This window comes from Novosphingobium sediminicola, from assembly GCF_014196525.1.
Classification (GTDB): Bacteria; Pseudomonadota; Alphaproteobacteria; order Sphingomonadales; family Sphingomonadaceae; genus Novosphingobium; species Novosphingobium sediminicola.
This window is the reverse complement of the sequence record NZ_JACIDX010000001.1, coordinates 506,385-551,608: the sequence shown is the minus strand read 5'-3', so window position 1 is coordinate 551,608 and position 45,224 is coordinate 506,385. Positions and strand designations below refer to the sequence as shown.

Sequence of the window (45,224 nt, the reverse complement as noted above, 5' to 3'; positions counted from 1 at the left end):
AGATCTTCCCCGGCTTCCCGGCAGCCGAGCTGCTCTATGATGGCGACCGGCTGATCGGTGTGCAGACCGGCGATATGGGCGTCGACCACGAGGGCAATCCGAAGCCGGACTATCAGCCCGGCATGAACCTGACGGCGCAATATACCATTCTGGCCGAGGGCGCGCGCGGGCATCTGACCAAAAGGGTCAAGGCGAAGTACGATCTTGAGCGCGATTGTCAGCCGCAGGTCTATGGTCTGGGCATCAAGGAATTGTGGGATATTGCGCCCGGCAAACATGTGCCGGGGCGGGTTCTGCATACGCAGGGCTGGCCGCTGTCCGAGAGTGAGAGCTGGGGCGGGGGTTTCCTCTACCATCAGGCTGGCGGGCAGGTCGCGCTGGGTTTTGTGACGGCGCTGGATTACAAAAACCCGCATGTGTCGCCCTATGAAGAGTTTCAGCGCTGGAAGCAGCATCCCGCGATCCGCGCGATCCTCGAAGGCGGCAAACGGGTCAGCTATGGCGCGCGGGTGATCAACGAGGGCGGGTGGCAATCGGTGCCGCATCTGGCCTTCCCGGGCGGGGTGCTGGCCGGGTGCAGCGCGGGCTTTGTCAACGTGCCGCGCATCAAGGGCAGCCATACCGCGATGAAGAGCGGCATGCTGGCCGCCGAGGCGATTGTGGCGGCCATTGCGGCGGGTCAGGAAGGCGCGCAGCTTGATGGCTATGAGGCGGCTGTGCGTGAAAGCTGGATCGCCGATGAGCTCAAGCTGGTGCAGAATGCGCAGCCCTTGGTGGCGAAGTTCGGCGGGGCGCTGGGCACGGTGCTGGCGGGGGCGGACATGTGGGCGCGGTATCTGCGCATCAATCCGTTTGGCGCGATGGCCCACCACACCGACGCCGAGGCGACGGGGCGGGCGGACCTGTATCAGCCCATCGCCTATCCCAGGCCGGATGGCGTGATCAGCTTCGACCGGCTGACCAATGTCTCCTTCTCCTTCACCAACCATGAGGAGGATCAGCCGTGCCACCTGCGCCTGAGTGATCCTGCGGTGCCGGTCGCGATCAACCTGCCGCGCTATGCCGGGCCCGAGGCGCGCTATTGCCCGGCCGGGGTCTATGAGTTCGTCGATGCTCCGGGCGGCGAGGGTGGCGGCAAACGGCTCCAGATCAACGCCCAGAACTGCGTCCATTGCAAAACCTGCGACATCAAGGACCCCACGCAAAACATCACATGGATCGCGCCCGAAGGCGGCGGCGGGCCCAATTATCCCAATATGTGAGGAAGAAGGAGGAAATGCGAGGGTCTAGACCCTCGCGCTCCCGTTACTGTCTTTGTTGCGCTACCGGTTCGGCCAAAGCGCCCGGCACGCACCCTTAACAATTGAAAAGCCTGCGGCGCGGACAGGTCTAAGCTCGCCGCGCCGCAGGCCTTCAAACCCTCGAACCCCAAACCATCCCAGCCAACCTCCCACCACCCCCATATCGGGATTGCAAAGGGCCCCCGCCCTTTGCCCGCCGGAGGCAAAACCCCCAACCGAGAGGACCACCCCCATGCAAACCCGCATCACGCAAATGCTTGGAATCAAACACCCCATCGTTCAGGGCGGGATGATGTGGGTTGGCACGGCGGACATGGCGAGCGCGGTGTCGAACGCGGGCGGGCTGGGGATCATCACCGCGCTGACCTGTCCTAGCCCGGATGCTTTGCGGGCCGAGATCGAGCGTTGCCGCGCGCTGACCGACAAGCCGTTTGGGGTCAATCTGACGCTGCTGCCCTCGCTCAATCCGCCGCCCTATGCCGAATATCGGCGCGCGATCATCGAGAGCGGGATCAAAATCGTTGAGACGGCAGGCCACAACCCGCGTGAGCATGTCGAGGACTTCAAGAGCCACGGCATCACGGTTTTGCACAAATGCACCGCCGTGCGCCACGCGCTCTCGGCCGAGCGGATGGGGGCCGACATCATCAGCATCGACGGTTTCGAATGCGCAGGGCATCCCGGCGAGGATGACATTCCCGGCCTGATCCTGATCCCGGCGGCGGCGGACAAGGTGCGTGTGCCCTTGCTGGCCAGCGGCGGTTTTGGCGATGGGCGGGGTCTTGCCGCCGCGCTGGCGCTGGGGGCTGAGGGCATCAACATGGGGACGCGTTTCTGCGCCACGGTCGAGGCCCCGATCCACCCCGACATCAAGCGCATGCTGGTCGAGGGCGACGAGCGGGGCACCGACCTCATCTTCCGTACCTATCGCAACACCGCCCGCGTGGCGAAAAATACCATCTCTCAGGCCGTGCGCGAGGCCGAAAGCCGGGGCGAACCGTTTGAAACCATCGCCCCGCTGGTCAAAGGCGCCCGCGGCCGCGAGGGCCTGAGCACCGGCGACACCGCCCATGGCGTCATCACCGCTGGCCTTGTCATGGGCATCATCCATGACATCCCAACCTGCGAACAACTCATCTCGCGCATCGTCAGCGAGGCGGAAACAATCATCCAACACAGGCTGGCCCGCTTAGTGGCCCAATAGAACCCCGCGCACCCCGTCGATCACATATTGCACCGCCAACGCGCCCAGCAGCACACCCAGTACGCGGGTGATCACCGCCTCGACCCGGCTGCCCAACAGGCGCATGATCGGCCCCGCCGCCAGCAGCGCCAGCGCCGTCAGCAGCAGCACGCAGATCAGCGCGGCGAGCACCACGGCGGCTCCGATGCGATCATTGGCATGGCCCATCATCAGCATCACCGTAGCAATCGAGCCCGGCCCCGCAATCATCGGCATGGCCATCGGAAAGACGCTGATATCCTCATGCGGTTCAGGTGTGTGGAGCACCTTTTCCACGCGTTCCTCGCGGCGCTGGGTGCGCTTTTCAAACACCATTTCCAGCGCGATCAGGAACAGCATCACGCCGCCAGCAATGCGGAAAGCATTCAGCTCGATCGCCAGTGCCGCCAGCAAGCCTTTGCCGAACAAGGCAAAGATGATCAGGATCGTGCTGGCGATGATGCTGGCGCGGATGGCGGTGCTGCGCGCGGCCTGCGGCGTATAGCTGGCCGTCAGCCCGCCATAGATCGGCGCGCAGCCAACCGGATCGATCACCACGAAAAGCGTGGCGAAAGTGGAGATGAAAAGTTCAAGCATACCCTTGCCTTACCCCAGCGTGAGGCTCAGCGGAAGGGGGCCTATTTCGAGGCGCGGCGCAGCACTTCGCTCATCTTGCCTGCAATTTTCACGCTGACCACATAGTCGCGCGTGCCGTCGGGGCGGGCCGAGGTGGACCATTCGAGCGAATGGTCGCTGCTCTGGCCCGAGAGGTGATCGCCGCCCGCTGGGGGCATGAATTCCAGCGCCTTTTGCCCGCGCGGGCCGCATTCGGCCACTTTGGCCTCGGCCCATTCGGGTTCGGCCATCGGTTTGTCGGTGGCGCCGCCCTGATCCAAAACGAAGAGGTAGTGCCCCTTCTTCTGCCGCTGCCAGACGGTCGAGAACCAGCCATGGGACGCGCCCGCCTGCCATCCGCCATAGGAAATGGCCGTGGCGCCGTCGCAGCTCATCCAGACATTGTGGACCTGCCATTGCAGCGGCTGGGCGGGATTGGCGCGGTGGCGGGCGAAATCCTGCACCTGCACAACCTTGTCCCCGTCAAACATTTGCGCGTCCGGCGCGGCATGGTCGCGGAACGCCTGCCACTGCCCCTTGTCGCGCACCGCGCGGGCAAAGCCGATTTCGCGGGCGATAATGTCGCTGGGCAAAGCGAACATCGTGGCCATGCCCTTGGGCGGGCGTTGGGCCATGGCCGCGCCGGGCAACACGGCCGCGATCACCAGAGCAGGCAAAGCCCGCCTTCCAAATTTCACAAGAAAGGCGGGCTTTGTCATCAGATCGAATGCTCCGGCAGGTCGGCAGTGGCCAGCGTCAGACCTTCATGCGCATAAGCGGCCACCAGCGCATTGCGCAGCAGCACTGCAATCGTCATGGGGCCAACGCCGCCCGGCACCGGGGTGATGGCGCCGGCCACCTGAACCGCGCCTTGATAATCGACATCGCCCACGATCCGGCCCTTGGTCTTGCCTTCGGCGGGGGGAAGGCGGTTGATGCCCACGTCGATCACGGTCGCGCCCGGCTTGATCCAGTCGCCCTTGACCATTTCGGGCACGCCAACGGCGGCCACGACAATGTCGCTGCGCCGCACGAGATCGGCCAGATCCTTGGTGTGGCGATGGGCGATGGTGACAGTGCAATTGGCCGAGAGCAGCAGTTGCGCCATAGGCTTGCCCACGATGTTGCTGCGTCCGATCACCACGGCGTTCAGGCCCTTGAGGTCGCCCAGACGATCCTCCAGCAGCATCAGGCAGCCCAGCGGCGTGCAGGGCACATAGCCGGCCTGACCCACGGCCAGACGGCCCGCATTGGTGACGTGAAAGCCATCGACATCCTTGTCCGGGTCGATGGTGGCGATCACCTTCTGCTCGTCCATATGGCGGGGCAGGGGCAATTGGACCAGAATGCCGTCGACCGCCGGGTCGGCGTTGAGGCTTGCCACGACGGCCAGCAGCTCTTCCTCGCTGGCGTCGGCGGCCAGCTTGTGTTCAAAGCTGTTCATGCCCGCCGCAACGGTCTGCTTGCCCTTGGAGGACACATAGACCTGGCTGGCGGGATCCTCGCCCACCAGCACCACGGCAAGACCTGCCTTGCGACCGGCCTTGGCCTCGAACTCACCGGCCAGCACGCCGATACGCGCGCGCAGCCTTTCGGCAAATTCCTTCCCGTCGATAATTTTGTTCTCGCTCATCCGTAATGATTCCCAATGTAAACCAGCAAGATGATGACGATGCGAATCAGCACCAGCAGCGCCATCGGCGAAAGGTCGATAAAGCCGGTGTGAGGCATCAACCGGCGGATCGGCCTTAACATCGGCTCCAGAATCGCGTTGAGCGCCTGCCAGATGCCGGAAACCAGCGGATTATGCAGGTTTACGACGTTGAAGCTGATCAGCAACCCGAGAACGACCTGCACCAGAACGGCCGTTGACACGATATCGGCCAACAACAACAGTATGGGGATAATCACTTCGTTAATCACGGGGCGCTTCCTCTCCCAATGGCAGAGCGTGTGGCCTAGCCGAGGCAGGCCACGCGCGCAACCGGAGCGCTGAGGAAGGATTGTAAGTGTTGCTTACAAATTTGGCAAGGGTGCAGGAAAGGATTCCTGCAAAACATCGCCAATTCGCGATTAAGCCTTGCGGATCAGCGTGCCCGCGCCCTTGCTGGTGAAGAATTCCAGCAACATGGCATGGGGGACGCGGCCATCCAGCACGACGGCGGCTTCGCATCCGGCCTCGACCGCATGGGTGCAGGTGGCCAGCTTGGGGATCATGCCGCCGCTGATCGTGCCATCTTCGGCCAGCGCCTCAATGTCGGCAGGCGTCAGATCGGTCAGCAGGTTCTTGTCCTTGTCCAGCACGCCCGGAACATCGGTCAGCAGGAACAGGCGGGCCGCGCCGATCGCGGCGGCAATCGCGCCCGCCATCGTGTCGGCGTTGATGTTGTAAGTCTCGCCGTCATGGCCCACCGCGATGGGGGCGATGACCGGGATCAGGCCCGCGCTCGACAGGGTTTCCAGAATCGAGGTGTCGATATGGTCCGGTTCGCCCACATAGCCCAGGTCCACCACGATGGCCTCGCCGCTGTCGGGGTCCTCGATGGCCTTGCCCAGCTTTTGCGCCTCGACCTTGCGGGCCGTGACCAGCGCGCCATCCTTGCCGGAAATGCCGACGGCCTTGCCGCCCGCCTTGCTGATCCAGCTGACCAGTTCCTTGTTGATCGCGCCCGACAGGACCATTTCGGCAACCTCGGCGGTGGCCTTGTCGGTGACGCGCAAACCATTGACGAATTGCGATTCGATGCCAAGCGCCTTGAGCATCCGCCCGATCTGCGGACCGCCGCCATGGACGACCACGGGGTTGATGCCCACGGCCTTCAAAAGCACGATATCCTCGGCAAAATCCTGCGCCAGCGCGGGATCGCCCATCGCATGGCCGCCGTATTTTACGACAAAGGTGCGGCCTTCGTAACGCTTGAGATAGGGCAGGGCCTCAATCAGCGTTTCGGCTTTGGCGAGCAAGGAAGTGGTGGAGTCGTTCATGGGGCGCCGTTTACCGCGCTTTTGGCGGAATAGAAGTGTTTTTTACGCGGGCTTTTCGCGATCAAGCCCCCCCGCGATCAAGCCAGCGCCCGAGCGCGACAAACAGATAGATCAGCGGCGGCACCATGATCGTGGAAAGCACCAGCTTGGAAATGATCTGCCCCTTCATCAACGGGCCAAGGTCGAGCACGCCGTAAAAGCTGATGGTGATGAAGATCAGCGTATCGACGATCTGGCTGAGCAGGCTGGCCGCCCATGCGCGCAGCCACAGGTGCTTGCCGTCCTTGCCCTGCGCCAGACGCGAAAAGACATAGACATTAAGCGTTTGCGAGGTGCCATAAGAGCAAAGTCCGGCAAATTGCATCCGCGCGCCCTGACCCAACAGATGGGCAAAGGCGGGCTGATCGGGCCAGAACGGGGCGGGCGGAACGGCGTGGATGACGATCATCAGCAGCGCCATCGACACGATCAAGGGCACAAAACCAAAGCGAACCAGCCGGTTGGCCGTCGCCGTGCCATGCAGCTCCGCCGTCGCGCTGCCCAGCACGACAAGGATCAGGAAAGCGAAAATCCCGCTCTCCACCGCCAGATTGCCAAGGATCGGCCATGTGCCAAGATCGGCAATTTTAGTCCCCAGCACGCCCGCCAGCACGCACAGGCCGCCGTAAAGCAGCGAGCCGGCAAAGAGGGAAAGCGGGATGTTGGGGGCGGTTTTCGGCTGGTTCATCATGGGGGTGTAGCGGGAGGGTTTTTGGGGCGCAAGGGAGGTTAGGGTGCCTCCGGCGGGCAAAGGGCGGGGGCCCTTTGCAATCCCGCTACTGTCGGCGTTGCGCCAAGGCGGAGACGAAAGGTGTCGGACGTGATGTTTGAATTTTAAAGCCTGCGGCGCTGATCAGTGCAAGTTCGCCGCGCCGCAGGCTTTCAAAACTAAGGGCGCTAGGTCATGAACCCAGCACCACCCCGGTAATGGGATTGCAAAGGGACGAGTCCCTTTGCCCGCCGGAGGCAAACCTCTAAACCCGCAAACCCTCACCCATGCTTGGTCCGCAACAACCCGCGCACAAACGGGATCAACCCCGTCTGACGCTTACGCCGCAAACGCTCTGCGGCCAGGATCAGCTTCACCTGCTCATAGCACTCGTCCAGATCCTCGTTCACCACGACATAGTCATAGGCGTCCCAGTGGCTGATTTCGGCGCGGGCGCGGTCCATGCGGGCGTTGATGACTTCGGCGCTGTCGGTGCCGCGGCCGGACAGGCGGCGGTGCAGTTCCTCGATGCTGGGGGGCAGGAGGAAGACGCGGACCACGTCCTGCGCGTCCTTTTGATAGAGCTGCTGCGTGCCCTGCCAGTCGATGTCGAAGAGGAAGTCCTTACCGTGTTTCAGTCCGGCGCGGATATGGGCCTTGGGCGTGCCGTAGCAATTGCCGAAAACCTCGGCCCATTCGTAGAATTCGTCATTTTCGGCCATGCTGTCGAATTCTGGCTGGCTGACGAAGAAATAGTCCACGCCATCGACCTCGCCGGGGCGGGGTGTACGGGTGGTGGCCGAAACCGAGGGGTTGATCGCATGATCTTCGGCCAGCAGGCGGCGGGCGATCGTGGTCTTGCCGGTGCCCGACGGGCTCGACAGGATGAACATCAGCCCGCGACGGTGCAGGTCGGGGTGGTGGTGGTCTGTGTGGTGCAGATCGTGCGATTCAGGAGCCATGGCGTCCGATGCCGCAACATCGCCGCGCGATCAAGGGGCCTGTTTATTTGGCCCCTTCGTCCTTGTCCTTTTTGTGTTCCTGCTTGCGGTCGTGCAGATGTTTGGCCAGCAGCACCCCGCCCACCAGGATCGCGCCGGGAACCGACCGCGTGGCCAGCTTCGTCAGCGCGAAACCGGCCAGCTTGCGGGGCAGCGAGATGCGCTGCTGATCGCCCGCCTTATCCTGCACGATGATCGTATCGACGGCCCTCCTGACCAGCGACTGGCCATTCTGGCGGATCAGGCTGGTAAGTTTGGGAGCGCTCATCGGTTTTACTTCTTGCGGCCGAAATCCACCGTGACGACATTCGAGCCATCCTCGCTGGTCGCGATGGGGCTGTCGCCGTCGGGCGAGTCGTTTTCGGCTTCATCGTGGAGTTCGGGTTCCATGTCCTCGACCGAGGCCTGAAACTGGAGGCCGAAATCGACCGCCGGATCGACAAAAGCGGTGATCGCGGCAAAGGGGATCATCAGAATGGCGGGCACCTGATTGAAGGTCAGCCCGACCGAAAAATGATCCTCGCCCACATTCAGATCCCAGAACTTGTTCTGGAGCACGATGGTCATTTCATCGGGAAAGCGGGTTTTGAGATGGGCGGGAATATCGACGCCCGGCGCCTGAGTTTTGAAAGTGATGTAGAAATGGTGATTGCCCGGCAGCGAGCCGCCCGTGCTGGCCACCTGGCCGAGCACGCGGCCCACCACGGCGCGCAGCGCTTCCTGCACGATTTCGTCATAGGGGATCAGGCTGTCGGGGGTCTCGTCGGTCATGTCTTCCCAAGTGGCGCTTAGGATGGCCGCGGTCAAGAGCCTGTGTTTGCATCTTGCGCTGCCGCGTGGTTGCGCCGGATACGGATCAGCTCCAAAATGTAGCAGATTGCGCTGGCTATGCCAAAGCCCGTGCCAAGACCGCGCAGGAAATCATGCGGGATAAAGGCCGGGTGCCAAAGGCGCAGGACACAGTTGAGCGCAAGGAACAGCAAGGCCAGCCTGTGTTCGACAGAAAGGCTTACGCGGCGTGTCGGCAGGGCATCCGGGCGCATGGCATCGACTTTCGTTGCGGAACAGCGACCGCACCATCTTGCCACGCAGGCGATCGGGCGTATAGGGGCACCATGCGCACCGCCCGTATCGCCCGCAAGACGCACGAGACCGATATTCTCGTGGAAGTGAACCTCGATGGATCGGGGAAGTATGATGTCTCTACAGGCATCGGCTTTCTCGATCATATGGTGGAGCAATTGTCGCGCCACTCGCTGATCGACATGACCGTGAAGATCAAGGGCGACCTGCATGTCGACCAGCATCACACGGTCGAGGATTGCGGCATCGCTATCGGTCAGGCCGTTTCGGCCGCGCTTGGCGACAAGGCCGGGATCGGCCGCTATGGTCAGGTCTATTCGCCCATGGACGAGGCGCTGGCCCGCGTGGCGCTCGATATTTCGGGCCGCCCCTGGCTGGTGTGGAAGGCGGCGTTCACCGTCCACAAGCTGGGCGAGATGGACACCGAATTGTTCGAGCACTGGTTCCATTCCTTTGCTCAGGCCGCCGGCATCACGCTGCATATCGAAGTGCTCTATGGCCAGAACAACCACCATATCATCGAAGGCATCTATAAGGGCCTTGCCCGCGCTTTGCGTACGGCGGTCGAGCTGGACCCGCGCAAGGGCGGGGCGGTGCCTTCTACCAAGGGTCTGCTTGGGGATGGAACTCTGAATGGCTGAGGTGAGTCATGTCTGAAGTATTGGCCCTGATCGATTATGGCGCGGGCAACCTGCATTCGGTGGCCAATGCGCTGAAAGCCGCCGGGGCCGAAGCGGTGAAGATCACGGCCGACCCCGATGTGGTGCGCGCGGCCGACCGGATTGTGCTGCCCGGCGTCGGCTCGTTCAAATCCTGCGCCGAAGGGCTGCGCGCGATCCCCGGCCTCGTCGCCGCGATGGAAGAGCGCGTGCTGGTGGGTGAGGCGCCTTTCCTCGGCATTTGCGTGGGTATGCAATTGCTGGCCACGCAGGGGGTCGAGCATGGCATTACCGAGGGGCTGGGCTGGATTCCGGGCGAAGTGCGCCTGATCGAGCGCGCCGATCCCACCATCAAGATCCCGCATATGGGCTGGAACGATGTGGGCGTCCAACCTCACGCTCCGCTGATCGAGCCGGGCGAGGCCTATTTCCTGCACTCCTATGAATTTGTCGCTGAGGATGGCCATCATATCGTGGCCATGACCGACCATGGCGGGGGCGTGACCGCCGCCGTGGGGCGCGACAATATCCTTGGCGTGCAATTTCACCCCGAGAAGAGCCAGTCCTATGGGCTGGACCTGCTCTCCCGCTTTTTGACATGGAATCCGTAAGATGATCGTTTTTCCCGCCATCGACCTCAAGGGTGGTCAGGTCGTCCGTCTGGCCGAGGGCGATATGGATCGCGCCACGGTCTATGGCGACAACCCCGCCGCGCAGGCGCAGATCTTTGCTGCTGCTGGCAGCCAGTTCCTGCATGTGGTCGATCTGGACGGATCGTTTGCGGGCCGGGCGGAAAACCGCGAGGCGGTTGAGGCGATCCTGCAGAGCTTTGAAGGCCATGTGCAATTGGGCGGCGGCATCCGTACGCGCGAATCGGTCGAGGGCTGGTTCAACCTTGGCGTGTCGCGCGTGGTGATGGGCACGGCGGCGTTGAAAGACCCCGAATTCGTCAAGGACATGGCCAAAGAGTTCCCCGGCGGCATCGTCGTGGCCGTGGACGCGCGCGACGGTTTTGTGGCGACGCAGGGCTGGGCCGATGTGTCGGATGTGGCCGTGGTCGATCTGGCCCGCCGGTTCGAGGATGCGGGCGTGGCTTCGCTGCTGTTTACCGACATTGGCCGCGATGGCTTGCTGAAAGGCGCCAATATCGAGGCGACCGTCGATCTGGCGCGCCGGGTGAATATTCCCGTGATCGCGAGCGGAGGGGTCAAGGGGCTGGATGATATCCGGTTGCTCGCGCTCCATGCCGAGGATGGGATTGAGGGTGTGATCACCGGCCGTGCGCTGTTTGAGGGCAAGCTCGATCTGGCGGCCGCGATTGCGATGGCGAATAAGGAGTAAGGGATAGATGCGAGGGTCTAGGCCCTCGCGCTCCCGTTACTGCCTGCGTGGTGCCATGGGTTCGCCCTTCGGTGTCGGACGCAGCTATTGAGATTTAAAGCCTGCGGCGCTTTTGACGCTCCTTTGTCGCGCCGCAGGGTATTATATGCATGGCGCGATGCTTCGGACATAGCGCCACCCTATTAACGGGATTGCAAAGGGATCGAATCCCTTTGCCCGCCGGAGGCATAAAACCATGACCGTTCGTATCCGCGTAATTCCCTGCCTCGATGTCCGCGATGGGCGCGTGGTCAAGGGCGTGAACTTTGTCGACCTGATCGATGCGGGCGACCCGGTGGAGCAGGCGCGGGCCTATGATGCGGCGGGGGCAGATGAATTGTGCTTCCTCGACATTTCCGCCAGCCATGAGGGGCGCGGGACGCTGCTCGATGTGGTGCGCCGTACGGCGGAGGTCTGCTTCATGCCGCTGACCGTGGGCGGGGGCGTGCGCAGCGCCGAGGATGCCCGCGCGCTCCTGCTGGCGGGTGCGGACAAGGTGGCGGTCAATTCCGCCGCCGTCAGCCGTCCCGAGGTGGTGCGCGACATTGCCGAGAAGTTCGGCAGCCAGTGCATTGTGGCCTCGGTCGATGCTCGCCGCGTTGCCCCCGGTAAATGGGAGATCTTTACCCATGGCGGCCGCAAGGCCACCGGCATTGACGCCATCGAACATGCGGTACGCCTGACCGAACTGGGCGCGGGCGAATTGCTGGTGACCAGCATGGATGGCGACGGCACGCAGGCGGGCTATGATCTGGAACTGACGCGCAAGATTGCCGACAGTGTCGGAATTCCTGTTATTGCCAGCGGCGGCGTGGGCAATCTGGATCATCTGGTCGAGGGCGTGACCAAGGGCCATGCCAGCGCGGTTTTGGCCGCCAGCATCTTCCACTTTGGCAAGCATTCGATTGCCGAGGCGCATGGTGCGCTGCGGGCGGCGGGGCTGCCGGCGCGGGGCGGCTAGGGGTTAACGCATGGTGTCGGAATTTTTATCAATCGACACATATGGTTAATTGCTTATTTAAATGATTTCAAAGTTATAAATGAATGGCACGCATCATGCATTAACTATCTCCGTCAATCGGGGAGTTTCTCATGCGTCTGTTTCTGAATATCGCGGCCCTCTTGTTGATCGGCGCGATGTTGGTGCAGCCTATGCTGGCATCGCATGGTCTTTCGGGCCTGACCTCGTCGAATATGGCGATGGCGGCGCTGGGTCTGGCCGGGCTGATGCTGGGATATCGCGGCAGCAGTCGGCCCGCCAAGGCCAATACGCCCGCTATGGCCTAACTTCCGGGCTTGACGGCGCGGCGCGCCCGCCCCATCGCAGGCACCATGAACGACACCGTCCATCCCTTGGCCACGCTGGCCCGGCTTGAAGCCACCATCGCCCAGCGCGCCGCCGCCGACCCTTCCTCCTCCTATGTGGCCAAGCTGAACGCGCGCGGCGTGCCCAAGATCGCTCAGAAGGTGGGCGAGGAGGCCGTTGAGGCGGTGATCGCGGCCATGGCCGATGATCGCGCAGGGCTGATCGGGGAATCGGCGGATCTGCTTTTCCACCTGCTGGTGTTGCTCAATGCCAAGGGCATCGCCCTGTCCGACATCACCGACGAGCTTGACCGCCGCGAAGGCGTGAGCGGGATCGTCGAAAAAGCCAGCCGCAAGGAAGACTGACCGATGCCGATCGACCCCACGCTCGCCTATGACCACAGCAATATTTTTGCCCGCATCCTGCGCGGCGAGATCCCGGCGAAGAAGGTCTATGAGGACGATTTCGCGCTGGCCTTTCACGACATCGCGCCTCAGGCTCCGGTGCATGTTCTGGTGATCCCCAAGGGCGCCTATGTGTCGTGGGACGATTTTTCGGCCCATGCCCCGGCTGAGGAAATCGCCGGTTTCATCCGCGCCGTCGGCCATGTCGCGCGCGAACAGGGGCTGGTGGCACCGGGCTATCGCCTGCTCGCCAATGTGGGCATGGATGGCGGACAGGAAGTGCCGCATCTGCATGTCCACCTGTTCGGCGGCAAGCCGTTGGGCCGGATGATTGCCGCCTAAAGGCGGCGGGGGCCGCATGATCGCCCAATAAGCGCGTTTATTCGCAAGGGCGGGTTGCTCTTTGCGCCAAGGGCGGGCTAGATTCAGCGACAATTATGAACGCCCTGCCTCTCCTCCCTTCCGGCTGCTTCGATGGCCTTGCGCATCTCTATGCGGTGCGGGCCTATTTCGAGGATACCGACCTGTCGGGCGTGGTCTATCATGCCAATTATCTGCGCTGGTTCGAGCGCGCCCGCTCGGATATGCTGCGCCTGTTGCATGTGGATCAACGCGCCGCGCAGGAGGCGGGCGAGGGCGCCTTTGCCGTGGCCGAAATGGCCATCCGCTATGCCGCGCCCGCGCGCCTTGACGATGATGTGCTGATCGAAACGCAGATCGAGGAATTGGGCGCGGCCAGCATCCGTCTGGTTCAAGCCGCGTTCAGGCGCGCCGGTGTTGAGAAAGGCGCCGTTCAGAAAGGCGCGCTGCTGGCGCAGGCATCCGTTCGGGTGGGCTTTGTCGCCCCCGATGGCCGCCCGCGCCGACAGCCCGCCCAATGGCGCACCATCTTTGCCCAATTTCTGGCCGGAACCATTCCGGCATCCATTGATTTAAGCCCCAACCAACCGGGAACCCCATGACCGACCTCGACCTGCTTGCTGCCGCTGCCGGCTCTACCCATCTCGATCCCGTCAAGCTGTTTCTGGACGCCGATATTGTCGTGCGGGTGGTGATGGGCGGTCTGGTTCTGGCCAGCGTATGGGTGTGGACGATCCTGTTGTCCTTCGGCTTTCGCATGGCCTCGTTGCGCCGCCAGTCGGAGGCCTATGAGGGCGAATTCTGGAAATCGCGCGACATCGACGCCTTTCAGGCCGAGCGCGGCGGCGGCAAGAACGCCGATCTGCCGGTGGCCAAGGTGGTCAGCGCGGCTCTGGCCGAATGGCGCCGTTCGGCCACGGGCAAGATCGACCGTTCCGGCGCGCGCCAGCGCCTCGCCTCGGTGATGGACAGCGTGGTGGCGGCCGAGGCGGAAAGTCTGGCCGACCGGCTGAATTTCCTCGCCACGGTCGGCTCGGTCGCGCCCTTTGTTGGCCTGTTCGGCACCGTCTGGGGCATCATGAACAGCTTTTTCCAGATCGGCCAGCAGCAGAACTCTTCGCTCTCGGTCGTCGCGCCCGGCATTTCGGAGGCCCTGTTCGCCACCGCCATCGGCCTGTTTGCGGCCATCCCGGCGGTGATCGGCTACAACCGCTATTCGCATATCGTGAACAGCTTTGAATCGCGGCTCCAGCGCTTTGCCGACCGTTTCCATGCGAGCCTGTCTCGCGAGCTGGACGGGCTTTGATCCATGGCGATGGGCATCCATAAATTCTCCAAACGGCGAGGGCGGGGCGCCCGCGCGCCGATGGCCGAAATCAACGTCACGCCGCTGGTCGACGTGATGCTGGTGCTGCTGGTGATCTTTATGGTCACCGCGCCGCTGATGAAGGCGGGCATTCCGATCACGCTGCCCGACAGCCGCGCCAAGCCGCTGGACCAGACGCCCAAGCAGGTGACGATCACGATGAATGCCGAGGGGCGCGTGTTCCTCGATGATGATGAACTCTCGCCCGGCGAGTTGGCCGAGCGCGTGGGCAGCCTGCCGCGCGGGGCCGATGGGGCAATGCCGCTGGTGACGCTGCGCGCGGACAAGGCGCTGGAATATGGCCGGGTGGTGGGCGTGATGGGCGAATTGAACCGCGCCGGGATCACCGCCATCTCGCTGGTGACGGTTGCGGGCGGCGCCCCCGCTGAAACGGCAAAGAAGCCCTGATTCCATGGCGCTGGCCCAATCCTATTATGGCCGCAAGGGTCTGAACCGGGGCGAGGCGATCGGCCTTGGCGTCGCGGTGGTCGGGCATGTGGCGCTGGTGGCGGTGCTGGCCTTGCAGCCTTCCGCGCCGCCCATGCCGCGCCCGCAGCGGATGCAGGTGACGCTGGCCGAGGATGTGGCCAAGGAGGCGGTTTCGACCAGCCGCGAGGAAGCCGCGCCCGATCTGGCCCCGCAACTGGGCGAGGCCCAGCCGATGGACGTGCCCGAACCGGCGCCCCAGCCTGCGCCTGCGCCAAAGCCTGTTCCGGTCCCCGCGCCGCCTCCGCCAAGGCCTGTGCCGCAGCCCAAGCCGCAACCGGCCCCGCCGCCGCCGCGGCCGGCCCAGCAGCCCCATCCGGTGCCGCCGCCCAAGCCCGTGCCCGCGCCGCATCCTGCGCCGGTTAAGCCCGCACCGGCTAAGCCGACCCCGGCCAAGGCGGACCCGATCTCAGCCGCGATTGCGGCGGCCCATGGCAGCAAGGCGACCGCAGCCAAGCAGGAGGCCAAGACTGAGGCTGCCAAACCGGCCACCAACAAGCCCGCAGGCGGCAGCCGCATCGGAGTCGATTTCCTCAAAGGCTTTGGCGCCAGCACAGCGGGCAAGGCGCAGACCCCGCCCGCCGCCGTGATCGGGCCGGGGGTCAAGGCCGCGCTGGCAGGCGCGATCAGCCGCCAGTTGAAGCCGCATTGGCGCGTGCCGCAGGGGGTGGAAACCGATCAACTGGTCACGATTCTGGCCTTCGACCTCAACCCCGACGGCACTTTGGCCGGGCCGGTCACGGTGGTCCGTCAGGAAGGCGTGACCGCCAGCAACCATCCGCAGGCCGGGCTGCATCGCGAAAATGCGATACGCGCGGTCAAACTTGCGGCACCTTTTCCTTTGCCGCCCGATCTCTATGAAGCATGGAAACATGTGCAATGGCGTTTCGACAGGAACCTGTCTCAATGATGATGCGTAAATTCTCTTGCGGGCTTCTGGCTGGCGCGGCCTTGATGGCCGCCGGCGCGATCCATGCCCAGACCATCGCTCCCGCCCCGATGGTGACGCCAAACCCGCCGCCCGCCGCCGACAATGGCGTGCTGACGGGCACGGTCTCGGATGACACCGCTTGGCAGAGCCTTGGCATCGCCATCCCCAGTTTTGCCACCAACGCCGATGTGCCCACCGCCGCCAGCGCGGGCAGCACCGCGCAGGTGGGCCGCGCGATTGCCGAGGTGATCACGGGCGACCTGAAAAACAACGGCCTGTTCAAGCCCACTGGGCCCAACAGCCTGCCGCCGATCCCGATCATTCAGGTGCTGACGCCCGATTTTCCCACATGGAGCACGCGCGGCGCCGAAATGCTGGTGCATGGCAGCGTCTCGGCGGCCAGCAACGGCAATCTGGTGGTGGGTTGCTATCTGTATGACGTCAGCCTGCGCCAGCAACTGGTCAAGGCGACATGGGAAATGGCGCCGGGCGATTGGCGCCGGGCTGCGCATAAATGCGCCGATACGGTCTATTCGCGCCTGTCGGGGGAAAGCCCCTTCTTTGACAGCCGCATCGCCTATATTGCGGAAACGGGTCCGAAGGATCACCGCATGAAGCGGTTGGCGATCATGGACAGCGACGGGGCGAACCACCGGTTCATCACGACCGGTCAGGCCATGGCGCTGACCCCGCGCTTCTCGCCCGATTATCGCAAGATCGTTTATCTGTCCTATCTCAATGGCCGCCCGCGCATCTATGTCTATGACGTGGAAAGCGCGAGCCAGAAGATGATCGCCGAACCGGGCAGCCCGGCCTTTGCCCCGCGCTGGTCGCCCGACGGCAAGTGGATCCTCTATTCGATGGCCCATGCGGGCAACACGAATATCTATCGTGTGTCCTCGCAAGGCGGGATCAGCCAGAAGCTGACCGAGACGCCGGGGATCAATGTGGGCGGGTCCTATTCGCCCGATGGCAGCAAGATCGTGTTTGAAAGCGATCGCGGCGGCAGCCAGCAGATTTACGTGATGAACGCCGATGGCAGCAACCAGCGCCGCATCAGCTTTTTCGGCGGCCGTGCGGCCACGCCGGAATGGAGCCCGCGCGGCGACCAGATCGCCTTTACCCATATCGCGGGCAATCTGCGCATTGCGGTGATGGGGGTTGATGGCGGCGGCATGCGCTATCTGACCAATGCATGGCAGGACGAGGCCCCGACATGGGCGCCCAACGGCCGCATCATCCAATTCTTCCGCACCGAAAAGGGCACCGGCAAGACCAGCATCTGGCAGGTGGATCTGACGGGGCGGAACGAACGGCGCTTGCCCACGCCGGTCGATGGGTCGGACCCTTCATGGGGCCCGGTTCGCCAGTAACGGGCGCGGTTTGCCTATCCCTCCAGTCACCGTCCCTGTACTCACTACCCCTGTAGTCAAGGAGAAGACATGATGCCCTCCATGCTCAATACTCGCCTGCTGAGCGCCGGTGTGCTCGTCAGCGTGAGCGCGTTGGCCCTTTCGGCCTGCGCGCCCAAGCCGCCCAAGCAGTTGCCGCCCGAACCCGGCCCGCCGGTCACCAACACCATGCCCGCTCCCGCCCCTGTCGTGCCGGTTGGCCCGGCGCCGGGCTCGCAGGCCGACTTCCTGGCCTCGGTCAATGGCCGCGACACCATCCACTTTGCGCTGGACAAGTATGACATCGACCAGATCTCGGCCGATATCCTGCGCGTTCAGGCGGGCTGGCTGCTGAAGTATCCGGGCAAGAAGGCCACCATCGAAGGCCATGCCGACGAACGCGGCACCCGCGATTACAACCTCGCCCTTGGCGAACGCCGCGCCAATTCGGCCAAGGCATTCCTGGTCAGCCTGGGCGTCGACGCCTCGCGCCTGACCACGGTCAGCTATGGCAAGGAACGTCCGGTCGACACCGCTTCGACCGAGGAAGCATGGGCGAAGAATCGCCGTGCTGTGACCGTCACGATCGACTGATCAACCGGTCACAAGCGATGCAGAACCCCGCGCCGGAGCGATCCGGTGGCGGGGTTTTGTTTTCAGCGCAGGATGATAGTGGCGTAGCGCGCCATGGCCATACCGGGCGCCATCAGCGCACAGGCGGCGCTCGCGGCAATGGCAATCATGCTGGCAAGGGCAAGTTGGCGGCTCATGGGGGCGGCGCTTAAGCGAAAAAGCCTGCGATTGCAATGCGACATAGCAAGCAGCCTCTGCGGACACTTGCGTAGAAGGCGCGGTTTTGTCAGTAAGCGCGGATGGCTCGTGCAGGTCGATCATCGGATTGGGGATTCCCGCGCTGGCGTGGCTATGAAAGTGGCCGCGAGGCGGCGCATGTGCGCCTGTGCGACCGCGCCGGATGCAGCGAACCGGGCAATTGCCCCGCGCCGAAATCACCCAACAGCCCGGATCGCTGGTATTTTTGCCAGACTCACGCCGCCGAATACAATTCAGGATGGGACTATTTCGCGGGCCTCGACAAGGAAGAGGCCGAGTCGCGCGAAAAGGCGGAACAGCAAACCAGCGCGGGCTATCGCGAATCATCCTACTATGGATGGACCGGATCGGGCGACGGCACCCGCAGCCGCGATGAAATGCGCGCGCTCGAAGTGCTGGAGCTGGAAAGCGACGCCGATTTCGACGCGATCAAGAAAGCATGGCGGACCAAGGCCAAAGAGGTCCACCCCGACGTGCGCCCCAATGACGAAGAAGCCGCCAAAGCCTTCCGCAAGCTGCAACTGGCCTATGAGGTGTTGCGCGCCGCCGAGGAGCGGCGGTCGTGGAAGGGGAGTGGGATTTAGGGGTTTTGTCGGGGTTTGGAGGTTTTGCCTCCGGCGGGTTAAGGGCGGGGACCCTTAACAATCCCGATATTGTCGGCGTTGCGCTATGGGGGCGGCCTTTTGTGTCGGACGCGGGTTTGAATTTTAAAGCCTGCGGCGCTTTTAGCGTGAGGCCGCAGCGCCGCAGGCTTTATCCATTGTCTTAATCGATACGCTGCCGACCTCCGGCTACCCCATTAACGGGATTGCAAAGGGACGAGTCCCTTTGCCCGCCGGAGGCATAAATCCCGCCCCCTCAAGCAAATCGCCGCGCCCCCGCAACACACCCCACCACAGCCCCCACGGCCACCAGCATCGCCGGCGCAATCGCCTCATGCAGGAACACCGCCGCCAGCCCCAGCCCGAGGAACGGCTGAAGCAATTGCAATTGCCCGACGCGCGCGATGCCGCCCAGCGCCAGCCCGCGATACCAGAAGATGAAGCCGAGCAGCATGGTGCAGACCGAGACGTAGAACAGCCCGACCCAGCTTGGCGTGCCGATGGAGGCCATGCTTTGAGGCCATGTGAGCGCGGCCAGCACAGCGGCAAGGGGCGTACAGATCACGAGCGCCCAGCAGATCACTTGCCATCCGCCCATCTGCCGCGTCAGCACGGCGCCCTCAGCATAGCCCAGCCCGCAGACCACCACGGCCACCACCATCAGCGCATCGCCCACCGGCGAGGCGGCGGCATTGTGCGACAGGGCATAACCCGCCACGCATCCCGCGCCCAGCAGCGCAAAGAGCCAGAAGATCGCGCCCGGTCGCTCGCCCCCGCGCAGCACGCCGAACAGGGCGGTGGAGAGCGGCAGCAGCCCGACAAAGACCAGCGAGCGCGCCGCCGAAATTTCCTGCAGCGCAATGGCCGTCAGCAGCGGAAAGCCGACCACCACGCCGCCCGCGATCATGGCCAGCGAGAGCCATTGCCGCCCGCGCGGCAGGCTTTCGCGCATGGCCACCAGCATCAACGCGCCAAGGCCGCCCGCAATGATCGCCCGCGCCGCAGTCAGGAACAGCGGGGTGAACCCGACCACCGCTGCGCGCGTGGCGGGCATTGACCCGCTGAACAGCGCGACGCCGATCATTCCGTTGATCCAACCTTTTCTGATATCCTGCATGATGGCCTCCTTGAGGCCACCTGATAGGCGATGCGCCGGGCTTGCGCCCAGATACAGTATGGTACAGATTACACCATCTGTATCGATGTAAAGAGCAATACACATGACCACCCGCATCAATATGGTGATCGAAACCATCCGTGGCCGCATCGCCTCGGGCCTGCTGGGCGAGGGGGACAAGCTGCCCTCGGTGCGTCAATGCGCGGCCGCGCTGCATGTCTCGCCCGCCACGGTGGTCGAGGCCTATGACCGGATGGTGGCTGATGGGGTGATCGCGGCGGTGCCCAAATCGGGCTTTTTCGTCGCCCGCCTTGCCTCCCCGCCCAAGGGGCCGGCGCAGAATGCCCCCGCGAGGCCGGCCGAGATCGATCCCTTCTGGGTCTCGCGCCAGTCGCTCGATGCCGATGCGGAAACCGAAAAGCCGGGCTGTGGCTGGCTGCCCCCCGACTGGATGCCGCAGGAGGCGTTGCGCCGTGCCTTGCGCGCGGCGGCGGCGGACCCGGTGCTGCTCACGCTTTACGGCTCGACGCGGGGCGAACCCAGCCTGCGCCGCCAACTGGCGCTGGCCATGGCGGGCGAGGGGCTGGCGGTGCATCCCGATCAGGTGTTGCTGACGGGATCGGGGACGCAGGCGATCGACCTGATCTGCCGCCTGATGCTGCGTCCCGGCGATGCGGTGTTGCTCGATGATCCGTGCTATTTTAATTTTCAAGCCCTGCTGGCCGCGCACAGCGCCCGCGTGGTCAGCGTGCCCTATGGCCCGCATGGTCCCGATCCGGCGCAGTTCGAGGCGATTGTCGCGCGCGAAAGGCCCCGGCTCTATCTGACCAATTCGGCGCCGCATAATCCCACCGGGGCGGGCTTTTCGCCCCAGATTGCGCACCGCCTGCCCGCCATCGCCGCCGCGCATGGCATGGTGATTGTCGAGGACGATATCTTCGCCGATTTCGTTCAGCAGGCGCCGCGCATGGCGGTGCTGGACGGGTTGCAGAGCGTGATTCGCATCGGCAGCTTTTCCAAAACGCTCTCGGCTTCGCTGCGCTGCGGCTATATTATGGCGCGGGCGGAATGGATCGACGCGCTGTGCGATCTTCAGGTGGCCACCGGCTTTGGCGGGCCCAGTCCGCTCTCGGCGGCTGCCATCGCGCATGTGCTGGTGGGCGGCCAATATCGCAAGCATATCGATGGTTTGCGCCGCAGGCTTGCAGGCGCGCGGGCGGATCTGGCGGGGCAATTGGGCGCGATGGGCCTGCGGGTCTGGGGCGATCCGGTGGGGGGCTTCAACCTGTGGTGCGCCCTGCCGCCGGGGCAGGACAGCGCGAGGCTGGCGCAGGCCTGTCGGGCGCGCGGGGTGGTGCTGGCGCCGGGCAATGTGTTCAGCCCCAGCCAGAGCGCGGGGGCCTATCTGCGCTTCAACGCGGCGCAGACATCCCCGCGCGCGCTGCGCATCATGGCCGAGGAAATGGCCGTAATTGAATAGGCAGACTGCATTTCCGATCACGCCAAAGATTGACCTTGGCGCGCTTTTCGTCAAACCACACGTTCCATGGATAAAAAAGACATTCTGATCGTGGGCGGGGGACACGCCGGGGCTCAATGCGCGATTGCGCTGCGTCAGGGGGGCTTTACCGGCTCTGTGGCGATTGTGGGGCGCGAGGTTGAGCCGCCCTATGAACGCCCGCCTTTGTCCAAGGAATATTTCGCGCGGGAAAAGACCTTTGACCGCCTCTATATCCGCCCGGCTGCGTTCTGGGAGGAAAAGCAGGTCGAATTGCTGTTGGGGCGCGAGGTTGCCAGCGTTGATGGCGCCGCGCATCAGGTGACTTTGGCCGATGGCGAGACCATTGAATATGGCCGTCTGGTCTGGGCGGCGGGCGGCGATGCGCGGCGTCTGTCGTGCGAAGGTGCGGATCTGGCGGGCGTTTATGGCGTGCGCACGCGGGCCGATGCCGATGCGCTGATGGCCGAGGTTGATGCAGGGGCGAAGAATTTCGTCGTCATCGGCGGCGGCTATATCGGGCTTGAGGCAGCCGCGGTGCTGTCCAAAATGGGCCGTCATGTCACCCTGCTCGAACTGGCGCCGCGCGTGCTGGCGCGGGTGGCGGGGCCGGAACTGTCCGCTTTCTATGAGGCCGAACATCGCGCCCATGGCGTCGATCTGCGCACCGGGATCAGCGGCGTCGAGCGGCTGGTGGGCACGGACAAGGTGACGGGCGTGGAATTGTCCGATGGCGAGGTTGTCCCCGCCGATGTGGTGATTGTCGGTATCGGCATCGTGCCGGCGGTCGGTCCGCTGATTCTGGCCGGGGCGGCCGGGGCCAATGGGGTGGACGTGGATGAATTCTGCCGCACCTCGCTGCCCGATGTCTATGCGGTGGGCGATTGCGCGGCCTTTGCTTGCGATTTTGCCGAAGGCGTGGTGATGCGCGTCGAATCGGTCCAGAATGCCAACGATCAGGCCAGTTGCGTGGCCAAACATATTCTGGGCGAGGACAAGCCCTATCACGCTTTCCCGTGGTTCTGGTCGAACCAGTATGACCTGCGCCTGCAAACGGCGGGCCTGTCGGTGGGCTATGACCAGACGGTGCTGCGCGGCGATGTGACGGCGCGTTCGTTCAGCGTGGTTTACCTCAAAGGTGGTCGCGTGATCGCGCTTGATTGCGTCAACAGCGTCAAGGATTACGTTCAGGGCCGCAAGCTGGTCGAGGCGGGGGCGACGCCTGATCTGGCCGCATTGGCCGACAGCGGCGTGCCTTTGAAGGAATTGCTCTAAAGGGGATGGGCGCGCCGGTTAACGGCGCGCCGCCTTTTCCTCAGGCCGCAGGGTCAGCACGCGCACGCCCTGCGCCGTGACCGCCACGGTATGTTCAAATTGCGCCGACAATTTGCCATCGGCCGTCACCACGCTCCACCCGTCGTCGAGCGTTTCCACTCTAGCGCGGCCCTCGTTCAGCATTGGCTCGATGGTGAATACCATCCCCTCGCGCAGGGTGAGGCCTGTGCCGGGGCGGCCAAAATGCAGCACTTGCGGGTCCTCATGCATTTCGCGCCCGATGCCATGGCCGCAATAGTCGCGCACGATCGAATAGCCCGCCTTTTTGGCATGGCGCTCGATCGCATGGCCGATATCGCCCAGCCGCGCGCCGGGGCGCACGCTGCGAATGCCCTGCCACATCGCCTCATAGGTGGTTTTGACCAGCCGCCGGGCATGGGGCGCCACATTGCCGATCATATAGGTCTTGGACGAATCGGCGATAAACCCGTCCTTTTCCAGCGTGATGTCGAAATTGACGATATCGCCATCGGCCAGAACATCGCCTTCCGAAGGCATGCCGTGGCACACCACATGGTTGCGCGAACAGTTCAGCACATAGGGGTAATTATACTGCCCCTTGCTGGCCGGGCGGCTTTGCAGGGGGCCGGTGATATAGGCCTCGACCCTGTCGTTGATCTCCATCGTTGTCGCGCCTGCGAGAGGCAGCGTGTCGAGATAGGCAAACACATCGGCCAGCAGGCGACCGGCGCGGGCCATCACCTCGATTTCATCGGCGGTTTTAATCATCGCGTGCCAACCAAGGCTGGATCGACCCCCGCCTCGCGCAGTTCACGCGCCACGATGTCCTGAAAGCTCATATGCGGGTTCATCTCGCACAACATGCCCGCCCGGATCCAGAAGGCGGCCTGCGCGTTGATCGAGCGGCAGGAGACCTTGCTGGCCTTGCGCAATTGCTCGTGCAGCTCATCCTCGATGTTGACGATGCCCATAGTGGCTCCTGAATATACGAATCGTATATGCTTCGTATATTGGGCGCGGATTCAAGGCAAGCATCCACGCGGAAAGCGGGCAACAAAAAAGGCAGGGTTGCCCCTGCCTCGTTTGTTCTGGTGCGGTCGAGAAGACTCGAACTTCCACGGGTTTTCACCCACAACGACCTCAACGTTGCGCGTCTACCAATTCCGCCACGACCGCAATCAGTGTCTGATTTGCCAGAAGCTCTGGCCTATCAGTGGGGTAGGAGGGCGCCCCTAACAGAGGACTTCGACCTTGCCAAGCGTTGAATCGAACCTGTGGAAAATTTGTTTCAATTCACCTTCCATTTCACCTCGGCCGAAACCGCCGCTTTGGGCGCGTCAACGATCGCAGTGTTGATGGTCAGGTTCTCGCCGGGGTTCAGCACGGGCTTGGGCGGCGCGGCCTCGACCGTATAGACCGCACGGTTGCGCGCATCGCGCAGCACGATCACCAGACTGGGCACGCTGCGGCGGTTCTGGCCGATATTGGTGATCGTGCCGGAAATGTTGAAATAATCGTTTTGATTGTTGAGCGGCCGGCGTTCCTGACGCGCGGCCGGAAAGGTCAGCTTCAGGTCCGGCTCGCTATGCCCGGTCTGGGGCAGGGGCAGCCACGCGGGCAGGCCGAACTGATAGACCGCCGCCATTGCGCCGCTGGCCATCAAGGCAAAGCCGACGGCCAGCATCGTCCACATACGCGCCGGATTGCGGCGTGGGCGGAAGGGCGGTTCATGGGCAAAGCTGGAAGGGCTGGCGGCGAAATTATCCGCTATCGGCGGCGGCGCCTGCTCGACCGCCGGGGCGGGAGGGGGGGCGACCATAACCGGAGGTGCGGGCGGGGGCGGAGCGGCAACCGGAGCGGGCGGCGGGACCTGCTCGACCGGGGGCTGCTGCACAGGAGGTTGGGGGGGCGGAGCCGGTGCTGCGGGCACCTCAATCACCGGCCCTTCCTGAAACCAGCTATGGCGGCAGGTGGCGCAGCGCACGGTGCGGCCATCGACCCCGATGGCGCTGTCGGGGACGGCATAGCGTGTCGCGCAAGCAGGACAGGCAATAATCATCGCCCACAGCTAAAGCATGCAACAGTTGCACAGCACAAGGGGAACAGGGGGCGTCCGCCGCGCGAACAGCCATTTTTCCACCGCCCTTTTTTCGCGGGCAAAGCCGTACTATAGCTGGGTCACAATGGTCGACCGCTCCCCTGTTACAAGCCTGCAATGCTGCATTTTGCGCAGATGTGTTGCCGCGTCTGATACGCGTGGGAGGGTCAAATGACGGGCATGACAGGAGAAATTGCAAGGTTCGACAATGTCGGCCTGCGCTATGGCCCCGATCGCGAGGTGCTGTGCGATGTCGGTTTCACGCTTCATGCGGGTCATTTCTATTTTCTGACCGGGGCCAGCGGCGCGGGCAAATCCTCGCTGCTGCGCATGCTTTATCTGGCCCAGCGTCCTTCGCGCGGGATGATCAGCCTGTTCGGCACCGATGCGATCACCCTGCCGCGCCACCGCCTGCCCGGATTTCGGCGGCGGATCGGGGTGGTCTATCAGGATTACCGGCTGGTTCCCCACCTCTCTGCCTTTGACAATGTGGCGCTGCCGCTGCGCGTGGCGGGGGTGCCGGAACGCGATGTGGTGCAGCCGGTCAAGGATATGCTCGAATGGGTGGGACTGGCCGACCGGATGGAGGCGCGCCCGGCCACGCTATCGGGCGGCGAGCAGCAGCGCGTGGCCATCGCGCGCGCGGTGATCGGGCGGCCCGAATTGTTGGTGGCCGACGAACCGACCGGCAACGTTGACCCGGATATGGCGATCAAATTGCTGCGCCTGTTCGAGGCGCTCAACCGGCTGGGCACGACCGTGGTGGTGGCCACCCACGATCTGCATCTGTTGCAGAAGGTGCCGGGCAGCCTGATTATGCGGCTGGATCGTGGGCGGATGTCGGACCCCACCGGGGCGCTGCGCTACCCCCCGCGCCGGGAGAACGCCCAGCCATGAAGCCATCTATGGACGACGAACAGGTGCAGATCCCGCAGCGCCCGCTGGCCCCCACGGGTGGGCCTGCCGATCCTGCCCCGCGCCGGGGAGGCGTGTTGGGCCGGGGCGAAGGCAAGCTGGCGGGCTGGCGCGCGTTTGGCAGTGGCGGCGAGGGCGTGCTGGTGCCGCAGGCGCGGCTGTCGGGGCCGACGCCATGGGTGATCGCGATCATGGTGACGATCACGGTGATCGCGGCGGCCACGGGCCTTGCGCTGCGCAACATCGCCAATGCTGCGGCGCTCGATCTGGCCGGGGGCGTGAGTGTTCAGATCATCGAGGCGCAGGCCCCGATCCGCGCCGCTCAGGCGCAGGCCGCGCAAAAGGCGCTGCTGGCCGTGCCTGGGGTGATTTCGGCCCGCGTGGTGCCGCAGGCGGAGCTGGATCAGTTGCTCGTGCCATGGCTGGGCGCGGGGATGAGTGATGGCGATATGGTGCCCGTGCCCGCGATGATTGATGTGCGGATTGACGGGGCGGCCGATGGCGGGCGCATTGCGGCGCTGCGCGCGGCGCTGGGCCGGGTGGCGCCGGGCGCGCGGGTGGATGCGCAATCGCATTGGCTGGCCCCGGTGTTCGAGGCGATGGATTCGCTGCGCTGGCTGGCGCTGTCGATGATCGCCCTGTTGGCGCTGGCGCTGGCGGCGGCGGTGCTGCTCTCGGCGCGTTCGGCGCTGGGCACGCATCGGCAGACGATTGAGATTGTGCATAATCTTGGCGGCACCGATGCCCAGATCGCGCGCATTTTCCAACGCTCGATGGGCATGGATGCCACGCTTGGCAGTCTGGTCGGGTTGGTGCTGGGGCAAGTGGCGGTGGTGGTGCTGGGCGCGCGTTTTGCCGGGCTTGGCGCGGGGCTGCTGGCGGGCGGGGTGCTGCGGCCGCTCGACTGGGCGGTGGTGGCGCTGGTGCCGGCGGCGGCGGTGGCGCTGGCGATGCTGACGGCGCGGCTTTCCGTGCTGATCGCGCTGCGAAGGATGCTTTAGATGCTGCGCCGCCTCCTTGCGCTGTTGCTGACGGTCTGGGCGCTGGGCTTTGCCGGTTTCGCCGCGTTTCAGCCCCAGCCTGCGCCCATCGCCAAGGCCGATGGCATCATCGTGCTGACCGGCGGCGAGGGGCGGATCGCGCGGGGGCTGGATCTGCTCCGCGATGGCGTGGCGCCGCGCCTGCTGATTTCGGGCGTGGACCCTGAGGTCAAGCCGGGCGAGCTGGCCGCAGAATACAAGATGAGCGCTGCCTTGCTGGCCTGCTGCATCACACTGGGTTATGAATCGGTCGATACGCGCAGCAACGCGCGCGAATCGGCCCAATGGATCAAACGCCACGGGTTGCACCGGGTGCGGCTGGTAACCTCGGACTGGCATATGCGCCGGGCCGCGTGGGAATTGCGCCAGACCATCCCGGCCGACGTGGAACTGACAGAAGACGCGGTGCCGACACGGCCCTCGCTGGGCATCCTGTTTGCCGAATACAGCAAGTTCGTGTTGCGGCGCCTGTGGCATATCGGAAAAGGTTGATATGAATAAAACGCCGCTGGGCATCGGCAACGCATTGCGCTCGATTGCCTTTTGCCTGCACTTCTATGTCTGGTCGGTGGTCATGGGCCTGACCATTCCGCTCTTCATCTGGCTGGGTGGCCGCGAAGGGGCGATCTGGATCTGCACTCGCTGGTCGAACATGCATCGCTGGGGCGTGGTCCATATCCTAGGCATCAAAATTGTGATCGAGGGGGAGGTGCCCTCCGGCCCGGTCTTTGTCGCGCTGAAGCATGAAAGCATGTTTGAGGCGATCGACCTGCCCACGCTGCTGCCCTTTCCGGCGGTCTTTGCCAAGGTTGAGCTGCTTCGCCTGCCTATGTGGGGCAAGGCGGCGGGGCTTTACGGCCTTGTTCCGGTCGAGCGCGATCAGGGCGCCAAGGCCCTGCGCGCCATGGTTTCGGCCGCGCGCAACCTGTCGCAGGAAAACCGTCCGTTGGCCATTTTCCCCGAAGGCACCCGCGTGCGCCATGGCACCCAGCCTGCGCCTCAGGCAGGCTTTGCGGGCCTGTATAAGATGATCGGGCTGCCGGTGGTGCCGGTGGCGGTCAATTCGGGCCCGCTGCTCCACGGGTTCTGGAAAAGGCGCGGGACGGTGACCTATCGCTTTGGCGAGGTGATCCCGGCCGGGCTGCCGCGCGAGGAGATTGAGGCGCGGGTGAAGGTGGCGATTAATGCATTGAATGATTAGGGAAGATTTTTGCCTCCGGCGGGCAAAGGGCGGGGGCCCTTTGCAATCCCGTTAATGGGGTGGTGCTTGAGAGGCTGATGGGGGTGTTTGGAGATTGTAGCCTGCGGCGCTGTAAGGGCATCCTTATCCGCGCCGCAGGCTTTATCATTCCAACGGCGCGTCCGACACAAAACGTCGAACCCATTGCGCAACGCAGACAGTAATGGGAGCGCGAGGGTCTAGACCCTCGCATTTCTAACTCCCCCTTAAACCTTCCCATCCCGCCCGAAATTGGCGCTGGCCACATCCTGACCCTGCTCGATGATCGAGCGGCGGATGGCGCGGGTGCGGGTGAAATGGTCGAACAGTTTTTCGCCATCTCCAAGGCGGATCGCCTTTTGCAGCTCGGTCAGATCCTCGGTGAAGACTTGCAACATGTGCAGGACGGCGTCGCGGTTATAGAGGAAGACATCGCGCCACATGGTGGGGTCCGATGCGGCGATGCGGGTGAAATCGCGAAAGCCGCCTGCGGAATATTTGATGACTTCGTTTTGGGTCACTTCTTCGAGGTCGCCCGCGGTGCCCACGATTGTATAGGCGATAAGGTGCGGCAGGTGGCTGGTCACGGCCAGCACGCGGTCGTGATGCGCGGGGGCCATGATTTCCACCCGCGCGCCGATGGCCTGCCACAGCACGGAGAGGCGCTCGATCTCGAAGGGATCGGTGCCCTCGGCCGGGGTGATGATGCACCAGCGGCCCTCGAACAGGCTGGCGAAACCGGCGTCGGGGCCGGAGTTTTCGGTGCCCGCCACCGGGTGGGCCGGGATGATGACGTGGTTGGGCAAGACCTCGCCCAGCACTTTGGCGACCGCCTCCTTGGACGAGCCGACATCGGAGATGACCGCATCGGGGCGCAGGCCCGGCGCGCATTCCCGCGCGGCATCGCCCATCGCGCCCAGCGGCACGCAGAAGATCACCAGATCGGCGTCTTGCACAGCCTCCACGGCGGTTTCGGCCACATGGCCCACCAATCCGCGTTCGGCCGCCCGCGCGCGGGTTGCCGGGTCGCGATCATAGCCCGAAGTGGCGATTTTGGGCAGATATTGCTGAACCGCAAGGCCGATGGAGCCGCCCTGAAGCCCGAGGCCAATAATGGCGATTTTGGCAAAGGACATCGTCATGCACCCCGCGCCAGACGGATGATTTCATCCGCGATTTCATCCATCTGCGTCTGGCTGCCGATGGTGATGCGCAACCCATGCGGCAGGCCCTGATTGGGCAGCCAGCGGGTGATATAGCCGATGTCCATCAGGCCGTTATAGACCGTCTCGGCGTCAAGCGCGCCTTCGAACAGGATCAGCACGAAATTGGCTTGGCTAGGCAAGGGGCGCACGCCATGGTTGCCCAGCGCCTCAAGCCGCTCGACAAAACGCGCGCGGGTGGCGGCATTATGCTCGCGGCTGGTCACGACAAACGCCTGATCGGCCACGGCGGCAAGGCCCATCGCCTGCGCGGTGTTCGACAGGTTGAACGGCCCGCGAATGCGGTTGAGCGCGTCGATAATGTGATCGGCCCCCGTGCCCCAGCCCAGACGCTCGCCCGCCAGACCATAGATCTTGGAAAAGGTGCGCGTGACCAGCACGTTGCCCGCGCTTTCCGCCAGCGCCAGCGCGCCATCGTCATTGGCCGGATCGACATATTCGCCATAAGCCTGATCCAGCACCAGCAGCACATCGGAGGGCAGCGCGGCATGGAGGCGGGCGATTTCGCCCTTCGGCAGGAACGAACCGGTCGGATTGTTCGGATTGGCGACAAACACCACCCGCGTCCGTTCATTCACCAGCGCCAGCAGCGCATCGACATCGGTGCCGTAATCGGCATCGGGCGCGACAATGGGGGTTGCCCCGCAGCGGCGCGCGGCAATGTCATAGACGCTGAAACCATAGCGGACATAGATGATCTCGTCCCCCGGCCCGGCATAGGCCTGGGCTGCAATATGCAGGATCTCGTCCGAGCCCGTGCCCATCACGATGCGGGCGGCGGGGATGCCGTGCAATTGCCCCAAGGCGCCGCGCAATTCATTGCTGTCGGGATCGGGATAGAGCGCCGGGGCCGCCGCCGCATCGCGCGCCGCCAGAGCCGCCGCCGACGTACCCAGCGGATTTTCATTGGCCGAAAGCTTGGTCAGCGGCCTGCCGTCCTTGCCCTTGGACTTGCCGGGGACATAGGCGTGGATCGCGCTGATCCAGGGCTTGGGGGTGGGAAGTTTGGTCATAATGGCGCGGGCCTTAGCCGAACGTGGGGCGAAATGACAGAGGTCGAAAAGTCAGGGGGTGACGCATGGACTTCCCGTTGACTTCCCGCGCATCAGCCCCCAATTCAACGCGCATAATGGCCAGCCTCTTTACGCCCAATTCGCAGACCTATGACCTGCCCGATCCGCTGCCTCTGGATGGCGGACAGAGCCTTGAAGGCGTAAGGATCGCGTTTGAAACCTATGGCGCGCTCAATGATGCGCGCGACAATGCGATCCTGATATGTCATGCCACCACGGGCGACCAATATGTTGCCAGCCCGCATCCCATCACCGGCAAGCCGGGGTGGTGGAGCAAGATGGTGGGGCCGGGCAAGCCGATTGACACGGATCGCTTCTATGTGATCTGCCCGAATGTGCTGGGCAGTTGTATGGGCACGACCGGGCCGGGCAGTCTTGCACCCGATGGCCAGCCCTATGGCTTGCGTTTCCCCGTCATCACTATCCGCGACATGGTGCGCGCCCATATGGCGTTGCTCGACCATCTGGGGGTGGAGCGGCTCTATGCGGTCGTGGGCGGGTCGATGGGCGGGATGCAGGCGCTCTCGCTCTCGATCCACTGGCCCGAGCGCGTGGCGCGGGTGCTGCTGCTGGCCACGACGGCGGTGATGCCGGTGCAGAACATCGCCTTTCAGGAGGTGGGGCGGCAGGCGATCATGGCCGATCCCGACTGGCAGGGCGGGGCCTATTACGGGTCGGGCCGGGCGCCGGATGCGGGGCTGGCGGTGGCGCGGATGGCTGCGCATATCACCTATCTGTCGGAAGAAACGCTGTCGGAAAAATTCGGGCGGCGGTTGCAGGATCGCGATGCCAAGAGCTTTGGCTTTGGCGCGGATTTTCAGGTGGAGAGCTATCTGCGCTATCAGGGCAGCAGCTTTACCGGCCGGTTCGACGCCAATTCCTATCTCTATATCACCCGCGCGATGAGCTATTTCGACGTGGTGGACGAGCGTTTCGGGCCGGGCCACAATGCCCGCCTGTCCGAGGCCTTTGCCGGGGTCACGGCGCGTTTCTGCGTGGTCAGTTTCGACACCGATTGGCTCTATCCCACCGCCGAATCGCGCAAGATCGCCCATGCGGTCAATGCCGCCGGGGCGCCGGTGTCTTTTATGGAGCTGGCCGCGCCCTTTGGGCATGACAGTTTCCTGCTCGATGTGCCCGCGCTTGACCGGGTGATTACGGGATTTTTGAGCCGATGAACCGGATTATGGCAAAGTTGCGCCCCGATCTGGCGGTGATCGCCGGACATGTGGCGGCAGGCGCGAAAGTGCTGGATGTGGGCTGCGGCGATGGCACGCTGATGGCGGCGCTGCGCGACGAGCGGGGCTGCGATGTGCGCGGGCTGGAGATCGACCCGCATAATGTGGCCGAATGCGTGGGGCAGGGCCTGTCGGCCATTCAGGGCGACGCGGACACCGATCTGGCGCTCTATCCCGACGCCAGTTTCGATTACGCGATCCTGAGCCAGACCTTGCAGACCACCAAGCGGCCCGACATGGTGCTGGAGGAATTGCTGAGGATCGGGCGGCGAGCCTTTGTTTCTTTTCCCAATTTCGGCCATTGGCGGGTGCGCAGCGATTTGCTGTGGCGCGGGCGGATGCCGGTCACTCGGCTGTTGCCCGTGGGCTGGTATGAAACGCCCAACATCCACCACCTGACCATCGCCGATTTCCGCGATCTGGTGGCCCAGCGCGGGCTGAAGGTGGAGGGCGCGTGGTATCTCAACGGCGACAGCCTGATCAGCCCCGCGATGGCCAATTGGCGCGCGGAACACGCGGTCTATCTGCTGGCGAGATATTAGCCGGTTGCGCTCTGGGCATCCGCCCAGAGCTTGCGGCACCAGCCCTCTCCCCCGGCCCTGCCACCCACAGGGTACACTCAAATGGGTGGCAGGGCCGGGGGAGAGGGCTGGTGCCGCTGGCAAATCGCGGAGGCGATTTGCCAATACACAAAAGAAATCCCTGCCAACTTGCGATTCAGCCCCACCGCCCTACATTACATGGGTGTGAAAGGACGCGCCCCTCGATGAATGACGAACAGCCCAATGGAAACCCCTGGACGAAGAGCCTTTTGGTGTGGGGAGGGATCTTCCTCGCCCTGTTCTTCGCCGTATCGCTGTTCAGCGCGCGCAATGACATTGGCGCGCAGGCGATCCCCTATTCCGAATTCCGCGCCAAAGTCGCCGAGGGCAGCGTCTATGACGCGCAGGTGGGCGAACAGCGCATCACCGGCAAGTTCAAGAACGGCGAGGCCTACAGCACCGTTCCCATCCCCAATGACGTGACGCTGGCGCCGCTTCTGGCCCAGAACAACGTGAAATATCAGGGCAAGGCTCCCGAAGAGCCGAACGTGCTGCTCTATATCCTGCTTCAGGCTCTGCCTTTCCTGCTGATCGTGGCGGTGGGTTTCCTCGCCATGCGCCAGATGCAGAAGGGCGGCGGCGGCGGCGCCATGGGCTTTGGCAAGAGCAAGGCCAAGATGCTGACCGAAAAGCAGGGGCGCGTGACCTTTGCCGATGTGGCCGGCATTGACGAGGCGCGCGAGGAACTGGAGGAAATCGTCGAGTTCCTGCGCGATCCGGGCCGCTTTTCCAAGCTGGGCGGCAAGATCCCCAAGGGCGCGCTGCTGGTCGGTTCGCCGGGGACCGGTAAGACGCTGCTGGCCCGCGCGATTGCGGGTGAGGCGGGCGTACCCTTCTTCACCATTTCGGGTTCGGATTTCGTCGAAATGTTCGTCGGTGTGGGCGCAAGCCGAGTGCGCGACATGTTTGAACAGGCCAAGAAAAACGCGCCCTGCATCGTCTTCATTGATGAAATCGACGCGGTGGGCCGCAGCCGCGGCAATGGCCTTGGCAATTCGAATGACGAGCGCGAGCAGACGCTGAACCAGTTGCTGGTCGAGATGGACGGGTTTGAGGGCAATGATGGCATCATCATCATCGCCGCCACCAACCGCCCCGACGTGCTGGACCCCGCGCTGCTGCGTCCGGGCCGCTTCGACCGTCAGGTCGTGGTGCCGGTGCCCGATATCGAGGGCCGTGAAAAGATCCTCGCCGTGCATATGAAGAAGGTGCCGTTGGCCCCCGATGTTCAGCCCCGCGTGATTGCGCGCGGCACGCCGGGCTTTGCGGGCGCCGATCTGGCCAATCTGGTCAATGAGGCGGCGCTGCTGGCGGCCCGGCGTAACAAGCGTCTGGTGGCGATGCAGGAATTCGAGGACGCCAAGGACAAGGTCATGATGGGCGCCGAGCGTCGCAGCATGGTCATGACCGAGGAAGAGAAGAAGATGACCGCCTATCACGAGGCGGGCCATGCTCTGGTTTCGGTGAACGAACCGGCCAGCGATCCGATCCACAAGGCGACGATCATCCCGCGCGGCCGCGCGCTGGGCATGGTGATGCGCCTTCCGGAGCGCGACAGCTATTCGTACCACCGCGACAAGATGCATGCGAACCTGTCGGTCGCCATGGGCGGTCGCGTGGCCGAAGAACTGATCTTTGGCTATGACAAGGTCTCGTCGGGCGCATCGGGCGATATTCAGTATGCCACGGGTCTGGCGCGCAACATGGTCACCAAATGGGGCATGAGCGACAAGCTGGGGCCGTTGCAGTACGAGGATCAGAACGAGGGCTATCTGGGCATGGGCGCCAGCCAGCGCCTGTTTGCCTCGGACGAGACCAACAAGCTGATCGACAGCGAGATCCGCACTCTGGTCGACAATGCCCATGTGCGCGCCACCGACCTGCTCAAGGCGCAGATCGACAAGCTGCACACGCTGGCGCAGGCGTTGCTGGAATATGAAACGCTGACCGGCGACGAGATCAAGCAGGTGGTCGAAACCGGCAAGATCGACCGCCCCGAAGCGCCCAGCGGCGTGCCTCTGCCCGCCGCGATCCGGGGCACCAGCGTGCCGCGCTCGGGCCGCTCCGGCGGTCTGGCCAGCGGGTTTGGCGGGATTTCGCCGCAGGGGGCCTAAGCGCGGGCCTAAGCCCTGGCATCACGAATGGAGGGGAGGCCCCGTCGGCAACGGCGGGGCCTTTTCTTTGTGCGACTAGCGCAGTTGCTCCAGCATCGGGCCGACCAGCGCCTTGGCGATCAGGGCATTGCCCGTAGCATTGGGGTGGGCGGCATCGATGAACAGCTTGTCGGCATCGGGCCGCTGGGCCAGTTGCGGGCGCACGACGACCACGCCATTGGCCCGCGCCCATGCGAAGAGCCGTTCGCGCCGGTCGGGCGCGGTGGTGGTGGGGTCGCGCATGTCCCAGTAAAGGATCATGAATTTGGCCCCCGATGCCATCGTCATCGCGCGGATGGACTGGACGGTGGCCTGAATTTCGGCCTCCGGTGCGATGTCGTTTTCTGCGGTCGAGCCGGGGTCAAAGGCGGCCTTGGTCAGATGCAGCCGTGGGGCCAGATAGCGCGTGACGATTTCATAAAGCGCGCCGGGGGGATTGCGGCTGGGGAAATTGGCATTGACGTCCAGCATCGAGGCGGGCGCAAAACCCTGCGTCAGATCGCTCTGGTTCACTTCAAGCACGACCAGATCCGCGCCGAATGCGCCATGCGCGCCCAGCCATCGCCGCTCGTTTTCCAATGCCCAGCCACCGGCCGAGGCATTGAGCATCTCAATCGGGCGGGGGCCCAAGGCGGCCTGGGTCAAGGCTGGAATGGTCTTGGCATCATCGGTCATCGTCGTGCCGAAGGCCACCGAATCGCCCAGCAGCAGCACGCGCTTTGTGCCGGGGCGGGGTGTTGCGCCGGTCGCCGGACCGCGCATCCCCATATCGTTGATCGTCACATGGTTGTTTAGCCGATGCACGCTTTGCCCCGGCGTCGGCTCATAGCCCGATGCGGCGGCGCGATAGAGCAGCGGGCGGCCGAAGCCCAGCGCGCGCCCTGCCAGTTCGGCCCCGCCAAGCCCGGCAACCAGCACAAGCGGCAGGCTCCAGCGCAGACGTGCTTTGAAAGACTGCGTTGTCATCTCGTCCTAAACCCTAGGGATTACCCTGTATGTGTGTTGCAGTACCTCCGATATTGCAAGCGCGAAAAATGCCAAAAGGCCCCGGAAAAGCCGAAGCTTATCCGAGGCCTTTTGTATCCATCGCGATTTAGATCCATCGCGATGCAACGAAATCAGCCGTCGTAATCCCCGCCCAGCGAGGTGTTACGCACCGGAGCCGCTGCGGTGATGCGCAGCGCCTCGGCCGATTGCGAGAGCGAGCCGATGTCATCGACATCATCGTCATCGTCGGGCAGAACGCGCTGCATCGAGGTGATGAGCGATTCCTTGAGGATCTTGGGACGGACAGTTTCCTCTGCGATTTCGCGCAGGGCCACCACCGGGTTTTTATCACGATCGCGGTCGATCGTCAGTTCCGCACCGCCCGAGATTTCGCGCGCGCGCTGGGCAGCCAGCAGCACGAGATCGAAGCGGTTGGGGATCTTGTCGACACAATCTTCAACGGTTACGCGCGCCATGGGCACTCCGTCTTGAATAGGGAAATTCCAGCGAACCTTGGCACCTAGGCGGCAAAGCGGCGAAAGTCAAGGATTCGTGAGGGAGAGGCCGCCTCACTCCTCCAGGTCATAGGAATAATTGGCCAGTTCCTCGGGCGCCAGATCGCTGAACTTGGTGATCTTGGCCTCGAAGCGCATGCGGACCTTGCCGGTGGCGCCGTGGCGCTGCTTGGCGATGATCAGTTCGGCCAGACCAAAGACGCGCTCCATTTCCTCCTGCCACTTGGCATGGGCCTCGACCACGGCGGGCGGATCGGTGGGGCCGGGTTCCTTGGGCTCGCGGCCCTTGACGTAATAATCCTCGCGGAACACGAACCAGACCATGTCGGCGTCCTGCTCGATCGAGCCGGATTCGCGAAGGTCGGAAAGCTGGGGGCGCTTGTCCTCGCGCTGTTCCACCGCACGGCTGAGCTGGGAAAGCGCGATCACGGGAACATGCAGTTCCTTGGCCAAAGTCTTGAGGCCACGGGAGATTTCCGAGATTTCGTTCACGCGATTGTCTGTCGCCCGCCCGCTGCCCTGCAGAAGCTGAAGGTAGTCGACGATGACCAGGCCAATGTCATGGCGCCGCTTCAAACGGCGTGCACGGGCGCGCAGGCCCGCAATCGTCAGGCCCGGCGTATCGTCAATATACAGCGGCAACTGGCTCAGGCGTTGGCTGGCGAAGGAGAGCGCCTGAAAATCCTCGCGGCTGATCTTGCCCATACGCAGCGCACTGGAGGAAATGCCCGATTGCTCGGCAAGGATACGCGTGGCCAACTGATCCGCGCTCATTTCGAGGCTGAAAAAGGCGGTGGCCGCGCCGATGCTCTTGGACGGATCAAGGCCCAGCTCGCGGTCGGTCAGCAGGCGGTTGGCCGCATTGAATGCGATATTGGTGGCCAGCGAGGTTTTGCCCATGCCCGGACGACCGGCCAGGATGATAAGGTCGGAATCATGCAGGCCGCCGATCCGCTGGTTAACCGAATCGAGGCCTGTGGTCTTACCCGCGACATGGCCGCCGCTGTTGAACGCTTTTTCGATGCCCGAAATGGCGGTGCGGGTGGCCTCGGCAAAGCTCTTGGCCTCATTCGCGCCGCCTGCGCCATCGGCCACCTTGTAGAGCGCGGCCTCGGCGGCCTCGATCTGTTCAAGCGGCTCAACCGATTCGCTGGTGTCCATCGCGCCCTGAACCAGATCGCGCCCCACGCGCACCAGTTCGCGCAGCAGCGCCAGATCGTAAATCTGTTCGGCCAGCACGCGCGGCGCGATCAGCCCCTGACCATCGGCGGTCAGGCGGCCCAGATAGGCCGTGCCGCCCAGCGCCTTGAGCGCCTCGTCGCTTTCGAAATAGGGCTTGAGCGTGACCGGCGTGACCACCGCCTTGCGGTCGAGCAATTGCAGGATGCGCTCAAAGATCCGCCCATGGACGGGTTCGAAGAAATGCGCGGGCGACAAAGGATTGGCCAGTTCCTCGACCACGCGATTGTCAATCAGGATGGCGCCCAGAAAGGCTGCCTCGGCCTCGATATTGGCGGGCAGGGCTTGCGCGCGCCCATCCTTATTGGCGCCGGAATCATTGGCGGGCGAAAACGGCAAAGCCGGGGCGAGATGGGTGTCAGATTGTGCCATGGATGGGCCCTCATGCGCTCAGCGGCGGGGCGGCGCAATGGGGTGTGTTGCAAACGACCCTGTGGATAATGGGGATTGGGGCGGGGGCTTGATGATAAATTCCCCCACTGGCTCATGCTATGGTTTGCACCATAGTTCCTTGCACCCCCTTGCCTGCGCCCCTCGCATTTGCGAAATGAGGCAGTCTTATGCTGTCCAACCTGCCTCCCGTGGCGCCATCCGCGCGCATTTCCAGCATCGATCTGGATGAAACGACGATTCTGCGTCGCAATGACGACATCGAGCAGGAGCGGCGCGTGGCGGTGTTCGATCTGATCGAGGACAATGTTTTCAAGCCCTTGCGCATTTGGGATTCGGGCTATCACGGGCCTTATGCGGTGCGCCTTGCTGTGCATGACGGCCGCCTGTCGATGGAGATCAGCGACGGGCGCGAAGGGCATGAGGGCGAGTTGCTTGAAACGATCATGCTGGGGATGGGGCGCTTCCGCCGCTCGATTCGCGAATATTTCGCCATTTGCGAGAGCTATTATCAGGCCATCCGCAAGGCTTCGGCCAAGGAAATCGAGACGATCGACATGGCCCGGCGCGGGGTCCACAACCATGCCGCCGAACTTCTGCTCGAAAGGCTGGAGGGCAAGGTGGAAACCGACTTCCCCACGGCACGCCGGTTGTTTACGCTGATTTGCGTACTGCATATCAAGGCCTGATGACGATTCGCGTTTCATGCGGACGGGCCATCACAAAGAACGTTGAATAACATGGCAAAAACCAAAACCCGTCCGCGCGGCAAGAGCCGTAGCGGGCGCCCTTCGCTTCTCTGGCGCCTGTTGGCGGTGGTGGCGCTGCTGGGCATTGCGGGCGGGGTCTGGGCGTGGTGGAGCATGCGCCATTGGCAGCCCGACCGCACCACTTTCCCGACGCAGGGCGCGCTGGTGGGCAGCGCGGATGGGCCGGTGGATTTTGTCGCGCTGAAGGCAATCGGCGCCAATTTCGTCTATATCGAGGCCTCGGCCAGCGCCTTTGCGCGCGACCCCGCTGTGGTCAAAAATCTGGACGCAGCGCGCAGCGCGGGCCTGCCATGGGGCGCTCTGCATAAATATGACCCGTGCCAGCCTGCCGACAAGCAGGCCGCCAATTTCGTTACGGTTGTCCCGCGCGACAAGAAGATGCTGCCCCCCGCGGTCGAGCTGGAGCAGCTGGCCGATCATTGCCCGGTGCCGGTCTCGGACGCCGCCGTGGTCAGCGAGCTGATGACCTTCCTCAACCAGATCGAGACGCATACGGGCAAGCCTGCGGTGCTGAAACTGGGGCGCGAATTTGAAAAGACCTATCCCATCGCCGCCACGCTCGACCGCGCGCTGTGGCTGAGCGCGGACCGGGTGCAGCCTGATTACGGCGGGCGGCCATGGGCGCTGTGGACGGCCAATTCGGGCTTGCAGACCTCGGCGGCTGAGCAGCCCTTGCGCTGGGTCGTGGTGCAGAGGTAAAAAGGCGCATGGACCATGATCGTGACACGTTGATCGCTGCTGCCCGCGCGGCTTCCGCCCGCGCCTATGCGCCCTATTCGGCGTTCCATGTCGGCGCAGCGCTGGGCTTTGCCGATGGCAGCGTGGTGACCGGGGCCAATGTCGAGAATGCCTCCTATGGGTTGGCGCTCTGCGCGGAAACCGTGGCCGTGTCGCGGGCGATGGCCGATGGCGTGCGCGGCGGACTGGTGGCTGTCGCGGTGATCGGCGGATCGCCGGGCGAGGATGGCGTGGCCCAGCCCGGACCGGGGCCGGTCACGCCTTGCGGGCGCTGCCGTCAGGTGCTCAACGAACTGGCGCAACTGGGCGGCACCGATCCGGTGGTGTGGAGCGCATCGGCCGATGGCGTGGCGGAAATGAAGCTGTCGGAATTGCTGCCTTTGGCCTTTGGTCCGGCGAACCTGCTCTAACCCTGCCTGAAATCCAGAGTGCCGCGCCGCTCGGTAAATTTCCATGCGCCCGATTCCAGCACCAGCCGGTCCTGATAGCTGCCCACCAGCGGCGGCTTGGGTGATTGCAGCGGCAGGCCCGCGCCATCAGCTTCGCCGGTGAACAGCAGGAGCTGGCTATAGGCGCTGGCGCTCTGGCCATCATCGGCCACATCCACCACGATATTGGCCACGATATGCCGACTGGCGCGCGGCGGGCGGGCCTGAAACGCGGCCAGAATGGCCTCGCGTCCGGTCGTGAAACTGTCGGGAGCGGTGGGGCGATTCATGCGGCCGTCCTGCGTGTAAAGCGCAGCCAGATCTTCCCAGCGCCCGGCGTCGTTGAGGTGGACGTAGCGCGTGATCAGGCGGGCGATGGCGTGTTCGGCAAGGAGGCGGTCGAGGTCGGTCATGGTGGGGGCTTTAGCAGGGTTTGCCTCCGGCGGGCAAAGGGACTTGTCCCTTTGCAATCCCGTTAATGGGGTGGTGTTTCGGGGGCATTGGGGGTGATTGGGATTAAAGCCTGCGGCGCGGAAAGCGCAGTCCCATCCGCGCCGCAGGCTTTAACAATTCAGCCATGGCGTCCGACACCTAACGCCGAACCCCATGGACAACAAAGACAGTAACCGGAGCGCGAGGGTCTAGACCCTCGCACCTGAAACTTAATCCTTAAACCCTTCCCGCGCCCGCGAATTGTCCAGCACGATGGGCGCGCCGGTCACGGGGTGGGGATAGTGGAACGGCACGGTATCGGTGGCGGGCCACAGGCGGGGCAGGGGATCGACCAGCGCGTCGGGGCCGAGCGGATCTTCGGGGAAGAGCGTCTTGGTCATCGGGATATAGTCGATGGGGGTCTTGGCCCAGCCATCGGCGAAGGTGCCGTGCCAGAAGGGATAGTAGCGCAGCGCCTTGATTTTCCAGACCAGTTCGCCCGCCTCATTGGCCTCGCGGACATATTCGTTTTCATAGAGGCCGCCTTCCCACCAAGCGCGCTGGTTGCCCTCGGCGCTTTCGTGCAGGCCTGCCTGCATCATCGAGCGGCCACGGACATGGGCGGTCTTGCGGTCGGGCGATACGTCGATCACCATCTGCAACTGGGGATGGTCGAGCAGCCAGCCGTAGCGCGGGCCATTGTGACCCTGCGTGAAATTGGTCTGGAACCGCTCGATATAGAGGCGGCGGACCCCGGCCTTGCCCTTGTAAATTCCGCCCAGAAACCACACTTCGCCTTCATCGGAGAAGAGGTCGACCACTTCATTATATTGTGATTTATCAATGAAGAAGCCATAGGTGTACTGGATGCGGCGGATCTGGTGGATATCTTGTTGAATGGCCAGATCGTGCTCAACGCGCTCAAGGCGCGCGGCAAGGTCTGCGAGGGTTGCTTCAGCCATGGTACTCTCCCGGAGAAACGAGTCTTGGGACTCTGTGAATCTTTGTCGTCCATGTGATAACTTCATGGTTGCGAATATCAAAGCAAGAAATATGTATTACATACAAATTTGGCCCGCAAAGAGGCCTCGGAGGAGGACGCTATGAAAGCCTGGGTTCTGCGCAAAGGGGCGACCAGCCTCGATGACCTGCATCTGGTCGAACGCGATGTGCCCCGTCCCGGCTGGGGCGAGGTGCTGATCCGGGTGCGGGCCTGCTCGCTCAATTTCCGCGATCAGGCGATTGTGCGCGGCGTCTATATCGGCGGGCCGGTGGCCGAGGATATCGTGCCCTTTTCCGATGGCGCGGGCGAGATCGTCGGGTTGGGCGATGGGGTGCATGATCTGGCGCTGGGCGACCGGGTGGCGGGAATCTTTTTCCAGCACTGGCTCGAAGGGCCGCCCAATCCGGGCGTCGGCCCCGCGCTGGGGGCCAGCGGGGCCAATGGGATGCTGGCCGAATATGTCGTGCTGCCCGCGCAAGGGGTTATCCGCATTGCCCGCACGCTCAGCTTTGAGGAAGCGGCCTGTCTGCCCTGCGCCGGGGTGACGGCGTGGAATGCCTTGATGGGCGGGCCGTGCCCTGTGCAGGCGGGCGACAATGTGCTGGTGCTGGGCACGGGCGGCGTATCGCTGATGGCGCTGCAGATCGCCAAGGCGGCGGGCGCGCGCGTGATCGCCACCAGCGGCAGCGCGGGCAAGCAGGAGCGCGTGGCGGCGTTGGGCGCGGACGCTACGGTCAATTATCGCACCACTCCGCAATGGGGCGCCGAGGCGGCCACCCATACCAATGGCGGCTTTGAGCATGTGGTCGAAGTGGGCGGGGCGGGCACGCTGGCGCAATCCATCGCGGCGGTGGGTTTTGGCGGCGAAATCGCGCTGATCGGCGTGCTGACCCGCGAGGGCGACACCAGCCCGCATGGGTTGATGATGAAGGGCGCAACCTTGCGCGGAATTTTCGTCGGGTCCAAGGCGATGGCGCTGGACCTGAACGCTTTTATCGATAGCAATCGCATCAGGCCGGTGGTCGATCGGGTATTCCCGATGGCTCAGGTCAAGGATGCCTTCGTCTATCAATCCTCGCCCGATCTGTTCGGCAAGGTCGTTATCGCGCTTTAAGGGAGCCATTATGCCTGAAATTACCGCTGCCGTTTGCCGTCAGCCCCATGGTGCGCTGACGCTTGAGACATTGCGCCTTGATGATCCGCGCGATGACGAGGTGCTGGTGCGGATCGTCGGCTCGGGCATTTGCCACACCGACCTTGCCGTGCGCGATCAGCAATTGCCCACGCCCATGCCGGTGGTGCTGGGCCATGAAGGGGCGGGCATCGTCGAGGCGGTGGGCGCGGATGTGACCCATGTGAAGCCGGGCGATCGGGTGCTGATGAGCTTCAACTCCTGCGGCACATGCCCGTGCTGTCATGCTCATGCGCCGACCTATTGCTACAATTTCTTCCCGCATAATTTTGCCGGGGCGCGGGCCGACGGCAGCTTTACCCTGCATGCGGGCGAGGAGCCGGTGCATGGCAATTTCTTCGGGCAAAGCTCGTTTGCCACCTACGCCTTGGCCACGGTGCGCAATGTGGTGCGCGTGCCCGACAGCGCGGGCGAGGTGCCTTTGGAGCGCCTTGCGCCGCTGGGCTGCGGGATGATGACCGGGGCGGGCGCGGTTTTGCGCAGCATGAAGGTGCAGGCCGGGATGCCGATTGCCATTTTTGGCGCTGGCGCGGTGGGCCTTGCGGCGGTGATGGCGGCCAAGATTGCTGGGGCCGATCCGATCATCGCGGTGGACCTGCACGAAAACCGCCGCGCTCTGGCGCTGGAGCTGGGGGCGACTCATGCGATCGACGGGCGCGATGATCCGTTTGGCAAGATCGCGGCGCTTTGTCCGCAGGGGCTGGCCTATGCCTTTGACAACACCGGCCTTAGCAGCATCATCGAGAGCGCCTTCAACCTGCTTGCTCCGCGCGGCGTGCTGGGCATCGTGGGGGCCAGCGATCCCACCGCCATGCTGACCTTCAACGAAACCGCCTTCATGGGCGGCGGGCGCACGGTCAAGGGCATCCTGGGCGGGGATTCGGACCTGTTCGGCTTCCTGCCCGAGTTGATCGAGCATCATCTGGCGGGGCGTTTTCCCTATGACCGGCTGATCGGGGTGTTTCCGTTCGAGCAGATCAATGAGGCGATTGAGGCTGGGGAAAGCGGGGCTGTGGTCAAGCCGGTGGTGGTGATGGAAGGGTAGAATTAGATGCGAGGGACTCGTCCCTCGCGCTCCCATTACTGTCTGCATTGCGCCACGGGTTCGACGTTTGGTGTCGGACGCACCCTTGGAAATTGAAAGCCTGCGGCGCCCAAAAGGATGCGTTCGCCGCGCCGCAGGCTTTAAGAATCCCATCCCACCTATAAACCCTCGCACTACCCCAAAATCGGGATTGTTAAGGGACAAGTCCCTTAACCCGCCGGAGGCACACTTCCTTCTTCACCCATCCGATAATTTCATATAGGAGAACGCAAAAGCCCGTCACAGGAGAGGACACATGCCCCATATCCGCACCACCCATGTCGGCTCGATGCCGCGTGGGGAGAACCTGACGCCGCTGCTGATCGCGCGGGACCGGGGCGAGCCTTATGATGTGGCGGAGTTTGACGCCAAGGTGTCGGCCGCTGTTGACGAGGCGGTGCGTCATCAGGTGGAATGCGGGGTCGATATTGTCTCGGACGGCGAGATCGGGAAGATCGGCTATTCGACCTATATGATCGAGCGCTTGAGCGGCTTTGGCGGCCATGTTGACCGCAAGTCCGCGCTCGATCTGGCCGAGCATCCGGCGCTGGTCAAGAAGCTGTCGGCGATGATGGGCAGCCAGGATTTCGTGCGGGCCAGTTGCATCGGGCCGATCAAGCTGGTCAATCTGGAGCCGCTGCACGAGGACATTCGCCGGTTCAAGGCGGCGCTGGCGCAAGAGGGGCGTGAGGGCACGCAGGCCTTTATGAATGCCGCCTCGCCGGGCCTGATCACCGCGTTTCAGGTCAACAAATATTACCCCAGCCACGAGGCTTACCTTGCCGATCTGGCCGAGGCGATGCGGACCGAATATGAAACCATCGTCGATGAAGGTTTCTATCTGCAGCTCGACTGCCCCGATCTGGCGATGAGCCGCCACACCGGCTATCAGGATCTGAGCGAGGCCGAATTCCTCAAGGTGGCCGAGGAGAATGTCGCCGCCCTGAACGCGGCCACCGCCAATATTCCGCCCGAGCGGATGCGGATGCACATTTGCTGGGGCAATTATGAAGGCCCGCATGACCATGACATTCCGCTGGAGCGCGTGGTCGATATCATCCTCAAGGCTCGCCCCGCCACGATCCTGTTCGAGGCGGCCAATCCGCGCCACGAGCATGAATGGAAGGTCTGGGCCGATGCCAAGATCCCCGATCACAAGGTGCTTGCGCCGGGTCTGATCGACACTTGCTCCAACTATGTCGAACATCCCGAACTGATCGCCCAGCGCATCGAGCGTTTTGCGGGCATCGTGGGCGCCGAGCGCGTGGTGGCCAGCACCGACTGCGGGTTCGGCACCTTTGCCGGTTATGGCAAGATCGACCCGGATGTGACGTGGAAAAAGCTGCGGTCTCTGCGTGAAGGCGCCGATATCGCCGGGGCGCGGCTCTGATCAGGGCTTTTACTGGGGCGTGGGCATTCTATAGGAGGGGGCATGGCTGACGCTGGAACTTCCACCTCGCATGTCAAATCGGCAATGCGCACGCTCGACATTATCGAATATGTCGTGGCGCGCGGCGGTCCGGCTGTGGCGCAGGAAATCGCCGGGGCACTGGCGATTCCGGTTTCCAGCCTGTCCTATCTCCTCGCCACGCTGGTCGAGCGGGGCTATCTGGCGCGGGCGGGGCGCAATTACCTGCCGGGGCCGGGATTGCAGCGTTTGCAGGCCCGGTCCGAGCCGACACTTGAGGATCGCGTGGCCCCGCTGGTGCGCGCGCTGCGGGTGCAGTTGAACGAGACGGCCTCCTTCTTTGTCCGCGATGGCTGGCAATTGCAGACGCTGGTGACCGAAAGCAGCGAACATGCGCTGCGCTATGCGATTGCCGTGGGCGCGCGGGCGCCGCTGCATGGGTTGGCGGCGGGCAAGGCGATTCTGGCCGCGATGCCCGACGCCGAGGTCGAGCGCTATCTGCGCGAGAGCCGCCGCGAGAGTTTTACCGAGGCCACGCTGGTGAGCGCGGCGGACCTGCGCCGCGAGATCGCCCGCACGCGTGAGCGCGGCTATGGCCGCACCGGCAGCGAATATTCGGTGGGGATTGAGGGTCTGGCCTGTGCGGCGATGGCGGATGGCGAGGTGATCGGCGCCTTTGCCGTGGCGGTGCCATCGGTGCGTTTCGATGCGGAGGTGGAGCAGCGCGTGGCCGGGCTGCTGATGCGCACGGCGGGGCTTTTTGAAGGCTGAGCCGCAGCCCCGCTTGCAATTACCCGACAAAGCTGTATGGGCGACCGCTTGCCGAATGAGGCGGGCTTTCCCGATTCTTTCGGTATTTCCGCGCGGGAGGGGCCTTCGGGCGCCGTTCGACCGC

52 protein-coding genes and 1 tRNA gene are annotated in these 45,224 nt (G+C 63.9%); 32 read left to right on the top strand and 21 right to left on the bottom strand.

Going from position 1 to position 45,224, the window contains the following annotated elements:
* Together GGR38_RS02650 and GGR38_RS02645 are read left to right on the top strand one after the other, a co-directional pair.
* Positions 1-1,262: electron transfer flavoprotein-ubiquinone oxidoreductase (locus GGR38_RS02650; protein WP_183622280.1), on the top strand; the 1,262-nt coding region annotated here is incomplete at its 5' end.
* A 271-nt stretch (positions 1,263-1,533) separates the two neighbouring features.
* Positions 1,534-2,505, top strand: coding sequence for an NAD(P)H-dependent flavin oxidoreductase (locus tag GGR38_RS02645; RefSeq protein WP_183622279.1), 972 nt, complete (start codon positions 1,534-1,536; stop codon positions 2,503-2,505).
* On the opposite strand, the gene GGR38_RS02640 is transcribed toward GGR38_RS02645, so the two are convergent.
* From GGR38_RS02640 to GGR38_RS02600, 9 genes are all read right to left on the bottom strand, one after another.
* Positions 2,491-3,120 carry a MarC family protein gene (locus GGR38_RS02640; RefSeq protein WP_183622278.1) on the bottom strand — a complete coding sequence of 210 codons (630 nt, stop codon included), beginning with the start codon at positions 3,118-3,120 and terminating at the stop codon, positions 2,491-2,493. The genes GGR38_RS02645 and GGR38_RS02640 overlap by 15 nt on opposite strands.
* A 41-nt stretch (positions 3,121-3,161) precedes the next feature.
* A complete protein-coding gene (locus GGR38_RS02635) occupies positions 3,162-3,815 on the bottom strand; it encodes a Cif family virulence factor (protein ID WP_221226957.1) in 654 nt (217 codons plus the stop codon).
* Positions 3,816-3,856: 41 nt separating this feature from the next.
* On the bottom strand, positions 3,857-4,771 hold the full coding sequence (gene folD, locus GGR38_RS02630; RefSeq protein ID WP_183622276.1) for a bifunctional methylenetetrahydrofolate dehydrogenase/methenyltetrahydrofolate cyclohydrolase FolD: 915 nt from the start codon (positions 4,769-4,771) through the stop codon (positions 3,857-3,859).
* Positions 4,768-5,061: a YggT family protein gene (locus GGR38_RS02625; protein ID WP_172341650.1), complete on the bottom strand. Its 294-nt coding sequence runs from the start codon at positions 5,059-5,061 to the stop codon at positions 4,768-4,770. Before GGR38_RS02625 ends, folD begins: the two co-directional genes overlap by 4 nt.
* Before the next feature lie 150 nt (positions 5,062-5,211).
* The gene (argB, locus tag GGR38_RS02620; protein WP_183622275.1) at positions 5,212-6,123 is read right to left on the bottom strand and encodes an acetylglutamate kinase; all 912 of its coding nucleotides are present in this window, start codon (positions 6,121-6,123) and stop codon (positions 5,212-5,214) included.
* Positions 6,124-6,184: 61 nt separating this feature from the next.
* On the bottom strand, positions 6,185-6,850 hold the full coding sequence (locus GGR38_RS02615) for a queuosine precursor transporter (RefSeq protein ID WP_183622274.1): 666 nt from the start codon (positions 6,848-6,850) through the stop codon (positions 6,185-6,187).
* A gap of 302 nt (positions 6,851-7,152) precedes the next feature.
* Positions 7,153-7,833: a guanylate kinase gene (gene gmk / locus GGR38_RS02610; RefSeq protein ID WP_183622273.1), complete on the bottom strand. Its 681-nt coding sequence runs from the start codon at positions 7,831-7,833 to the stop codon at positions 7,153-7,155.
* A gap of 43 nt (positions 7,834-7,876) precedes the next feature.
* Positions 7,877-8,140, bottom strand: a complete 264-nt coding sequence (locus tag GGR38_RS02605; protein WP_183622272.1) for a hypothetical protein — start codon at positions 8,138-8,140, stop codon at positions 7,877-7,879.
* Positions 8,141-8,145: 5 nt separating this feature from the next.
* Positions 8,146-8,643 carry an SspB family protein gene (locus GGR38_RS02600; RefSeq protein WP_183622271.1) on the bottom strand — a complete coding sequence of 166 codons (498 nt, stop codon included), beginning with the start codon at positions 8,641-8,643 and terminating at the stop codon, positions 8,146-8,148.
* A gap of 344 nt (positions 8,644-8,987) precedes the next feature.
* Here GGR38_RS02600 and hisB point away from each other — a divergent pair, with 344 nt between their 5' ends.
* The 14 genes from hisB (at position 8,988) to GGR38_RS02530 (ending at position 18,653) form a co-directional block, all read left to right on the top strand.
* Positions 8,988-9,596 carry an imidazoleglycerol-phosphate dehydratase HisB gene (hisB, locus tag GGR38_RS02595; RefSeq protein WP_168605928.1) on the top strand — a complete coding sequence of 203 codons (609 nt, stop codon included), beginning with the start codon at positions 8,988-8,990 and terminating at the stop codon, positions 9,594-9,596.
* Between the two features lie 8 nt (positions 9,597-9,604).
* The gene (gene hisH / locus GGR38_RS02590) at positions 9,605-10,225 is read left to right on the top strand and encodes an imidazole glycerol phosphate synthase subunit HisH (protein ID WP_183622270.1); all 621 of its coding nucleotides are present in this window, start codon (positions 9,605-9,607) and stop codon (positions 10,223-10,225) included.
* Between the two features lies 1 nt (position 10,226).
* Positions 10,227-10,955 carry a 1-(5-phosphoribosyl)-5-[(5-phosphoribosylamino)methylideneamino]imidazole-4-carboxamide isomerase gene (gene hisA, locus GGR38_RS02585; RefSeq protein WP_183622269.1) on the top strand — a complete coding sequence of 243 codons (729 nt, stop codon included), beginning with the start codon at positions 10,227-10,229 and terminating at the stop codon, positions 10,953-10,955.
* 235 nt (positions 10,956-11,190) lie between these two features.
* Positions 11,191-11,955, top strand: coding sequence for an imidazole glycerol phosphate synthase subunit HisF (gene hisF / locus GGR38_RS02580; protein ID WP_183622268.1), 765 nt, complete (start codon positions 11,191-11,193; stop codon positions 11,953-11,955).
* Between the two features lie 131 nt (positions 11,956-12,086).
* Entirely contained in the window at positions 12,087-12,281 is a 195-nt protein-coding gene (locus GGR38_RS02575) for a hypothetical protein (RefSeq protein ID WP_183622267.1), read from the top strand.
* A gap of 45 nt (positions 12,282-12,326) precedes the next feature.
* On the top strand, positions 12,327-12,665 hold the full coding sequence (locus GGR38_RS02570) for a phosphoribosyl-ATP diphosphatase (RefSeq protein WP_183622266.1): 339 nt from the start codon (positions 12,327-12,329) through the stop codon (positions 12,663-12,665).
* A gap of 3 nt (positions 12,666-12,668) precedes the next feature.
* Complete coding sequence (locus GGR38_RS02565) at positions 12,669-13,046, top strand: histidine triad nucleotide-binding protein (RefSeq protein WP_183622265.1); 378 nt, start codon at positions 12,669-12,671, stop codon at positions 13,044-13,046.
* A 95-nt stretch (positions 13,047-13,141) separates the two neighbouring features.
* Positions 13,142-13,666 (top strand): YbgC/FadM family acyl-CoA thioesterase, encoded by a 525-nt coding sequence (locus tag GGR38_RS02560; RefSeq protein ID WP_183622264.1) that lies wholly within the window; start codon positions 13,142-13,144, stop codon positions 13,664-13,666.
* Entirely contained in the window at positions 13,663-14,370 is a 708-nt protein-coding gene (tolQ, locus tag GGR38_RS02555) for a protein TolQ (protein ID WP_168605920.1), read from the top strand. Before GGR38_RS02560 ends, tolQ begins: the two co-directional genes overlap by 4 nt.
* 3 nt (positions 14,371-14,373) lie before the next feature.
* Positions 14,374-14,838 (top strand): biopolymer transporter ExbD, encoded by a 465-nt coding sequence (locus GGR38_RS02550; protein WP_183622263.1) that lies wholly within the window; start codon positions 14,374-14,376, stop codon positions 14,836-14,838.
* Between the two features lie 4 nt (positions 14,839-14,842).
* Positions 14,843-15,826: a hypothetical protein gene (locus GGR38_RS02545; RefSeq protein WP_183622262.1), complete on the top strand. Its 984-nt coding sequence runs from the start codon at positions 14,843-14,845 to the stop codon at positions 15,824-15,826.
* Positions 15,823-17,220: a Tol-Pal system beta propeller repeat protein TolB gene (gene tolB / locus GGR38_RS02540; protein ID WP_246404178.1), complete on the top strand. Its 1,398-nt coding sequence runs from the start codon at positions 15,823-15,825 to the stop codon at positions 17,218-17,220. Before GGR38_RS02545 ends, tolB begins: the two co-directional genes overlap by 4 nt.
* A 72-nt stretch (positions 17,221-17,292) precedes the next feature.
* Positions 17,293-17,832 (top strand): peptidoglycan-associated lipoprotein Pal, encoded by a 540-nt coding sequence (gene pal, locus GGR38_RS02535; protein ID WP_183622387.1) that lies wholly within the window; start codon positions 17,293-17,295, stop codon positions 17,830-17,832.
* A gap of 278 nt (positions 17,833-18,110) precedes the next feature.
* Positions 18,111-18,653, top strand: coding sequence for a J domain-containing protein (locus GGR38_RS02530; protein WP_183622261.1), 543 nt, complete (start codon positions 18,111-18,113; stop codon positions 18,651-18,653).
* A 274-nt stretch (positions 18,654-18,927) separates the two neighbouring features.
* Here GGR38_RS02530 and GGR38_RS02525 read toward each other — a convergent pair whose 3' ends face one another.
* Positions 18,928-19,788 carry a DMT family transporter gene (locus GGR38_RS02525; protein ID WP_183622260.1) on the bottom strand — a complete coding sequence of 287 codons (861 nt, stop codon included), beginning with the start codon at positions 19,786-19,788 and terminating at the stop codon, positions 18,928-18,930.
* 103 nt (positions 19,789-19,891) lie between these two features.
* Here GGR38_RS02525 and GGR38_RS02520 point away from each other — a divergent pair, with 103 nt between their 5' ends.
* Both GGR38_RS02520 and GGR38_RS02515 read left to right on the top strand, forming a co-directional pair.
* Positions 19,892-21,268 carry an aminotransferase-like domain-containing protein gene (locus GGR38_RS02520; protein ID WP_183622259.1) on the top strand — a complete coding sequence of 459 codons (1,377 nt, stop codon included), beginning with the start codon at positions 19,892-19,894 and terminating at the stop codon, positions 21,266-21,268.
* 66 nt (positions 21,269-21,334) lie between these two features.
* A complete protein-coding gene (locus tag GGR38_RS02515; RefSeq protein WP_183622258.1) occupies positions 21,335-22,561 on the top strand; it encodes an NAD(P)/FAD-dependent oxidoreductase in 1,227 nt (408 codons plus the stop codon).
* Between the two features lie 18 nt (positions 22,562-22,579).
* Here GGR38_RS02515 and map read toward each other — a convergent pair whose 3' ends face one another.
* The 4 genes from map to GGR38_RS02495 all read right to left on the bottom strand — a co-directional run bounded on the left by map (position 22,580) and on the right by GGR38_RS02495 (position 24,641).
* The gene (map, locus tag GGR38_RS02510; protein WP_183622257.1) at positions 22,580-23,350 is read right to left on the bottom strand and encodes a type I methionyl aminopeptidase; all 771 of its coding nucleotides are present in this window, start codon (positions 23,348-23,350) and stop codon (positions 22,580-22,582) included.
* Positions 23,347-23,553: a ParD-like family protein gene (locus tag GGR38_RS02505; RefSeq protein WP_183622256.1), complete on the bottom strand. Its 207-nt coding sequence runs from the start codon at positions 23,551-23,553 to the stop codon at positions 23,347-23,349. The genes map and GGR38_RS02505 overlap by 4 nt, the downstream gene beginning before the upstream one ends.
* Positions 23,554-23,671: 118 nt before the next feature.
* A tRNA-Leu gene (locus GGR38_RS02500) sits at positions 23,672-23,758 on the bottom strand.
* Positions 23,759-23,870: 112 nt separating this feature from the next.
* Positions 23,871-24,641 (bottom strand): MJ0042-type zinc finger domain-containing protein, encoded by a 771-nt coding sequence (locus tag GGR38_RS02495; RefSeq protein ID WP_183622255.1) that lies wholly within the window; start codon positions 24,639-24,641, stop codon positions 23,871-23,873.
* A gap of 210 nt (positions 24,642-24,851) precedes the next feature.
* Here GGR38_RS02495 and ftsE point away from each other — a divergent pair, with 210 nt between their 5' ends.
* From ftsE to GGR38_RS02475, 4 genes are read left to right on the top strand one after another with little or no spacing between them, the layout of a single operon-like run.
* Positions 24,852-25,577, top strand: coding sequence for a cell division ATP-binding protein FtsE (gene ftsE / locus GGR38_RS02490; protein ID WP_183622254.1), 726 nt, complete (start codon positions 24,852-24,854; stop codon positions 25,575-25,577).
* 8 nt (positions 25,578-25,585) lie between these two features.
* Positions 25,586-26,596 (top strand): cell division protein FtsX, encoded by a 1,011-nt coding sequence (locus tag GGR38_RS02485; protein ID WP_246404177.1) that lies wholly within the window; start codon positions 25,586-25,588, stop codon positions 26,594-26,596.
* Positions 26,597-27,127: a YdcF family protein gene (locus tag GGR38_RS02480; protein WP_183622253.1), complete on the top strand. Its 531-nt coding sequence runs from the start codon at positions 26,597-26,599 to the stop codon at positions 27,125-27,127.
* A gap of 1 nt (position 27,128) precedes the next feature.
* Complete coding sequence (locus GGR38_RS02475) at positions 27,129-27,836, top strand: lysophospholipid acyltransferase family protein (protein WP_246404176.1); 708 nt, start codon at positions 27,129-27,131, stop codon at positions 27,834-27,836.
* Positions 27,837-28,081: 245 nt separating this feature from the next.
* Here GGR38_RS02475 and GGR38_RS02470 read toward each other — a convergent pair whose 3' ends face one another.
* Positions 28,082-28,990: a prephenate/arogenate dehydrogenase family protein gene (locus GGR38_RS02470; RefSeq protein WP_183622381.1), complete on the bottom strand. Its 909-nt coding sequence runs from the start codon at positions 28,988-28,990 to the stop codon at positions 28,082-28,084.
* 2 nt (positions 28,991-28,992) lie between these two features.
* Positions 28,993-30,090 carry a pyridoxal phosphate-dependent aminotransferase gene (locus GGR38_RS02465; RefSeq protein ID WP_183622252.1) on the bottom strand — a complete coding sequence of 366 codons (1,098 nt, stop codon included), beginning with the start codon at positions 30,088-30,090 and terminating at the stop codon, positions 28,993-28,995.
* Positions 30,091-30,206: 116 nt separating this feature from the next.
* Between GGR38_RS02465 and metX the strand changes: the two genes are divergently transcribed.
* From metX to ftsH, 3 genes are all read left to right on the top strand, one after another.
* Positions 30,207-31,328 (top strand): homoserine O-acetyltransferase MetX, encoded by a 1,122-nt coding sequence (gene metX, locus GGR38_RS02460; RefSeq protein ID WP_183622251.1) that lies wholly within the window; start codon positions 30,207-30,209, stop codon positions 31,326-31,328.
* Between the two features lie 8 nt (positions 31,329-31,336).
* A complete protein-coding gene (gene metW / locus GGR38_RS02455) occupies positions 31,337-31,930 on the top strand; it encodes a methionine biosynthesis protein MetW (protein WP_183622250.1) in 594 nt (197 codons plus the stop codon).
* 224 nt (positions 31,931-32,154) lie between these two features.
* Positions 32,155-34,104: an ATP-dependent zinc metalloprotease FtsH gene (ftsH, locus tag GGR38_RS02450; protein ID WP_183622249.1), complete on the top strand. Its 1,950-nt coding sequence runs from the start codon at positions 32,155-32,157 to the stop codon at positions 34,102-34,104.
* Between the two features lie 75 nt (positions 34,105-34,179).
* Here ftsH and GGR38_RS02445 read toward each other — a convergent pair whose 3' ends face one another.
* From GGR38_RS02445 to GGR38_RS02435, 3 genes are all read right to left on the bottom strand, one after another.
* Positions 34,180-35,109: an SGNH/GDSL hydrolase family protein gene (locus GGR38_RS02445; RefSeq protein ID WP_183622248.1), complete on the bottom strand. Its 930-nt coding sequence runs from the start codon at positions 35,107-35,109 to the stop codon at positions 34,180-34,182.
* Positions 35,110-35,261: 152 nt separating this feature from the next.
* Positions 35,262-35,606 (bottom strand): DNA-directed RNA polymerase subunit omega, encoded by a 345-nt coding sequence (gene rpoZ, locus GGR38_RS02440; protein WP_183622247.1) that lies wholly within the window; start codon positions 35,604-35,606, stop codon positions 35,262-35,264.
* Between the two features lie 93 nt (positions 35,607-35,699).
* Entirely contained in the window at positions 35,700-37,256 is a 1,557-nt protein-coding gene (locus tag GGR38_RS02435; RefSeq protein ID WP_183622246.1) for a replicative DNA helicase, read from the bottom strand.
* A gap of 188 nt (positions 37,257-37,444) precedes the next feature.
* Between GGR38_RS02435 and GGR38_RS02430 the strand changes: the two genes are divergently transcribed.
* Genes GGR38_RS02430 through GGR38_RS02420 form a run of 3 tightly spaced genes read left to right on the top strand, consistent with a single transcriptional unit; the run spans position 37,445 to position 39,192 of the window.
* Positions 37,445-37,963, top strand: coding sequence for a UPF0262 family protein (locus tag GGR38_RS02430; protein ID WP_172341620.1), 519 nt, complete (start codon positions 37,445-37,447; stop codon positions 37,961-37,963).
* A gap of 51 nt (positions 37,964-38,014) precedes the next feature.
* Positions 38,015-38,743 carry a glycoside hydrolase family 25 protein gene (locus tag GGR38_RS02425; RefSeq protein ID WP_183622245.1) on the top strand — a complete coding sequence of 243 codons (729 nt, stop codon included), beginning with the start codon at positions 38,015-38,017 and terminating at the stop codon, positions 38,741-38,743.
* 8 nt (positions 38,744-38,751) lie between these two features.
* A complete protein-coding gene (locus tag GGR38_RS02420) occupies positions 38,752-39,192 on the top strand; it encodes a cytidine deaminase (protein WP_183622244.1) in 441 nt (146 codons plus the stop codon).
* Here GGR38_RS02420 and GGR38_RS02415 read toward each other — a convergent pair.
* Both GGR38_RS02415 and GGR38_RS02410 read right to left on the bottom strand, forming a co-directional pair.
* Positions 39,189-39,623: a nuclear transport factor 2 family protein gene (locus tag GGR38_RS02415; protein ID WP_183622243.1), complete on the bottom strand. Its 435-nt coding sequence runs from the start codon at positions 39,621-39,623 to the stop codon at positions 39,189-39,191. The genes GGR38_RS02420 and GGR38_RS02415 overlap by 4 nt on opposite strands.
* 249 nt (positions 39,624-39,872) lie before the next feature.
* Positions 39,873-40,604, bottom strand: a complete 732-nt coding sequence (locus tag GGR38_RS02410; protein ID WP_183622242.1) for a nuclear transport factor 2 family protein — start codon at positions 40,602-40,604, stop codon at positions 39,873-39,875.
* Between the two features lie 141 nt (positions 40,605-40,745).
* Here GGR38_RS02410 and GGR38_RS02405 point away from each other — a divergent pair, with 141 nt between their 5' ends.
* The 4 genes from GGR38_RS02405 to GGR38_RS02390 all read left to right on the top strand — a co-directional run bounded on the left by GGR38_RS02405 (position 40,746) and on the right by GGR38_RS02390 (position 45,100).
* On the top strand, positions 40,746-41,759 hold the full coding sequence (locus tag GGR38_RS02405) for a zinc-dependent alcohol dehydrogenase family protein (RefSeq protein ID WP_183622241.1): 1,014 nt from the start codon (positions 40,746-40,748) through the stop codon (positions 41,757-41,759).
* A gap of 10 nt (positions 41,760-41,769) precedes the next feature.
* The gene (locus tag GGR38_RS02400; RefSeq protein WP_183622240.1) at positions 41,770-42,882 is read left to right on the top strand and encodes an NAD(P)-dependent alcohol dehydrogenase; all 1,113 of its coding nucleotides are present in this window, start codon (positions 41,770-41,772) and stop codon (positions 42,880-42,882) included.
* Between the two features lie 295 nt (positions 42,883-43,177).
* Complete coding sequence (locus GGR38_RS02395; RefSeq protein WP_183622239.1) at positions 43,178-44,311, top strand: cobalamin-independent methionine synthase II family protein; 1,134 nt, start codon at positions 43,178-43,180, stop codon at positions 44,309-44,311.
* A 42-nt stretch (positions 44,312-44,353) separates the two neighbouring features.
* On the top strand, positions 44,354-45,100 hold the full coding sequence (locus GGR38_RS02390) for an IclR family transcriptional regulator (protein ID WP_246404175.1): 747 nt from the start codon (positions 44,354-44,356) through the stop codon (positions 45,098-45,100).
* Positions 45,101-45,224 lie beyond the last annotated feature (124 nt).

Coding starts and splice junctions, on each gene's coding strand:
- GGR38_RS02395 (WP_183622239.1), top strand. CDS start 43,178: ATGCCCCATATCCGCACCACCCATGTCGGCTCGATGCCGCGTGGGGAG.
- GGR38_RS02615 (WP_183622274.1), bottom strand. CDS start 6,850: ATGAACCAGCCGAAAACCGCCCCCAACATCCCGCTTTCCCTCTTTGCC.
- GGR38_RS02600 (WP_183622271.1), bottom strand. CDS start 8,643: ATGACCGACGAGACCCCCGACAGCCTGATCCCCTATGACGAAATCGTG.
- GGR38_RS02640 (WP_183622278.1), bottom strand. CDS start 3,120: ATGCTTGAACTTTTCATCTCCACTTTCGCCACGCTTTTCGTGGTGATC.
- tolB (WP_246404178.1), top strand. CDS start 15,823: ATGATGATGCGTAAATTCTCTTGCGGGCTTCTGGCTGGCGCGGCCTTG.
- GGR38_RS02420 (WP_183622244.1), top strand. CDS start 38,752: ATGGACCATGATCGTGACACGTTGATCGCTGCTGCCCGCGCGGCTTCC.
- metX (WP_183622251.1), top strand. CDS start 30,207: ATGGCCAGCCTCTTTACGCCCAATTCGCAGACCTATGACCTGCCCGAT.
- map (WP_183622257.1), bottom strand. CDS start 23,350: ATGATTAAAACCGCCGATGAAATCGAGGTGATGGCCCGCGCCGGTCGC.
- GGR38_RS02480 (WP_183622253.1), top strand. CDS start 26,597: ATGCTGCGCCGCCTCCTTGCGCTGTTGCTGACGGTCTGGGCGCTGGGC.
- GGR38_RS02645 (WP_183622279.1), top strand. CDS start 1,534: ATGCAAACCCGCATCACGCAAATGCTTGGAATCAAACACCCCATCGTT.
- hisB (WP_168605928.1), top strand. CDS start 8,988: ATGCGCACCGCCCGTATCGCCCGCAAGACGCACGAGACCGATATTCTC.
- hisF (WP_183622268.1), top strand. CDS start 11,191: ATGACCGTTCGTATCCGCGTAATTCCCTGCCTCGATGTCCGCGATGGG.
- GGR38_RS02400 (WP_183622240.1), top strand. CDS start 41,770: ATGCCTGAAATTACCGCTGCCGTTTGCCGTCAGCCCCATGGTGCGCTG.
- pal (WP_183622387.1), top strand. CDS start 17,293: ATGCCCTCCATGCTCAATACTCGCCTGCTGAGCGCCGGTGTGCTCGTC.
- GGR38_RS02445 (WP_183622248.1), bottom strand. CDS start 35,109: ATGACAACGCAGTCTTTCAAAGCACGTCTGCGCTGGAGCCTGCCGCTT.
- GGR38_RS02485 (WP_246404177.1), top strand. CDS start 25,586: ATGGACGACGAACAGGTGCAGATCCCGCAGCGCCCGCTGGCCCCCACG.
- GGR38_RS02520 (WP_183622259.1), top strand. CDS start 19,892: ATGACCACCCGCATCAATATGGTGATCGAAACCATCCGTGGCCGCATC.
- tolQ (WP_168605920.1), top strand. CDS start 13,663: ATGACCGACCTCGACCTGCTTGCTGCCGCTGCCGGCTCTACCCATCTC.
- GGR38_RS02545 (WP_183622262.1), top strand. CDS start 14,843: ATGGCGCTGGCCCAATCCTATTATGGCCGCAAGGGTCTGAACCGGGGC.
- GGR38_RS02565 (WP_183622265.1), top strand. CDS start 12,669: ATGCCGATCGACCCCACGCTCGCCTATGACCACAGCAATATTTTTGCC.
- GGR38_RS02605 (WP_183622272.1), bottom strand. CDS start 8,140: ATGAGCGCTCCCAAACTTACCAGCCTGATCCGCCAGAATGGCCAGTCG.
- GGR38_RS02515 (WP_183622258.1), top strand. CDS start 21,335: ATGGATAAAAAAGACATTCTGATCGTGGGCGGGGGACACGCCGGGGCT.
- GGR38_RS02550 (WP_183622263.1), top strand. CDS start 14,374: ATGGCGATGGGCATCCATAAATTCTCCAAACGGCGAGGGCGGGGCGCC.
- folD (WP_183622276.1), bottom strand. CDS start 4,771: ATGAGCGAGAACAAAATTATCGACGGGAAGGAATTTGCCGAAAGGCTG.
- GGR38_RS02470 (WP_183622381.1), bottom strand. CDS start 28,990: ATGTCCTTTGCCAAAATCGCCATTATTGGCCTCGGGCTTCAGGGCGGC.
- GGR38_RS02525 (WP_183622260.1), bottom strand. CDS start 19,788: ATGCAGGATATCAGAAAAGGTTGGATCAACGGAATGATCGGCGTCGCG.
- GGR38_RS02495 (WP_183622255.1), bottom strand. CDS start 24,641: ATGATTATTGCCTGTCCTGCTTGCGCGACACGCTATGCCGTCCCCGAC.
- GGR38_RS02570 (WP_183622266.1), top strand. CDS start 12,327: ATGAACGACACCGTCCATCCCTTGGCCACGCTGGCCCGGCTTGAAGCC.
- GGR38_RS02435 (WP_183622246.1), bottom strand. CDS start 37,256: ATGGCACAATCTGACACCCATCTCGCCCCGGCTTTGCCGTTTTCGCCC.
- GGR38_RS02575 (WP_183622267.1), top strand. CDS start 12,087: ATGCGTCTGTTTCTGAATATCGCGGCCCTCTTGTTGATCGGCGCGATG.
- GGR38_RS02390 (WP_246404175.1), top strand. CDS start 44,354: ATGGCTGACGCTGGAACTTCCACCTCGCATGTCAAATCGGCAATGCGC.
- GGR38_RS02430 (WP_172341620.1), top strand. CDS start 37,445: ATGCTGTCCAACCTGCCTCCCGTGGCGCCATCCGCGCGCATTTCCAGC.
- GGR38_RS02505 (WP_183622256.1), bottom strand. CDS start 23,553: ATGGGCATCGTCAACATCGAGGATGAGCTGCACGAGCAATTGCGCAAG.
- GGR38_RS02530 (WP_183622261.1), top strand. CDS start 18,111: ATGGCTCGTGCAGGTCGATCATCGGATTGGGGATTCCCGCGCTGGCGT.
- gmk (WP_183622273.1), bottom strand. CDS start 7,833: ATGGCTCCTGAATCGCACGATCTGCACCACACAGACCACCACCACCCC.
- rpoZ (WP_183622247.1), bottom strand. CDS start 35,606: ATGGCGCGCGTAACCGTTGAAGATTGTGTCGACAAGATCCCCAACCGC.
- ftsH (WP_183622249.1), top strand. CDS start 32,155: ATGAATGACGAACAGCCCAATGGAAACCCCTGGACGAAGAGCCTTTTG.
- hisA (WP_183622269.1), top strand. CDS start 10,227: ATGATCGTTTTTCCCGCCATCGACCTCAAGGGTGGTCAGGTCGTCCGT.
- ftsE (WP_183622254.1), top strand. CDS start 24,852: ATGACGGGCATGACAGGAGAAATTGCAAGGTTCGACAATGTCGGCCTG.
- GGR38_RS02560 (WP_183622264.1), top strand. CDS start 13,142: ATGAACGCCCTGCCTCTCCTCCCTTCCGGCTGCTTCGATGGCCTTGCG.
- GGR38_RS02465 (WP_183622252.1), bottom strand. CDS start 30,090: ATGACCAAACTTCCCACCCCCAAGCCCTGGATCAGCGCGATCCACGCC.
- hisH (WP_183622270.1), top strand. CDS start 9,605: ATGTCTGAAGTATTGGCCCTGATCGATTATGGCGCGGGCAACCTGCAT.
- argB (WP_183622275.1), bottom strand. CDS start 6,123: ATGAACGACTCCACCACTTCCTTGCTCGCCAAAGCCGAAACGCTGATT.
- metW (WP_183622250.1), top strand. CDS start 31,337: ATGGCAAAGTTGCGCCCCGATCTGGCGGTGATCGCCGGACATGTGGCG.
- GGR38_RS02425 (WP_183622245.1), top strand. CDS start 38,015: ATGGCAAAAACCAAAACCCGTCCGCGCGGCAAGAGCCGTAGCGGGCGC.
- GGR38_RS02415 (WP_183622243.1), bottom strand. CDS start 39,623: ATGACCGACCTCGACCGCCTCCTTGCCGAACACGCCATCGCCCGCCTG.
- GGR38_RS02475 (WP_246404176.1), top strand. CDS start 27,129: ATGAATAAAACGCCGCTGGGCATCGGCAACGCATTGCGCTCGATTGCC.
- GGR38_RS02405 (WP_183622241.1), top strand. CDS start 40,746: ATGAAAGCCTGGGTTCTGCGCAAAGGGGCGACCAGCCTCGATGACCTG.
- GGR38_RS02410 (WP_183622242.1), bottom strand. CDS start 40,604: ATGGCTGAAGCAACCCTCGCAGACCTTGCCGCGCGCCTTGAGCGCGTT.